Source organism: Arhodomonas sp. AD133 (assembly GCF_051195215.1).
Taxonomy (GTDB): Bacteria; Pseudomonadota; Gammaproteobacteria; order Nitrococcales; family Nitrococcaceae; genus Arhodomonas.
The window spans coordinates 1-48,133 of sequence record NZ_JBNAZM010000037.1 but is presented as its reverse complement, the minus strand read 5'-3'; the positions used below and the strand labels follow the sequence as shown (position 1 = coordinate 48,133).

Below are 48,133 nucleotides of genomic sequence, written 5' to 3'. Positions count from 1 at the left end.
GGAAGAGGGGCTGCGCTTCGCGGTGCGCGAGGGTGGCCGAACCGTCGGCGCCGGCGTCGTCTCCAAGATCATCGAGTAAAGGCCATGGCGACCAGTCAGCGAATTCGCATTCGACTCAAGGCGTTCGATCATCGGCTGATCGATCAGTCGACGCGTGAGATCGTGGAGACCGCTAAGCGGACCGGGGCTCAGGTAAAGGGCCCCATCCCGCTGCCGACGAAAAAGGAGCGGTACACGATCCTGATCTCGCCGCACGTCAACAAGGACGCGCGGGACCAGTACGAGATCCGCACGCACAAGCGACTGATGGACATCGTGGATCCGACGGAGAAAACGGTCGACGCGCTTATGAAGCTCGACCTGGCCGCCGGCGTCGACGTCCAGATCAAGCTCTACTGACGCACCCTGGGAACTACCCCGGCCCCGAGGCATGGCCTCGGTCAGCTGGGGCGGGCCCAACGTAACTCCGGGCGACCGGGCAGCAACCGCAATTCGGTCTAGCGCTACCAGCGCCGATAATGGCGCCCGGTCGTCTATGTCTTTGAAAGAGGGTAACGACGATGGCAATCGGAATCGTCGGTCGTAAATGCGGCATGACGCGCGTCTTCACTGAAGACGGCGCCTCGGTGCCGGTGACGGTCATTGAGGTTGAGCCGAACCGCGTCACCCAGCTCAAGACCGAGGAGAATGACGGCTACCGCGCCGTACAGGTGACGACCGGCAGCCGTCGCCCGTCCCGGGTGACCAAGCCGCTCGCCGGTCACGTGGCGCAGGCGGGTGTCGAAATGGGGCGTGGCCTGTGGGAGTTCCGCCTGGATGCGGATGCCGAGGTCGAGGCCGGCGGCGAGCTGGCCCTGGACCAGTTCGAGGCGGGCCAGGTCGTGGACGTCACCGGTACGAGCAAAGGCAAAGGCTTTGCCGGTACCGTCAAGCGCCACCATTTCCGTACGCAGGACAATTCCCACGGCAACTCCAAGTCCCACCGCAAGCCCGGCTCCATCGGTCAGGCGCAGGATCCGGGGCGGGTGTTCAAGGGCAAGCGCATGTCCGGTCATCTGGGCGACGCGCGCCGCACCACCCAGAACCTGGAGGTCGTGCGCGTGGACAGCGAGCGCGGCCTGCTACTCATCAAGGGTGCGGTGCCGGGCAGTCGTGACGGCGACGTGATCGTGCGCCCGGCAATCAAGGCGCTCGCAAAGGGGGATAACTGATGGAGCTCCAGCTGCGTGAGAGCATCGACAAGAGCGCGGGCAGCGTCGAAGTCGCCGACGTGGCTTTCGGCGCGGAGTTCCGCGAGCCGCTCGTGCATCAGGTGGTCGTGGCATATCTGGCCGGCGCTCGTGCGGGCACCAAGGCGCAGAAGAACCGTGCCGCGGTGAGTGGCGGCGGCTCGAAGCCGTGGCGCCAGAAGGGCACCGGGCGTGCCCGTGCCGGCACCATCCGTAGCCCGATCTGGCGCGGTGGTGGGAAGACCTTCGCGGCGGTCCCTCGGGATCATGGTCAGAAGGTCAACCGGAAAATGTACCGTGGCGCGCTGCGCTCGATCTTCTCCGAGCTCGCTCGCCAGGAGCGGTTGCTCGTGGTCGAGAGTTTCGATGTCGCCGAGCCGAAGACGCGCGCGGCACGCGAGAAACTCGGGCAGTTCGGTAGCGAAGACGTGCTTATCGTGACGCAGGACGTCTCGCAGGCGCTGTACCTCGCGACCCGTAACCTGCCTTCGGTCGACGTGCGTGACGTCGATGGCGTGGACCCGCTTGCGCTGCTGCGCCACGAGTACGTGATCATCACCGTCGACGCGTTGCGCCGTGTAGAGGAGTGGCTGGCATGAATCAGGAGCGTGTCTATCAGGTGCTGCTCGGCCCGCACATCTCCGAGAAGAGCACGATCGTCGCCGAGGACGGCAATCAGGTGGTCTTCCGGGTGGCTCGCAATGCGACCAAGCCCGAGGTGAAGGCGGCCGTGGAGCAGCTTTTCGAGGTCAACGTGCGTGACGTGCGCGTGACCAACGTGAAGGGCAAGCGCAAGGGCTTCGGTCGCATCCGCGGCCGCCGCTCCGACTGGAAGAAGGCGTACGTGGCGCTCGAGGAAGGCCAGGAGCTGGACTTCTTCGAGGGCGCCGAGTAACGCGACACCGACTACGGGACGAACACCATGGCACTCGTCAAGGCGAAACCCACATCCCCGGGCCGGCGCTACGTCGTCCAGGTTCGTGATCGCGATCTGCATCGTGGCGAGCCGTATGCGCCGCTCGTGCGCAAGCTCAGCAAGAGCGGCGGTCGCAACGGTAATGGCCGGATCACCACACGCCATCGCGGTGGTGGCCACAAGCGGCGCTATCGCGAGATCGATTTCCGCCGGAACAAGGATGAGATCACCGCGCGGGTCGAGCGGGTCGAGTATGATCCGAATCGCAGCGCGAATATCGCATTGATCCTTTATCGCGACGGCGAACGGCGGTATATTATTGCGCCCCGCGGCCTGCGGGTCGGCCAGGAGATCGTCTCCGGTACCCAGGCGCCGATCAAGCCGGGCAACGCGCTGCCGTTGCGTAACATCCCCCTCGGTACCCAGGTCCACTGCGTGGAGATGCGGCCGGGCAAGGGCGCCCAGCTGGTGCGCTCTGCGGGCGCGGCGGCGCAGCTCGTCGCTCGCGAGGGCGCCTATGCAACGCTGCGCCTGCGCTCCGGCGAGATGCGCAAGGTGCTCGTCGACTGCAAGGCCACTGTGGGCGAAGTGGGCAATTCCGAGCATACGCTGCGTGCGCTCGGTAAAGCCGGTGCCAAGCGCTGGCGCGGCCGCAGGCCGACCGTGCGCGGCGTGGTCATGAACCCGGTGGACCATCCGCACGGTGGTGGTGAGGGCCGGACCTCCGGCGGCCGTCACCCGGTCACGCCCTGGGGTGTGCCCACCAAGGGTCACAAGACGCGCAGCAACAAGCGCACCGATCAGTACATCGTGCGTCGTCGCAAACGTTAACGCATTAAGAGGTGGGGATCCGTGCCACGCTCGATTCGTAAAGGGCCGTTCGTCGACCTGCACCTCATCAAGAAGGTGCACGAGGCGGCTGAGGCCAACAGCAAGCGGCCGATCAAAACCTGGTCCCGTCGGTCGATGATCGTTCCGGACATGGTGGGGCTGACCATCGCGGTGCATAACGGCCGGCAGCACGTTCCGGTGCTGATCAACGAGAACATGGTCGGCCACAAGTTGGGCGAGTTCGCGGCGACCCGCACCTATCGCGGGCATGCGGCGGACAAGAAGTCGAAGAGGTAAGGCATGGAAACGGCTGCCAGGCTCCGTTACGCGATGATCTCGCCGCAGAAGGCACGGCTGGTTGCGGACCAGGTCCGTGGCCTGCCGGTTGCGCGCGCGCTCGAGGTCCTCGAGTTCAGCCCGCAGAAGGCCTCGGCCATCGTCCGCAAGGTCCTGGACTCCGCCATCGCGAATGCGGAGCACAACGACGGGGCGGATATCGACGAGCTTCGCGTGGCGCGCATCTTCGTCGACGAAGGCCCCATGTACAAACGGATCCAGGCCCGCGCGAAAGGTCGCGCGACCCGGATCCTCAAGCGCACCAGCCACATTACCGTGGCTGTGGCAGAGCAGTAGGTTAGGGGATACGCCATGGGTCATAAGGTTCATCCGACGGGCTTCCGTCTCGGGATCACCGAGGACTGGCGTTCCATGTGGTACGCCGACAAGCACAACTTCGGTGATTTCCTGAACACCGATCTGAAGGTGCGGGACTACATCAAGAGTCGCCTGTCCCACGCCTCGATCAGCCGGATCAAGATCGAGCGCCCGGCGAAGAACGCGCTGATCACGATCCATACGGCACGCCCCGGGATCGTTATCGGCAAGAAGGGCGAAGACATCGAGGCGTTGCGCCGGCAGCTCGCTCGGATGATGGGTATCCCGGTGCACGTGAACATCGAGGAGATCCGCAAGCCGGAGCTGGACGCCCAGCTGGTCGCGGAGAACGTCGCCCAGCAGCTCGTTCGTCGCATCATGTTCCGCCGCGCGATGAAGCGTGCCGTGGGCAACGCGATGCGGCTCGGCGCCCAGGGCATCAAGATCCAGGTGAGCGGCCGGCTCAACGGCGCGGAGATTGCGCGCACCGAGTGGTACCGCGAAGGGCGTGTCCCGCTGCACACGCTGCGTGCGGACATCGATTACGGCTTCGCGGAGGCGAAGACCACCTACGGCGTGCTCGGCGTCAAGGTCTGGGTGTTCAAGGGCGAGATCCTGGACACCGATGTCGCACCGCAGTCCGGCAAGACCAAGCGCGCCGCGAGCTGATCGAGGGGGACTGACGTCATGCTTCAGCCGAAGCGAACCAAATTCCGCAAGCAGCAGAAAGGCCGCAACGAGGGGCTAGCCACGCGCGGCACGTCAGTGGCGTTCGGTGAGTACGGCCTCAAGGCCACGACTCGCGGCCCGGTTACTGCTCGCCAGATCGAGGCGGGCCGGCGTGCGATCAATCGCCACGTCAAGCGCGGCGGCAAGATCTGGATCCGCATTTTCCCGGACACGCCGATTTCGGCCAAGCCGCTCGAGGTTCGGCAGGGTAAGGGTAAAGGTAACGTCGATCACTGGGCGGCGAAGGTTCAGCCGGGCCGTGTGATCTACGAGATCGAAGGGGTGGCCGAGGACGTGGCGCGCGAAGCCTTCCGCCGTGCCGCCGCGAAGCTCCCGGTGAAGACCACCTTTGTGCATCGGACGGTGTTGTGATGAAAGCGAACGAACTGCGCGAGAAGGACGTGGCCGGGCTGGAGCAGGAACTGCTGGAGCGCCGCAAAGAGCAGTTCAACCTGCGCATGCAGCAGGCGAGCGGACAGCTCAGCCGGCCGGATCAGCTCTCGAAGGTTCGGCGCGACATCGCACGGATCAAGACCGTGCTCAACGAGAAGCAGAGGGCGAGCAAGGCGCAATGAGCGAGCAGGTAACGCGTAAGCGGACGGTCAACGGCCGCGTCGTGAGCACACGCATGGACAAGACCGTCACGGTCGCGGTGGAGCGTATGGAGAAGCATCCGCTCTACGGCAAGTTCGTGCGCCGCACGACCAAGCTCCACGCCCACGATGAGCATAACGAGTGTCGTGAGGGCGACTGGGTGGCGGTCGAAGAATGCCGTCCGATCTCGAAGTCGAAGAGCTGGCGGCTGGTCAAGGTCCTTGACAAGGCCGCCCAGTAACAATCGCGTCGGCCCCGATGGGGCCGCGTGGGTTTCCGCATTGAAGAGCGAGTAGGTCGCCATGATTCAGATGCAGACACTCCTGAATGCGGCGGATAACAGCGGTGCCCGCCAGGTCCAGTGCATCAAGGTGCTGGGCGGGTCCCGCCGCCGCTACGCCGGCATCGGCGACGTCATCAAGGTGAGCGTCAAGGACGCCATCCCGCGCGGCCGGGTGAAGAAGGGCGAGGTGTACAACGCGGTTGTCGTGCGCACCCGTCGTGGCGTGCGCCGCCCGGACGGATCGGTCATCCGGTTCGACGGTAATGCCGCGGTGTTGCTGAACACCAGTCTTCAGCCCATCGGGACGCGCGTGTTCGGTCCCGTGACCCGCGAGCTGCGCACCGAGCAGTTCATGCGCATCATCTCGCTCGCGCCCGAGGTTCTGTAGGCAGAGGTTGTCATGCGCAAGATCAGGAAAGGCGACGAGGTCATCGTGATCGCCGGCAAGGATAAGGGTCGGCGAGGCCGCGTGCTGCGGGTCCTCCCCGAGAAGGACCGCGTCGTGGTCGAGAACGTGAACATGGCGAAGAAGCACCAGCGCGGCAATCCGCAGACCGGTGTCCAGGGCGGGATCGTCGAGAAGGAGATGCCGCTGCATCGTTCGAACGTGGCGATCTACAACCCGGCTTCCGGTAAGGCCGACCGCGTTGGGGCCAAGGTGCTTGAGGACGGGCGCAAGGTGCGCGTGTTCAAGTCCAATAACGAACAGATTGACTAGGGTGCCGCGATGGCGAGGCTGCGTGAGCTCTACAACGACGAGATCGCCAAGCACCTGACCGAGCGGTTCGGTTACTCCAACCCGATGGAAGTGCCGCGGCTGGTCAAGGTGGTGATCAACATGGGTCTCGGCGAGGCCGTCCGTGACAAGAAGGTCCTGGACGTGGCCACCGAGGAACTCGCGGCGCTGACCGGTCAGCGACCGGTGATCACGAAGGCGCGCAAGTCCGTGGCGGGCTTCAAGATCCGCGAGGGATGGCCGATCGGTTGCAAGGTGACTCTGCGCCGCGAGCGCATGTACGAGTTCCTTGACCGGTTCATCAACATTGCCTCCCCGCGCGTGCGGGACTTCCGCGGCTTCTCGCCGCGGGCGTTCGACGGTCACGGCAATTACAACGTGGGCGTGCGCGAGCAGATCATCTTCCCGGAGATCGAGTACGACAAGGTCGACACGATCCGGGGCATGGATATCTCGATCAGCACGACGGCGAAGACCGACGAGGAAGGCCATGCCCTGCTCGAGGGCTTCAGCTTCCCGTTCCGGAAATAGAAGAGGTCGGTATGGCTAAGGTTTCCATGGTCGAGCGCGAGCGCAAGCGCGAGCGGCTGGTTCGCAAGTACGCCGCGCGCCGCGCCGAGCTCAAGGCGATTATCAAGAGCGCGAACAGTAGCGAAGACGAGCGCGCCGAGGCCCAGGAGCAGCTCCAGCGCATCCCGCGCAACGCGAGTCCGGTACGCCAGCGTAACCGGTGCCGGGTGACCGGCCGGCCGCGGGGCGTCTACCGCAAGTTCGGCCTCTCCCGGAACCAGCTGCGCAAGGCGGCCATGCGCGGCGAGATTCCGGGCCTGAAGCTGTCGAGCTGGTAAGCGCGGCGGCGTGGAAACCACGACTGGGAATCAGGTGACGCGAACATGAGCATGACGGATCCCATTGCGGACATGCTGACCCGCATCCGCAACGGCCAGATCGCCGAAAAGGCGGATGTCAGCATGCCGTCGTCCAAGCTGAAGGCCGCGATCGCTCGCGTGCTGAAGGATGAGGGCTACATCGCCGACTACCGAATCGAGGGTGACGAGAAGAAGCCCCTGCTGGTGGTCGACCTTAAGTATTTCGAGGGCCGGCCGGTGATCGAGGAGATCCAGCGCGTGAGCCGGCCAGGGCTGCGTCGCTTCGAGGGCAAGCGTTCGCTACCGCGGGTCCGTGGGGGCCTCGGGACCGCGATCGTGTCGACCTCGAGGGGAGTGATGACGGATCGCGCCGCCCGGGCCGCGGGCCATGGCGGTGAGGTCCTGTGCGTGGTCTTTTAACGACGGGATCCTTGAGTCATGTCCAGAGTTGCGAAAAGTCCGGTAAAGATTCCGTCGGGTGTCGAAGTCAAACTCGACGGCCGCCGCGTCACGGTAAAGGGCGCGAAGGGCCAGCTTGAGCACGAGGTCCACCACCTGGTGAACCTGGAGCAGCAGGAAGACGAGCTGCAGTGCTCGCCGACGGTGAAGAAGAAGGAAGCGGTGGCGCTTGCGGGAACGACCCGCGCGGTGGTCAATAACATGGTCACGGGCGTCAGCGACGGCTTCGAGAAGCGTCTGCAACTGGTCGGCGTGGGGTACCGCGCTCAGGCGCAGGGCCAGACGCTCAATCTCACCCTTGGGTTCTCGCACCCGGTGGCGTTCCCGGTGCCCGACGGCATCACGGTGGAGACGCCGAGTCAGACCGAGGTGGTGGTCAAGGGCGTCGACAAGCAGCTTGTCGGCGAGGTCGCGGCGAAGATTCGTGGCTTCCGGCCGCCGGAGCCCTACAAGGGCAAGGGCGTTCGCTACGCGGATGAGCGCGTGGTGATGAAGGAAGCCAAGAAGAAGTAAGGTAGGTAACGGGTTATGGACAAGAAAGCTGCACGTCTGCGTCGCGCGCGGCGCGCCCGGGCGAAGATCCGCGATCTCGGCGGCTATCGGCTGACCGTGCACCGCACGCCGCGCCACACCTACGCCCAGATCATCGCGCCCGAGGCGGATCGCACCCTCGCGGCTGCGTCCACGCTTGAGAGCGGCGTGGTGGATGGGCTTGGCAACGGCGGTAACGTCGAGGCCGCGAAGGCGGTCGGGCGCGCCATCGCCGAGCGCGCCAAGGCGGCCGGCATCGAGCAGGTTGCGTTCGATCGGGCCGGGTTCAAGTACCACGGTCGCGTTCAGGCGCTCGCTGACGCCGCGCGCGAAGCCGGTCTCAAGTTCTGAACAGGGGCGTTTAAGCAATGGCGACGAGCGACGTTAGCAACGAGGGGCTCCGCGAGAAGCTCATCGAGATCAACCGTGTGGCCAAGGTGGTCAAGGGTGGTCGCCAGTTCGGCTTCACCGCCCTGACAGTGGTCGGCGACGGTGAGGGCTCGGTCGGTTTCGGCTACGGCAAGGCGCGCGAGGTGCCTCTGGCCATCCAAAAGGCCATGGAGAAGGCGCGCAAGAACATGCGCCGGGTACACCTCAATGACAACACCCTGCAGTACGCGATTACCGGCTGGCACGGGTCGAGCAAGGTGTACATGCAGCCGGCGTCCGCCGGTACGGGAATCATCGCCGGTGGCGCGATGCGTGCCGTCTTCGAGGTGGTGGGCGTTCAGGACGTCCTCGCGAAGACCATTGGCTCGCGCAACCCCGTCAACGTGGTGCGCGCGACCATCAACGCGCTCACCCAGTACCAGTCGCCCGAGGCAGTCGCTGATCGGCGCGGCAAGTCCGTTGAAGAGATCCTGGGTTAGTCATGGCGAACAACAAGCAGCTCAAGGTGACGCTGGTGCGCAGCACCTCCGGGCGTTTGCGCGCGCACAAGGCGTGTGTCGCGGGTCTCGGCCTGAGGCGCATGCACCAGACCGTCAGCGTTGCGGACACTCCGGAGAACCGGGGCATGATTCGCAAAGTCTCCTACATGCTCCAGGTAGAGGAGGCCTGAGCGATGCGGCTGAACAGCATTTCCCCGGCTGACGGCAGCCGTCCGGACGCGAATCGCGTCGGACGTGGCTCGTCGTCGGGTAACGGCAAGACCGCAGGCCGCGGTCACAAGGGGCAGAAGTCCCGTAGCGGCGGCTTTCACAAAGTGGGCTTCGAGGGCGGTCAGATGCCCTTGCAGCGACGCGTGCCGAAGGTCGGTTTCAATTCCCGTCGTGGGCGCTACGTTGCCGAGGTGCGACTGTCCGAGCTCAAGTACGTGGACGGTGACGTCGTCGATCTGCCGGCGCTGAAGCAGGCCGGGGTGATCGGCCGCGATGCGCGCAGCGCGAAGGTTATCGCGTCCGGCGAGGTCAGCGGCGTGTACACTGTCCGGGGCGTCGGCGTGACCAAGGGCGCGAAGGCGGCGATCGAGAAGGCTGGCGGCAAGATCGAGGCATAAATTGGCCAGGTCACCTGCGAACGTCAACGCGCTTTCGGGCCTCGGTCGGCTGACCGAGGTCCGCCAGCGTCTGGTATTCGTGCTGCTCGCGCTGGTGGTCTACCGCCTGGGCGCTCACCTGACGATCCCCGGGATCGATCAGGCCGCGCTAGCGCAGATGTTCGAGCAGCAGTCGGGCACGATTCTGGACATGTTCAACATGTTCTCGGGCGGGGCGCTCCGGCGGCTGTCCATTTTCGCGCTCGGCGTCATGCCCTACATTTCCGCGTCGATCATCATGCAGCTGATGACCATGGTGATTCCGTCGCTGGAGCAACTGCGCAAGGAAGGCGAACAGGGGCGCCGGCAGATCACGAAGTACACGCGTTATGCAACGCTGGCGTTAGCGACGTTCCAGGGTGTCGGCATCACGTACGCGCTGCAGAATCAGGGCGTCGTGCTCAATCCGGGCCCGGCCTTCCTGTTCATCGGCACGGTCACGCTGGTCACGGGTACCGTGTTCCTGATGTGGCTTGGCGAGCAGATCACCGAGCGTGGTATCGGCAACGGTATTTCGCTGCTGATTTTCGCCGGTATCGTTTCCGGCTTGCCGCAGGCGCTCGGTGGCACGCTGGAGCTGGCGCGCACTGGTGAGCTGTCGGTGCTTACGGTGCTGTTCTTCCTGTTGCTCGCGATCGCGGTGGTCGCGTTCATCGTATTCGTCGAGCGCGGTCAGCGACGTATCACCGTCCAGTACGCGCGCCGCCAGCAGGGGCGGCGTATGTATGCGGCGCAGTCCAGCCATCTGCCGTTGAAGCTCAATATGGCCGGCGTTATACCGCCGATCTTCGCCTCGAGCATCATTCTGTTTCCGGCGACGCTCGGGCAGTGGTTCGGCCAGGGCAATCTGGGTTTCCTGCAGTATGTGGGGAACATGCTGAGTCCTGGACAGCCCCTGTATATCGCCTTCTATGCGGTCGCGATCATCTTCTTCTGTTTCTTCTATACCGCTCTCGTGTTCAACGCTCGCGAGACGGCGGACAACCTGAAGAAGTCGGGGGCGTTCATTCCGGGGATTCGGCCTGGTGAGCAGACGGCGCGGTACATCGACAAGGTGATGACGCGGCTGACGCTCGTCGGCGCGTTGTACATCACCGGCGTGTGCCTGATGCCGGAGTTCCTGATCCTGTACTGGAACGTGCCGTTCTACTTCGGCGGCACTTCGCTGCTCATCATCGTGGTGGTGGTGATGGACTTTATGTCACAGGTGCAGGCGCACCTGCTGTCCCACCAGTACGAGCCGTTGATGAAGAAGGCGAATCTCAAGGCCCACGGGCGCGCGGGCGGCGGTCTGCTGCGCTGAGTCCACCGGCGTGGGTCGTAGCCGTCGGCGGTGACTGCGCCGGCGGCTTGTTTTTGGTAAGCTTCGCCGCTTTCGCGTGCGGCGTGTAACGAATCTGCGGAGAGGACGACCATGAAGGTACGCGCGTCGGTGAAGAAGATCTGCCGCAACTGCAAGATCATCAAGCGGCGGGGTACGGTTCGGGTGATCTGCACCGAGGCCCGCCACAAGCAGCGGCAGGGTTGAGCAGGCAACTGGTTGATTCAACGGCGGAATGCCCGGTATACTAACCGGCTTTCCGCGGGCACGGATATTGGGAGTAACGGCTCATGGCCCGTATCGCTGGCGTAAACATTCCCGCCAACAAGCACACGGTGGTCGCGCTCACCTCGATCTACGGGGTCGGGCGGACGCGCGCCGCGGCGATCTGTGAGGCGACGGGCGTCGCGCAGGAGCGTCGTATCAAGGAGCTTTCGGAAGAAGAGCTCGAGCGCCTGCGCCAGGAGGTCGGCAAGTACGTAGTCGAGGGCGACCTTCGGCGCAGTGTGGCGATGGATATCAAGCGGCTGATGGATCTCGGGTGCTACCGCGGAATCCGGCACCGCCGCGGGCTGCCGGTGCGCGGACAGCAAACGCGCACCAACGCGCGTACCCGCAAGGGTCCGCGGCGCCCGGTCACCCGCTAAGGTCGCGGTCAGCAATCAAGGCTCAACGAGGTCAGGACGGTCATTATGGCGAAAGCGAGTAGCCGCGGGCGCAAGCGCGTCAAGCGCACCGTTGTCGACGGAATCGCGCACGTGAACGCAACCTTCAACAACACGGTCATCACGATCACGGACCGCCAGGGCAACGCGTTGGCCTGGGCGAGTTCCGGTGGTAGCGGCTTCCGTGGGTCGCGCAAGAGCACGCCGTTCGCGGCGCAGGTTGCCTCGGAGCGCGCCGGTGAGGCGGCCAAGGACTACGGGCTGAAGAACCTCGAAGTCCGGGTCAAGGGCCCCGGGCCGGGGCGTGAGTCCGCAGTGCGTGCGCTCAACAATTCCGGCTACCGCATCACCAATATCTCGGACGTCACGCCGATCCCGCACAACGGGTGCCGTCCGCCCAAGAAGCGGCGCGTGTGAGGCAGAGGGTTTAGTCATGGCGAGATATATCGGACCGACCTGCAAGCTCGCCCGGCGCGAGGGTACGGATCTGTTTCTGAAGAGCGGCGTTCGCCCGCTCGACAGCAAATGCAAGCTGGATACCCCGCCGGGGCAGCATGGCCAGCGCCGCGGACGCATCTCCGATTACGGCCTGCAGCTGCGCGAGAAGCAGAAAGTACGCCGCATGTACGGCGTGCTGGAGAAGCAGTTCCGCAAGTATTACCGCGAAGCGGATCGTCGCAAGGGCAATACCGGTGAGAACCTGCTCCAGCTTCTCGAGTGCCGGCTCGACAACGTGGTCTATCGCATGGGCTTCGGCTCGACGCGTGCCGAGGCACGTCAGCTGGTGGCGCACCGGGCGGTGCAGGTCAACGGTCGTGTGACCAACGTTGCGTCCATGCAGGTCAAGCCGAGCGATGTGATCTCCATCAAGGAGAAGGCGCGCAAGCAGGTGCGTGTACAGGCGGCGCTCGAGATGGCCCAGCAGGCGGGCCTGCCGCAGTGGGTCGAGGTGGACGCCAATCAGTTCCAGGGTACCCTCAAGCAGGTACCGGATCGTGCCGACCTGTCGGCGGACATCAACGAGCACCTCATCATCGAGCTGTACTCGAAGTAACGCCGGTCCGCCAAAGCAAGCGAGAGGTCGAACCTCATGCAGGGTCAATTTGCAGACTTTCTCAAGCCGCGCGTCGTCGACGTGCAGGCGCTCAGCGACCGGCGCGCGAAGGTCACGCTGGAGCCGCTCGAGCGCGGTTTCGGGCATACGCTCGGTAACGCGCTGCGGCGGGTGCTCCTTTCCTCCATGCCCGGCTTCGCGGTGACGGAGGTCGTCATCGAGGGCGTGCTTCACGAGTACACGGCCATTGAGGGTGTGCACGAGGACGTCGTGGACATCCTGCTCAACCTCAAGAATCTGGCGGTGCGTCTGAACGCCCGTGAGGAGACGACCCTGCGGCTGTCCAAGCAGGGCCCGGGTCCGGTCACGGCAGCGGACATCGAGCTGGATCACGACGTCGAGATCAAGAATCCTGATCTCGTGATCGCCACGCTGACCAAGGAAGGCGGCCTCGACATGACGCTCAAGGTCGCCCGAGGACGTGGTTACGAGCCGGCGACGGCGCGTGAGGCCGAAGAGGAGCGCTCCATCGGGCATCTGCAGCTGGATGCGACCTACAGCCCGGTGCGGCGGGTCGCGTACAGCGTCGAGAGCGCCCGCGTTGAGCAGCGTACCGACCTGGACAAGCTCGTCATGGATATCGAGACCAATGGCGTGCTCGAGCCGGAGGAGGCGATTCGCTTCGCGGCCGGGTTGCTGCGGGACCAGCTGGCAGTGTTCGTGGATCTCGAGGGCGGTGAGGAGACGTTCGAGCCAGAGCGCAAGGAACCGGAGGTGGATCCGGTACTGTTGCGTCCCATCGACGATCTCGAACTCACGGTGCGCTCGGCGAACTGCCTGAAGGCGGAGAGCATTCACTACGTCGGCGACCTGGTGCAGAAGACCGAGGTGGAGTTGCTCAAGACCCCGAACCTCGGGAAGAAATCGCTCAACGAGATCAAAGAGGTCCTCGCTCAGCACGGGCTTCAGCTGGGCATGCGGCTCGAGAACTGGCCGCCGGCCGGTCTCGACGACAAGGACCGCGCCCTCGGTTGAAGCGGGGAACGGATTGAAGGAAGGCAGACATGCGTCATCGTAAAGCTGGACGTAAGCTCAATCGCGACAGCAGCCATCGGCGGGCGATGTTCCGCAACATGGCGGCGTCGTTATTCCATCACGAGGCGATCCGGACCACGCTGCCGAAGGCGAAAGAGCTTCGGGGCGTGGCGGAGCCGCTGATCACGTTGGCCAAGGAAGATACCGTGGCCAATCGCCGCACTGCGTTCTCGCGCCTGCGCGACAAGGATACGGTTAAGAAGCTGTTCGACGAGCTCGGACCGCGCTACCAGCAGCGCCCGGGCGGCTATCTCCGGATTCTCAAGGCGGGGTTCCGTTCCGGCGACAATGCGCCGATGGCATTCGTGGAGCTCGTCGACCGTCCGGTCGAGCTGGTCGAGGAAGAAGAGCCGGAGGCCGAAGAGGCCTGATTCGCGTTTGGCGCGAGCCGGCTGGAAAGGCCGTGTCCCTTCGGGGGCACGGCCTTTTTCGCGTTGGGGGGCTCGACATGCAGTGCGGTGGCGGCGCACGATGACGGTCCACTAGCGGGGGAGGCCCTATGATCCTGCTATTCACCGATTTTGGCTACGAAGGGCCGTACGTGGGTCTGCTGCACACGATGCTGACGGCGCGTGCACCCGGCGTGCCGGTCATCGATCTGATGCATGACGCGCCGACGTTTCGGCCGCGTGAGGCGGGCGTTCTGCTGGAAGCGTTGGTGTCCTGGATGCCGCCTCGCTCGATCGTGGTGGGGGTTGTGGACCCGGGGGTCGGTAGCGAGCGCGCCGCATTGCTCGCGCGCGCAGGGGACCGCTGGTTCATCGGACCGGATAACGGGCTGTTCGCGCCGTTACTCGAGTCGGAGGAGGTTCGCGTGTGGCAGCTTCCCATCGCTGAGTCGGCGGCACCGAGCTTTCACGGACGTGATGTCTTCGCGCCGGCGGCGGCCGTACTTTCCTGTGGCGTGATGCCACGGGGCATTCGTCGTGCGCGGACATGGGTCGGGCGCGGGGAACGGTGTAGGCGCAGCCGGGTCGTCTATGTGGATGGCTTTGGAAATGTCATGCTGGGTGTGCGTGCCGACGCGCTCGCTGAGGGCGAGGGCCCGCGGTTCGATGGAAGCCCGCTGCCACGGGCACGGACATTCGCCGACCGGCCGTCCGGCGACGCGTTCTGGTACGAGAACTCACTGGGCCTGGTAGAGGTCGCAGTCAATCGAGGCAGTGCGGCCCGGCGATTCGGCCTGGAGGTGGGCAAGACCGTCCCTCTCGGGTGAGACGGACGGAGACGCCGCCAATCGTGGCCGCTAGTGGAGGACGACGGTGATGAAGATCAGCATGGACGTGGAGGCGACGCCCGAAGAGCTACGGCGATTCTTCGGCCTGCCGGACGTGCAGCCACTGCACGCGGACATGGTAGAAAGCGTTCGCAAGGGTATGCGCGAGGGCTGGGAAGGCTACGATCCAGCCGCGCTCATGGCGAGCCTCATGCAGCCTGGCGCGCCGGCGATGGAGGCGTTGCAGAAGACCTTCTGGGAAGCCTTCCGCCAGGGCAGCGCCGGCGGAAAGGGTGACGAGGATTCGCCCCGCAAGTAGTTCTGAACTCCGCCGCAGCGGCCGACATTTGTCTAACCCACTGACTGGCCGGGGCGAGGTGTATCGGTCTCTGCTACAATGCGCGCCGGTCGGGGCGGGTGTGTCACCCGTCTTCTCCCTTCCCAGGCAATCAGGAGACCGTTCATGAAAGCACCCGTACGCGTCGCGGTGACTGGTGCCGCGGGTCAGATCGGTTACAGTCTGCTGTTCCGCATCGCCGCCGGAGACATGCTGGGCAAGGACCAGCCCGTCATTCTTCAATTGCTCGAAATCACCCCCGCGCTCGATGCGCTCGAGGGCGTGGCCATGGAGCTCGAGGACGGCGCTTTCCCGTTGCTCGCCGGTATCACCAAGAGCGATAAGGCCGAGGAGGCGTTCAAGGACGCCGATTATGTGCTGCTCGTCGGTGCCAAGCCCCGTGGTCCGGGGATGGAGCGCAAGGATCTGCTCGAGGCGAATGCCGCGATTTTCTCCGCACAGGGCAAGGCGCTCAACGATGTGGCGAGTCGCGACGTGCGCGTGCTGGTGGTCGGTAACCCGGCGAACACCAACGCGCTCATTGCACAGCGCAATGCCCCGGATCTCGATCCCCGTTGCTTCACGGCGATGACCCGCCTGGATCACAACCGTGCCCTTGCGCAGCTCGCCAATCGTACCGGGAGTCATACGACGAAGATCCAGAAGCTAACGGTCTGGGGGAACCATTCGTCAACTCAGTACCCGGACGTGAGCCACGCGCTGATCGACGGCAAGGCGGCCCGGGATCTCGTCGAGCAGGCGTGGCTGGTCGACGAGTTCATTCCCACCGTGCAGCAGCGTGGTGCGGCGATCATCAAGGCGCGTGGCCAGTCGAGCGCTGCATCGGCGGCGAGCTCGGCGATTGATCACGTGCGTGACTGGGCGCTTGGTACCGATGGTGACGATTGGGTCAGCATGGCCGTTACTTCCGATGGCAGTTATGGCATCGAGGAGGGGCTGATCTACTCATTCCCCTGCCGTTGCCGCAATGGTCGTTATGAAATCGTCCAGGGCCTGGAGATCGACGAGTTCTCCCGCGAGCGGATGACCGCAACCGAGCAGGAACTGCGCGAGGAACGTGACGCGGTGGCGCATTTGCTGCCGTGACCCGCGTTTCGACCCGCGAGTACCGAAGGGGCGCTGCGGCGCCCCTTTTTCGGTCATGCGGCGGTCGTGTCGTGGCCCGGCGAGCTAAGCGGCCTTGATCACCCGATTGCGCCCCTGCCGTTTGGCGGCATAGAGTGCCGCATCGGCCCGCTGCTGAATATCCGCGAGGGTCTCTCCCGCTCGCCACTCGGCGCGGCCAAAGCTCGCCGTCCATCGAATCACGCCGCCACGGCTGGTGACCCGGGTCGCAGATACCGCTGCCCGCAGACGCTCGGCAACGCGCGCGGCGTCCGCTTCGCCGGTGTCGGGCAGCAGCACCGCGAACTCTTCGCCGCCGAGCCGTCCGAGCAGGTCGGTGGTCCGCAGCAGGGGCGCGACGGTATCGGCGGTTGCCTTCAGTACGGCGTCACCAATGGCATGGCCGTGTTCGTCGTTGACGCGCTTGAAGTGGTCGAGATCGAACAGCACCAGCGTCAGTGTCCCGCCATTATCGGCGACCCGGCGTAGCTCGGCCTCGCCGCGTTCGGTAAAGAAATGCCGATTAGCGGCGCCCGTCAGGTAGTCGAAGTGGGCGAGCTGTTCCAGCCGTTCGATGAGGCGTTTGCGCTCCCGCGCAATCAGTCGACGCTGCCGAATTTCCCGGGCGAGACGGTCGTTCGCCTGTTCCAGTGCCCGTGTGCGTTCGGTAACGCGGTGTTCCAGGTTGAGGTTGAGCTCTTCGAGCTGATGCTCGTGGGTGAGCAGATCTCCGACGAGACCGCTCAACGAAGATGACAGTGACTGGACCTCGGCGTAGCGGTCGGAATGCGGGAGGTCGATGTCGTGCTCGCCGTTGCGAATCCGTCGTGCCGCGGCCGTGATTGCCTGCAGTGGTCGGGCGATACGATCTGCATGAAACCAACCGAGCACGAAGGTGAGCGCGCCCACCAGGGCGCCCCAGCCAAGAATGGCCAGGCGCAGTTCCTCGGCGCTCGCATGCGCGATGTGTGCGGGCTGGCGCGCGACGACCGTCCAGTCGAGCCGGGGGTAGCGGCGTGTTCTACCCGTGCGCCGGAAGGCGGTGGCGAAGGTCGTGTCGTCGCGCCACTGAAAGGTCTCGACCGCACCGGTGTGTTCGCGGATCGCCTTCATGAGCGAGGCGGGCGCGTTCAGCTCCGCTGGTGCGCCGATCAAGGCTTCGCCGTCGTTGCCGATGACGAACAGATCCACTGTTTCCCGGGCCGCGATGGGCTTGGCAGCATCCCGCGCCAACCGGCGCACCCAGTCAAGGCGCACGGCGGCGGCGACGACACCGGTGGGTTGTTCTTGGGCACCTCGCACCGGCGCCGCCAGCACAATCGCGCCGTCGTCGACGCCGATCCAGTCGCCGGTTTCGCCGCCCGTCCCGTAGGTGATCCACGGGGCGTAGCGACCGGCACGAAACCACAATGTCGAAGCCACGTCGCGCCCCTCGAGCGAGGTGCGGTCCGCCTGGCGGATGATGCCGTCGCGATCGATGTATGCCATCCACGCGTACTGGTCACTGCCGGCGACCATGTGGCGCAGAAAAGGACGCTGTGACGCGGGGCGCCCGTCGGCGGCGCGAAAGAGTCCGCTCTCCGCGGTGTTGACGATATCCCGGTAGCGTTCGTAGAGCACGATGTCGATGCCGCTGGCTAGCCGGCGGGCACTGGCGGCGAGGAGCTGATTGCTCAGCGCCTCCACCTGGGAGCCGGCGAGCCGGCCGATGGCGATGCTAAGCCCGATGGCGGCGACGATGGTGACGAGCGCGGTCATCGCCGACAGCCGCCGGCGCAGGCTCGGGGCGTGACCTCGCCTGCGGAACCTCAGCATAGGCGCGCTCGAAGTGGCATCGGTCGGTGGCTTTGATACGCTTGCGCGTTAACGACGCGACGCCACTGTCTGGAAAACACCATCATCATGCAGCCATCCGTTACTGTAATCGACCATCCTCTGGTGCAGCACAAGCTTACACTGCTGCGCGACCGCCAGACCTCCACCGCGAAGTTCCGGGACTTGTTGCGCGAGGTTTCGGTACTGTTGGCCTACGAGGTCACCCGTGATCTTCCCCTGACAACGTGCCCTATCGAGACCCCGCTCGCTGCGATGGATGCTCCTATCCTCGACGGCAAGAAACTGTGCTTCATCTCTATTCTGCGTGCCGGCAACGGGTTGCTCGACGGTATGCTCGAGCTCATCCCGGCGGCGCGTGTCGGCCATGTCGGGCTCTACCGCGACCCGCAGACGCTGCAACCGGTGGAGTACTATTACAAGGTGCCAACGGACATGGACCGCCGCCTGGTGGTGGTGGTCGATCCCATGCTCGCCACCGGACATTCGGCGGCGGCCGCTGTAACGCGCCTCAAGCGTGACGGCGTCACCAACATGCGTTTTCTGTGTCTGGTCGCCTCGCCCGAGGGTGTGGAAACTTTTCATGCGGAACATCCGGACGTCCCCTTGTACACCGCTGCTGTCGACGCTGGCCTCAACGAGAAGGCTTATATCGTGCCGGGCCTGGGCGATGCCGGAGACCGGATGTACGGTACCAAGTAGCGCCCGATCCAGCGAGACCGGGTGCGGTGTCTCCCGTGCCCGGCGTTCTGAGGAGTTGCCATGAAGCTCTATGCCTCGCCCACATCGCCTTATGCACGCTTCGTGCGGGTCGTGCTGCTGGAGAAAGAGCTCAACCCGCGCGTGACCCCAGTATGGGTCAATCCGTGGGAGAGTACGGAGGCACTGCTGGCGGTGAATCCGTTTTCCCGGATTCCGGTGCTGGAGGTCGATGACGGGACGCCGCTGGCGGAGAGTGCGGTGATCGTGTTGTACCTGGAGCGCCGTTTTCCTGAGCCGAGGCTCATGCCCCTGGACCGTGTCGAGCATGTCCACCGCAAGCTCGGACTCGCGCAGGGGCTGATGGATGCAGCGGTCGCCGTCGTGGCGCACCGGCGCTTCCACGGTGACAGTGGCGATGACCCGGTGGTCAAACGCCGTCTGGAGGCGCTTGCACGAGCCTTGCCGGTAGCCGACGAGGCCGTGCGTCCCCTGATCGACCGCCCCGACCTGGGCAGTCTCGCGCTGGCCTGTGCTCTGGGGTACCTCGATTTCCGGCTTCCCGAGCTCGACTGGCAGGCGACCACCAGGAAGTTGCCGGGGTGGTATCGCGCCATTGCCGAGCGGGAGTCGCTCGCCAATACGCTGCCAACACTGGAGCAGCCCGCGATCTGATCGCGCGGGCCGTTGTGTGCGTCCGGCGGGGTTGCCGTGAATTGCGCTATGCAATAATTTGCATAGCGGTGCATAGCGAAAGGTACGACGCCATGGGTAACGCCAGAACGATGGCCATGATCGTCGGGCTCATCGCCGGTCTGCTGGCGACGTCATTCGCATTCACGGTCCACGCGGCGGAAATCCGGATCGCGGTGGCGTCCAATTTCGCTAACGCGATGCGCGACATCGTGGCGCGTTATGAAGCCGCATCGGGCAATGACGTGGTGCTGGCGTTCGGTTCCACCGGCAAGCACTATGCGCAGATCGTCAACGGCGCGCCGTTCGATGCGTTCTTCGCGGCCGACGGGGCACGCCCGCGACGCCTGGAGACGGAGGGATACATCGTCGGCGGGAGCCGGTTCACCTATGCGCGGGGTCGCATCGTACTGTGGAGCGCTGACGCCCATGCGTTCACGGACCCGAAGCAGGCGCTGCGAAGGGCCGGATTCTCGCGGCTCGCCGTCGCCAATCCACGTTTGGCACCTTACGGTCTCGCCGCGAAGCAGACACTCACCGAGCTCGGTCTGTGGCGGGATCTGCAGGGCAGGATCGTGATGGGGGAGAATATCGGACAGACGTATCAGTTCGTCGCGAGCGGCAACGCGCCTCTCGGTTTCGTCGCCCTCTCTCAGGTACGTACGCCGGCAGCCGACGTGGTCGGGAGTCACTGGGTCGTGCCGGAGTCCTATCACTCGCCCATTCGCCAGCAGGCCGTTGCGCTCGCGGATCGCCCGGCCGTGGCGGATTTTCTCGAATTCGTGCGCGGCGAGGCGGCGGCCGGGATCATTCGCGGTTTCGGGTATGCTATCCCGGGCGGTGAGTGACGCGATGCCGGGTGCCGGAGCGGTCGCACAATGACCGGCGCTGACTTCATCGCCCTGCGGCTCACCCTGGCCCTTGCGGCCTCGACGGTGGTGATCCTGCTGCTCGTGGGCACACCGCTGGCCTGGTGGCTCGCCCATACCCGCTCACGCTGGCGGACCCTGGTGGAGGCCACGGTGGCTTTGCCGCTGGTGTTGCCGCCCACGGTGCTCGGTTTCTATCTGCTCTTGCTGCTCGGTCCCCACGGCCCCGTGGGCGGCGTACTCGTAGCCCTCGGCGGCGCCCCGCTCGCGTTCACCTTCGAGGGACTGGTATTCGGGTCGGTCATCTACTCCCTGCCGTTCGTGGTGCAGCCGCTGCAGAATGGCTTCGCCGCGGTGGGGCGAGGGCCGCTGGAGGCAGCGGCGACCCTGGGGGCGGGCCGCTGGGATCGCTTCTTCACCGTTGCGGTGCCGCTCGCCGGTCGCGGTTTTCTCACGGCGGTGACACTGGGGTTCGCACATACCGTGGGGGAGTTCGGTGTGGTGCTGATGATTGGCGGCAATATTCCCGGTGAGACGCAGGTCGTCTCCATCGCGATTTACGATCATGTCGAGGCCCTGGACTATGCGCACGCGCATGCGTTGTCGGCGCTGCTGCTGGTGCTGTCCTTCGCTCTGCTGTGCGCGGTCTACTGGGCCAATCGTCGCATCCAGACGTTCGGCCCATGACGCTGGCGCTGTCCTTTCGCCTCGAACGACCGGCTTTCAGCCTGGACGTGGCGCTGACCCTGCCCGCGACGGGGGTCAGCGCGGTATTCGGGCCTTCCGGCAGTGGCAAGACCACGCTGCTTCGTTGCATGGCGGGCCTGGAGCGTGCGGGCGGCCGCATGGCCCTCGGCCCGAGTGTGTTCCAGGATGATGATCATCGCGTGTGGGTGCCGGCGCAGGCGCGTGGCGTGGGGCTGGTGTTTCAGGACGCGCGGCTGTTCGAGCACCTGAGCGTCGCCGGTAACCTGCGCTTCGCGGCACGCCGCAGCGGGGCGGCGGACGGGGAGGTGCACGCCCTTGCCGAGCTGCTTGGCGTGACCCATCTGCTCCGGCGTGGTGTGACAACGCTGTCCGGCGGCGAGCGCCAGCGCGTCGCCATTGCCCGAACCCTGCTGGCGCGCCCCGGCCTGCTGCTGCTCGACGAGCCGCTGGCGGCGGTGGACGAGACCCGGCGGCGTGAAATCCTGCCCTGGCTGGAGCGGGTCGTGCGCGAGCTGCGGTTGCCGACGGTGCTCGTTACCCACAACCTCGATGAAGTCGTGCGGCTAGCCGACCATCTAGTGCTCATGGAGGAGGGCCGGGTGCGTGCCGCCGGCGAGCTCACGGCGTTGCTGGCACGCCCGGATCTTCCGCTCGCCCGGCGAGAAGACGCCGGGGCCGTGCTGACCGCGCACGCGGTAGCTTATGATGCCGAGCATCACATCAGCGAGCTGCGGGTGGGGGGAACGCCGATCTGGCTTGCCGGGGAGCGCATTCCGCCCGCGGAGGCGGTGCGTGTGCGCATTCACGCCAGTGACGTGACCCTCGCCCTGGAGCCGCCCGTGGCGAGCAGCGCGCTCAACCGATTCCGCGGGGAGGTGGAGACGGTGGTGGGCGATCCCGCGCAGGGACGCTGTCTGGTGGCGGTCGCCGTCGACGGCGGGCGTTTGCTCGCCTCGTTGTCCAGCCTCTCCCGCGAGCGCCTCGGTATCGAGCCCGGTCGACGGGTCTGGGCGATCGCCAAGACTGTCGCCCTGGTATGAACCGTGGCGGCTCAGACCCCCAGAATGACGCTGGAGGCCTTGAACAGCGCGGTCGCTGCCACGCCCGGGGCGAGACCCAGGCGCTCGACGCTGTCCTGAGTGATGGTCGCCGCGATGGTCTGGCCACCGGCGAGCTCGAGTACCACCTCCGCATTGACGGTGCCGGGCACCACCCGGGCGATGTGGCCGTGCAGGCGGTTGCGGGCGCTCACGCTCAGCTCGCCGGTGGCGATCATGACCGCCGACGCCTTGATCAAGGCGTGCACGCCACGGCCTTCGCGTATGTCGAGCTCACGCAGGCTCTCGGCGGTCACCACCGCGGCGATTTCCTGAGAGCCGTCGGCGAGGGTGATGCAGACTTCCACTTCCACGGCGCCTGCGTGGATGCGCGTAACCTGGCCGTAGATCTGGTTGCGGGCGCTGGTGCGCAATGCCAGTCGTCGGGTGAGCGCGATCGCATCGCCCGTCGCGCCCGCGGTGGCCGGTTCCGCGGCGAGCCGGTCCTGCTCGGCGGCGAGACGCCGCCACGCCGCCAGCAGCTGGCGTCCGGCGTCGGTGAGCCGGGTTCCGCCACCGTGGCGCCCGCCGGTACGCCGCTCCAGCAGGGGGACTGCCGACAGATTGGCGATTCGCTCGATGCGGTTCCACGCCGACCGATAGCCGATGCCTGCCGCGTGGGCGGCGGACTTGATCGAGCCGTGACGATCCAACGCCTCGAGCAGGCGCAGATCGTCGGTGAGTCGGTCGCTGTCCGTGCGGCTCACGAGTGAGCCTCCGTCACCAGGTCGCGCACGGTGCGCCCGGCCAGTGTCTCCGCCAGGTGTTCTTCCCAGGCATCACCGGCGGCACGTGCCGCCGTCGGCGCAGTCAGAGCGCGCGTGTCGATGCCGGGGCGTTCGCCGTGGGTACGCACGGCGGCGAGGAGTTCCGCCAGCGCCGTGGTCTCCGGCGGGGTGGCCGGTACGTACACCGTGGTGGCGTTGTCGCCGTCAAGCGGTCGCAGGAAGCCCGCGTCCACCAGCGCCTGAAGGCTCTCGCCCACCAGATACGGTGGCAGCCGGACGCTGTCGGCGAGCTCATCGGCGTTCGGCGCCGGCGTGCGTGCATAGTAGGCGCCGGCGATCAGCGCCATGAGCGCGAACGCCAGGCGCTCCTGCAGTCTCGGGCTGAGTGCGGCGGCGTCACCGCGAATGATCAGCTGCCGCGGATGTTGATGATAGTAGGCGATGCTCGCGCCGATGAGCAGGATCAGCCAGCTCAGGTACAGCCAGATCATGAACACCACCAGCGTGGCGAAGGCGGAGTAGATGGCCGTATACCGTGTGGAGCCGGCGATCATGGCGGCGAACACCCAGCCGCTGCTCTGCCACAGCACTCCGGCCACGAAGGCCCCGACCAGCGCCGAACCGAAACGCACACGAGTATTGGGAATGAACAGGTACACGAAGGTGAAGGCGGCGACGATCAGCACGTAGGGCAGCAGTCGTGTCAGCGCCTCGATCAACAGGCCCAGCGGCGCTACCGTCGACAGAGACTGAACCCACTGCGATCCGAATACCGACGCCGTGATGCCCATGGCGGAGAAGACCAGCACGGGCCCAATCAGCAGTACGCTCAGGTAGTCGCTGAAGCGTTGCAGCAGCGGGCGCGGGTGGCGAATGCTCCAGATCGCGTTGAACGCCTGCTCGATCTTCTGCACCAGCGCGACCACGGTATACAGCAGCAGTGCCAGGCCCAGCGCCCCGAGCACGCCCACTTTGACATTCTCCACGAACGCGACGATCTGCTCCGTGATCTCAGCGCCGCGTGGGCCCAGCGGCGCCAGAAAACGTTCCAGGGCCGGTTGCATCTGATTGTGGACACCAAAGGCCTTGAGCACCGAGAAGCTCACGGCGAGCAGCGGCACCATCGACAGCAGCGTGGTATAGACCAGGCTCGTGGCACGCAGGGTGAGCTGGCCGCGGGCTGCATCCTCGCCGACTGAAAATGCCAGGCGCAGCAGAAACAGCCCCCGGCGCTGCCACCAGCGCAGATCATCGGTCTCGGGGCGTCGAAGCAGATTGTCGAGACGTTGGTAGAGTTCTTGGATGTACACGACTTGGGGACCTGATGGCCTGGTCGGCGGTGTCGTCACCCCGCATTCTGGCACAGCGTGCTCCGGGAGGGAGCCGGATCGGCACCCCGGGCGGAGACAGGAGGGGACTTGCTTCCATGGATTCACTGACGCAGCTCGTCTTCGGTGCCGCGGTGGGGGCGGCGGTGATGGGACGGCGGGCGGGTGCGCGCGCCTTCGTCTGGGGCGGCATCGCCGGTACCCTGCCTGATCTGGACGTCGTCATCCCCTTCGATAACGCCGTCGCCTCGTTCACCTATCACCGCGGAGCCAGTCATGCCCTGGCGTTCCTCAGCGTCGCCGCGGTGTTGCTGGCAGCCGCTGCGGACCGCCTGCACCAGGACCGCTGCGGACGTGCGTTCGGGGGCTGGTTCGCCGCCTTCTGGCTGGTACTGATCAGCCACGCGTTGCTGGATGCGTTCACCATCTACGGTACGCAGTTGCTGCTCCCGTTCTCCGACTATCCCGTGGGCCTCGGTAGCATTTTCATCATTGATCTGCTCTATACCCTGCCCGTGGCCGTGGGGTTGGTCGGCGCGTTAATTGGCCGACGCTGTTGGCGCCGGGCGCGTCGGTGGAATCTCGCAGGACTGGCTCTGGGTGCCGCGTATTTGGGTTGGAGCGTGATCGCCCAGCAGCAGGCAGAGGCCGCCGGGCAGCGTGCGCTCGCCCGCGCGGATCTTGACGTCAACGGCCTGCTGGCGACGCCGACGCCGTTCAACACCGTGCTCTGGCGCCTGGTCGCGGTGGGCGACGACGCGTACTACGAGGGGTTCTACCGCATCGATGGCGCGCTGCCCGTGCGATGGCAGCGCTATACCCGCGCTCCGGAGCTGCTCCAGGGCATCGGCGAGGGTTGGGCGGTACAGCGTCTGGCCGCCTTTACCAAGGGATTCTACGCGGTGACCGCCGAGGGGCAGCGGGTGGTGATCACCGACCTGCGCATGGGACAGGCACCGTACTATGCCTTTCGTTTCCAGGTGGGTGAACGTCACGGGGGTATCACCCGGCCGGTGGTCAGCCGGCGTCTGGAGCAGCAGCGTCCGTCACTGGCTGTCGTGGTGCAGGAACTCGTCGCCTGTGGCAGCGGATGGCCCACCCGGTACATCGCCTGCCGCTGACCCGCGCCCCTGACGGATGCAACACGCCGACTGGCAACTGTTACAATTGCAACGATCGTCACCGACGGCCGTCCGGTCGTTACTATCGAGAGCGAACCGTCATGACCCCGAGAAACGCCTTCGTCGCGGGGCTGCGGGCCATGGGCCCCATTACGCCCAGCGCTGTGCCCTTTGGCGTAATGGCCGGCATCGCCGCACGCGACGCCGGTCTGGACGTGCTCGCCACCATGGGCATGTCGCTGTTCATCTTCGCCGGCGCCTCTCAGCTCGCTTCCGCGCAGCTCGTCGCCGACGGTGCGTGGGCGGGTGTGATCATTCTCACGGCGCTGGTGATCAACCTGCGCTTCGCCATGTACAGCGCATCGCTGGCGCCGCATTTCGCCCATCTGCCCGTTCGCTGGAAATGGCCGCTCGCTTATCTGCTGACCGACCAGGCGTATGCCGTGTGCATCGGCCGCTTCATAGCACATCCGGACATGGCGGCGCGGCACTGGTTCTATCTAGGTGCGGCGCTGCCGCTGTGGGTGGTCTGGCTGGCGGCCACCGCTGCCGGCATTCTCATAGGCGCCGCGGTGCCGCCCGCCTGGCAGCTGGGCTTTGCCGTGCCCCTGATCTTCCTGGCTCTGCTGGTGCCCACGGTTCATGACCGGCCCATGGCAGTGGCCGCCCTGTTCGGCGGAGGCGTCGCGCTTGCCGCCCACGGGCTGCCGTTCAATCTCGGCATGATTACCGGCGCCGTGGCCGGCATCGCCAGCGGTGTCGTGGCGGAATCGGTGATATCCCGGGAGGCCGCGTGAGCGAGACGGGGGTGTGGCTGATCATCCTCTGTGCCGGCGTGGGCACATTCGCGCTGCGCCTGTCGTTCATTCAGGCGGTCGGCCATCGCGGCATGCCCGACTGGCTGCGGCGACCGCTGCGCTATGTCCCGGCGGCCGTGCTGTCGGCGCTCGTGGTCCCCGGGATCGTCGTGGGCGGCCCCGAGCCGCTGGATCCGGCACGACTGGCCGGCGGCGCCGTCGCCGCCCTCGTCGCCTGGCGCACACGTAACACGCTCTGGGTCCTCGCCGCGGGCATGGTGGTGCTATGGGCGGTCAGCGCACTGTTGCGGTGACCGCCCCGTCGGTGCTACTGTCAAGTCGACAGCCACAGAGTCATTGAGAATGTCGGTCATCGGTAACACGCGCTTTTGGTTTTTCTGGTTTTATCCTGGGTCTATCGATCCGGGCCAGTGCCGTGTTGCCTGACGCAAGAGCCTAAGCCAGACGCCACACGAAACGCCCCCGGATCGAGAGATCCGGGGGCGTTTTCGTTTGGGGGTCTCCATTACAGAGGGCAAGCCATGGAGAGCAAGGACGAATCATCGCGACTGGAGCAGATGCTGGCCAGTCGCGATCTGACCGAGCCGGCTCACGGGGGACATCGTTTCCAGGCGTTGGTCACGCGCGTCCACGAGTCCGTTGCCGAGGTAATCGGCTGCAGCCGCCAGCTTCTGCGGCTACCGCCCTGGGAGTCGTCCGGCTTCGGTGAGCGCCGGCGGCCGCGACCGCGGGCCGGCCTGGTCGGTGGGGTGTGTGAGCTGCTCGCCAGCCAGGCGCTCGATCCGCCCAACGACCGGCTCGTGGTTTCTCCCGGGCCGGTGCTCGACGATCGCGGGTATCGCCACGAGCTGATGCTGGCGCGGGTGAGTGAAGCGCCGGTGACGGCAATGCAGCTCGCGACGCTGGTGCGCGCGGCGACGGCGGGCGCAGGAGTGACTTCGGCTTATCGGCTTCTGCCCGAGCGCAACAGGCTTGCCCACGGTCTGCGACTGGAAGTGCAGGGCGAGGCGGGATGGCAGGCGATCGGTCGCTGCGGCCTGGCTTCGACTGACGACCTCGTCCGGGCCGGGCTTGATTCCCGGGGGCATGGTGCCGCTGTCATCTGCTTTGGCCTGGAGGCACTGGATGCAGTACTTGGCGGGCGTGACGAGGCGCCGCAGACCGCTTGTGCGGCAGCTGCCGGTTAGTGTCGTCGCCGCTTCGGCACACTCGTGCCCTCCAGTACACTCCGGCGATTGCCGGGGTGTGCGTTCCCGCGGAGAAAATCTCGCGCACTGCGTTCAACAAACAAAAAAAAGCCGGCCACAAGGGCCGGCCAAGAGGAGGAGAGGCGATATCCCGGAAGTCCCGGGGTGGCCGGCGATGCAATCGCCGGCGGAATTCTCGGGGAAACGGCGAACGACTGCCGCGTGCGTGCGATTCGTCCAGCGTTTCCCTACCCCATCGGGGCGCGGGTCAGTAGGCCACCGACCTCCGCATAGCCATGCGAATGATCGCGCAGGGCATTGGCGAACCGGCGAAGCGCGCGTGCCATCATGTCGCTGCGAAGGCGGCGGCTGCGTCGCAGGACCGGCTCCACATCGAGCAGCGTGATCCGGGCTTCATGCTCAATGGGTTCGCGTTGATTCATGGTTGTTTCCCTTTCGCGGCCCGCAATGTGTCCGCGTTTGTTGACAAAAATTTATACAAATGTGTTCAACCGATAAAGATTCTGTCGTCACAACAGGTGTGACTGACGCTCACGAATTGCCTCAACGGGCGAACGGCCGCGTGTGCGCCGCCAGGCGTCGATACATGGCTTCGCTGCGGCCGCGGCTGAATGCGTGGTAGAGATTCGCGGCCGCCCGGCGCAGTGCGGCGGCGCGCAGGCGGCGACCGCGCATCACCGCCTCATTGACCTTATCGCTGCTATATTCGCCAAATGTGTGAAAATCCTTGCGTGTGCGCATGACTCGTGGCCTCCGTCGGCCGTCGCGGAGACGGCGCGCGCTGAATGTTGCGTAGCACAATACAATAGGCGACGGCAGCGATAATCCCGGAGCACGGCAAACCGGCTGTGAATGTCCGGCATAGATAGCGGGAGGACCCATGGACAAGGCGGCCGAAATGATGATCTTCGCGCGAGCCGTGGAGGAGGGCAGCTTCTCCGCCGCGGCGCGCGATCTGGACCTGACGCCCTCGGCGGTGAGCAAGCAGATCCGCCGACTTGAGGATCGCCTCGGGGTGAGGCTGTTCAACCGGACGACGCGGCGGATCAGCCTCACGGAAGCGGGGCAGGCGTATTACGAACGCTGCGCACGCATCATCCAGGAAATCGAGGAGGCCGAGGAGGCGGTCACCTCGCTCAATGAAAATCCCCGGGGCACGCTGCGCGTGGCGGCGACGGTCGCCTTCGGCCGCGTCGAGGTGTTGCCCCGCATCAACGAGTTCCTCGATCGCTATCCGGAGATCAACGTCGAGTTCGAGCTCACTGACCGGCACGTGGACCTGGTGGACGAGGGCATCGACGTCGCCATTCAGTGGCGCGAGCAGATGGACGATCCATCGCTGATCGCGCGCAAGCTGTGCGTCAACCGCCGCATCATCTGCGCCGCGCCTTCGTATCTGGAGCGCCACGGCACGCCGCGAACCCCCGAGGAGCTGCTAGAGCACAATTGCCTGGCGCTCTCCGAGCTCGAGCTGTTCAATGACTGGGAGTTCGAGGACGAAGTGGGCGGCCGCCGCGTGCTGCATGTGAGCGGTAATTTTCGCGCCAACACCGCGGACGCCGTCTACGAGGCGGTTCTCTCCGGCGCGGGGCTGGCGCGTCTGTCCACTTGGCTCGTGGTACCGGATATCCGCGCCGGACGGCTGGTGCCCGTTCTGCCGGAGTATCCCCACGAGAACTCGGCGTTCTATGTTCTCTATCCCCATCGTCGCCACCTCTCGCGCAAGGTGCGAACCTTCGTCGACTTTCTCGTCGAGGTGTTCACCCCCGTGCCCCCCTGGGAGCGTGAGGGCGTCGAGTTCACCGCGGAGGAGTGGCGCGCGCGTATCAGTGCGCCGCGGGACTGAGCGCGAGCGGGACACAACCACAGGGAGGCGTAATGAGCGAGCACGTGCGCGAGCAGACCAGCGCAGGGGTGCGCACTCTGACGCTGGACCGGCCGGAGAAAAAGAATGCGTTGACCCAGGCGATGTATGCCGCGCTGGCCGGGGCGGTCGATCGCGCCGGACGGGACCCGGCGGTGGCGGTGCTGCGTTTCCGCGGCGAGGGGGGCGATTTCACCGCTGGCAATGACCTGCAGGACTTTCGCGCCATTTCCGAGAGCGACGAGGCACCGGCGATCACGGAGCTTGCGGTGTTCGAGTTCCTGCATGCGGTGGTCGACTGTCCGCTGCCAATGGTCGCCGAAGTGACCGGTAGCGCCATTGGCATCGGAACCACGCTCTTGCTGCATTGTGATGCGGTGGTGGCGTCGACCGATACGACATTCGCTTTGCCATTCGTTCCGTTGGGGCTCGTGCCCGAGTTCGCCAGCACGGCGCTGTTGCCGGAGCTCGTCGGGCCACAGCGTGCCGCGCGGCTGCTGCTGCTCGGTGATCGCTTCGATGCCCGGGAAGGCGAGGCGCTGGGGCTCGTCTCGCAGGTGTGTGAGCCGGCTGCGGTGGCGGCAGTGGCGGATGCCTGGTGTCGTCGCATCGCGACATTGCCGCGCGAGGCTGTCGCCGAAACGCGCGCACTGCTTAGGAGCCCGGCACAGCGGGCCCGGCTGCACGACGTTATCGATCGGGAAGCCCGTACGTTTGCGCGCCGTCTTCGTTCGGAGGAGCATCGCCAGGCACTCGCCGCGTTCTTGGGCGAGTCGTCCGGAGGTGGTCGAACGTGAAGTGTCGCGCCGGTTGCGGCGCCTGCTGCATTGAGCCGTCGATTTCGTCGCCCCTGCCGGGGATGCCTGAGGGCAAACCCGCCGGCGTACGCTGCGTCCAGCTCACGGTGGACAATCGCTGCGCCTTGTTCGGGCGACCGGAGCGACCGGCGGTGTGCGAGCGCTTCAGCGCGACGCCGGCGCTATGCGGCAATTGCCGGGACGAGGCACTTGCCCGCCTCGCCCGTCTCGAACGTGAAACCGGCTGACAGGCTCACCCCACCTCCGGTCCAACCACTCGCGGAAAAAGGAGTTTTCATGGCGGAAGACTACCGTCACGATCGAGGAGCGTGGCGATGGCTGCGTGGTGTTGTGGTCGCTGCCGTGCTCCTCGGCGCATGTGCCGGCGCCCAGTCCCAGAGCGAGCCGTCCGCGGAACGCCCGGGACTGTTCCAGCAGGTTACCGAGCGCGCGCGTTCGCTCGCGGAAAAGCCGTATCAGGCGCCGCAGCCTGACATGCCGGCGGCGCTCACCGAGCTGGATTACGATGGCTACCGGCAGATCCGCTTCCGTCCAGACAGTGCCCTGTGGAAGGGCGAATCGCCGTTCGAGGTGCAGCTTTTCCACCCCGGGTTCCTTTACCGGGAGCCGGTGACGATCCACCTCGTCGAGGATGGGCAGGTGCGGACAGTACCCTTCGATCCCGCGCTCTTCCGCTATGATGGCGGCGAGATATTCGACGGCCCGCCGCCGGAAAACCTCGGCTATGCCGGTTTCCGGGTGCATTTCCCGATGAACGATCCGGACTATGCCGACGAGGTTGTCGCCTTTCTCGGTGCGTCCTATTTCCGCTTCGTTGGCCGGGAGCAGGTCTACGGCCTTTCCACGCGTGGACTCGCGATCGACACGGCGCTGCCGAGCGGCGAAGAGTTTCCGAGCTTCCGCGAGTTCTGGCTCGTGCGCCCGGACGAGAAGGTCGCGGAGATGACCGTCTATGCGCTGCTCGACAGTCCTTCGCTCGCCGGTGCCTACCGCTTCGACATTGCCCCGGGGGCGCCTACTGCCATTACCGTGGAGCAGCGACTGTTCGCGCGTGAAAACGTCCAGCGCCTGGGCATTGCGCCGCTGACGAGCATGTTCCTCTATGGCGAGAACAAGGTCGACCACCGTGACGACTTCCGTCCGGAGGTGCACGACAGCGATGGCCTGCTGATGCACACCGCCGGTGACGAGTGGATCTGGCGACCGCTCACCAATCCGAAGAGCCTGCGCGAGAGCGCGCTCATGGACACGGATCCGCGTGGCTTCGGGCTGTTTCAACGCGACCGTCGGTTCCAGCGCTATCTCGATCTCGAAGCCGCCTATCACCGCCGCCCGAGTGTATGGGTGGAACCGCTGGAGCCCGCATGGGGCAAGGGCGCGGTGCATCTGGTCGAGATTCCGACCAAGGAGGAGGTCAACGACAATATCGTCGCGTTCTGGAGTCCGAAGGATCCGCTGCAGGCCGGCGAATCCATGACCACGCGCTACCGCCTGACCAGTCTGTCCGCAACGCCGCAGGCGCACGACCTCGGCCGCACCGTGCGAACGCGCATTGGCTGGGCGGCGATACCCGGGCAGAAGGATCCGCCGCCACGCAGCCTGCGCCAGTTCATCGTGGACTTTCGTGGCGGTGAGCTCGACTCGCTGGTCGAAGGGCAGCCGGTGACAGCGCACCTGGAGACCTCGACCGGGCTCATCCAGAACAAGCAGGTTCACCGCTTGCCCGACGGTGGCTGGCGTGCGAGTTTCCGGCTCGCGCCGGAGAGCGGCAAGCCCGCGGATATGCGCATGTACCTGACCCTGCGCGGCAAGCGCCTGACCGAGACCTGGAACTACCTCTGGGACCCCAATGCGCTGCCATGACCCTTTCATGACCGCCGCCGGCGGCATTGCCTGTCCCGCCGCCCGGCTTCGCCGGGTGGCGTTCGCGCTGCTGGTCATCGCCAGTGCGGCCGGCGGGGTCGTGCTCATGTTCGACATACTGCGCGCGAACGGCACGACCGTCCTGGAGTGGGGCATTCTCTCTGTCTTCGCGATCACGTTCACCTGGATCGCGATGGCCTTCTGGTCGGCGATGGCCGGGTTTCTGCTGTGCCTGTTGCGCCGCCACCCGCTCACGCTGGGGGCAAGCCCGATTCCCGACGACGGCGTAACGCACCGGGTGGCGGTGGTCATGCCCGTGTACAACGAAGACACCACCCGGGTCATTGCGGGCCTGGAGGCGACGTGGCAGTCGTTGATGGCGACCGGCGATGGCGCTGCGTTCGACTTCCACCTCCTCAGCGATACCCGTGACCCGGACATCGCCGCCGCCGAGGAAGCCGGCTGGGCGGCGCTGGTGCGGCGGCTGGACGCCGCCGGCCGGCTGTTCTACCGGCGCCGCAGCGACAACAGTGGCCGCAAGGCCGGCAACATCGCCGACTTCTGCCGGCGGTGGGGCGCGTATTACGACTACCTCATCGTTCTCGACGCCGACAGCGTCATGAGCGGCGAGGCGCTGGTGCAGCTGACGCGGACCATGCAGCGTTACCCGGCGGCGGGGATCATACAGACGGTGCCTATCCCGGTGCGCCAGGTGACGCCTTTCGGTCGTTTCCTGCAGTTCGCCGCGCGGCTCTACAGCCCGATGCTCGCCACCGGGCTGAGCTTCTGGCAGATGGACGCCGCCAACTACTGGGGGCACAACGCGATCATCCGCACGCAGGCATTCACCGAGTGCTGCGGTTTGCCGGAGCTGCCCGGCCGCCCGCCACTCGGCGGCGAGATTCTCAGTCACGATTTCGTGGAGGCGGCGTTCATCCGACGCGGGGGCTACCACGTCTACCTGCTGCCGGAAATCGAGGGCAGCTACGAAGAGGTGCCGAGCAACATCCTCGACTACGCCAAGCGCGACCGTCGCTGGGTGCAGGGCAATCTACAGCATCTCAAGCTCATCGCCGTCCATGGATTGCATCCGCTGAGCCGCCTGCACTTCCTCATGGGGGCGACTGCCTACATTTCGTCGCTGCTCTGGCTGATCATGCTCGCCTTGAGCACGGCCGATGCGCTCACGCGGGCACTGAGTGCGGGGCGCTTTTTCCGCGACGGCTACCAGCTCTTCCCGGACTGGCCGATTGCCAAGACCTCCGAGATCGCATCGTTGCTGGCGGTGACCGTCGCCCTGTTGCTGCTGCCGAAGGCTCTTGGGTTGCTGCTGTATCTGGGTTCGCGCCGCGGCCGCTCGGCTCACGGCGGGGCGTTGCGGCTGTGTGCCAACGTCCTCACGGAAACCGTCTTCTCGGTGGTGATCGCGCCGGTGATGATGGCGTTCCACTCGAGCTTCGTGATTGCCGTGGTCAGCGGGCGTGGCACCAACTGGGGACCGCAGGTCCGTGACGGTCGCGCCGTGCCCTGGCGTGAAGCAGCACGCCATACGACGGTACCGATGGTGGGCGGCGCGGTCTGGACGGCAGTGACCGCCTGGTTCGCAACCGGCTTTTTCTGGTGGTTGACGCCCATCGTCACGGGGCTGGTGCTTGCCGCGCCCATCGTCGTGCTTTCCAGCCGTATCGACTGGGGCGAGGCCATGATGCGTGTCGGGGCGTGGGCGGCGCCGGAGGATCTGGAGCCGCCACCGGTATTACGGGCTCTCAACGTGTTGCTCAAGGGTGCGGCTCAGTGCAGTGACGAGCCCACCGGGGTAGCTGCGAACGAGCCACCGCTGCTGCCCGAACGGCTGAGCGCGATGCCCACTCAGCCGCTTCGTCGAGGCGGCCACTGGCGCGGGGAGCGCCCGCGCTGGGCGGGCTGATCCGGGCAGGTACCCGGGGTCAGCCCGCCCCGGCAATGGCGCGCCCACCGGCGTATCAGGGGGTCTCGCCGGGGGCAACGGTCATGTCATAACGGATGCTGTCGGCAGTGACGTCGAGGGCGATGCCATAGTCCACGTCGATCTGGCCGAGGGTCCCCTGCAGCTCCGCGAGTTCTTCGTCGTCCGTGACAGCGCCACCGGTACCCGGAAGCGATCCCATGGCTCCCAGGAACTCGCTCGCCTGCGCCAGGTTGTAGCGCACGGCGAGCAGTCCGTTGGGTGCCAGCGCCTCGTCATCGCCGGTGGACGCCGTCGGGATTTCAACGCCCTCGCCGGCAAGCACGATGAAGCGGTCCTTGCGCAGGGCCACACGCACCGGCCCACTGCCGGCCATGGGTGCCTGGATCGCCACCGGCGGACCGCCGACTTCCGGCGCCTCGCCGGCACCCAGAAAGCCGCTTGCCATCGACCACAGCGCCTTCGGTTGCGGGGTCGCGATCTCCACCACGCCCTTGGGCGATTGCCCGTTCATTTCCGGGGTCAGCAGAGTAGCGGCCGCGCCACGCACGTCACGAAGCATGGACGTGGCCATACCGAGACTCGAGAGGTCGCTTCTGGCAACCTGGGCCTGAAGCCCCTTCAGCGGGGCGCACTGAAAGTCGGCGGCGGTGAAGCGCCCCGCCAGCTCCCGGGCCACCGGCAGGAGCTCGGAGACGTTCACCCCGATGCCGAAGCTCGCCACTCCGCCATCGGCAGGGGCGGGGATGTGGCCCCGCAGGCGCATCATGGTCTCGGCGAGGGCCGGGTCGGTCACCGGCGTTGCCAGGCGCACGCCGGCACGACCCGTGTCGGCGTCCAGCTCGGTCAGGCCGATGACGCTGCGCGGCCACAGCTCGGCCAGGCGGGTAACGTCGTCGCGGCAGGCGTCGTCCATGCGCGGCGGCTCTTCGCCATAGGCACTCACCACGGCGGTGATCAGCCGACCGAGGCCGCTGTCGCCGTTGCCGGTGAATGCCTGTGCCAGCGCGCCGTGCTCGATGAACCCGGTGGCCCAGGGCAGCGTTTCGTGCGTATCGGCGAGCTGGGCGAGGCGGTCGGTGTCGTTCAGGGTCTCGGCCGGAGTTTCTTTCCCCAGGGCGACGGGCAGGGCGTCAGCCATATCGCTCACTGCCAGCGTGGCGACCACATAGCCGTCGCGAACGGCGATCACCAGTGCCGGTGGCTCGCCCGCTTCGCCTGCCTTGAAGGGGTAGCGGCGCTGACCGGCTTCGCTGCCCCCGGCGGTGACACCGGCACTGGACTCGGCCTCGTCCAGCGCCTTCCAGAAGGCCTCGGTGTCTGCGACCCGGCGGCGGAAAACCGGCAGGCCCCGCACCTCGTAGAATCCGCCGATACCGCTCGCGTCCAGCCCGAAGCGGGCGAGCGGCTCGCCGGCACGGGTCGCCTCGATCTGCATTTGGTACAGTGCCATGAGGATGGCGCCGGCGTCACCTGCCTCCTTGCGAGCCTCAGCCGGGTCGGGCAGATCTTCCCCGGCGTTGGCGGGCATCATGCCTTGCCAGAGCATGGCGTAGTCCGCTGCCGGGTAGGCTTTCGAATAGCCGAAGTAGTAGGTGGTATCCGCCGGCACGTGGGCCAGCAGCGGTTGGGCACCGCCGGCGTCGCCACCGGCGTTACCCTGGTAGACATACCAGCCGCCGGCGGCAGCGGCCACTGCCGCGACGAGTACGATGATTCCTGCAATACGCTTCATACCGACTCCCTGGTGGGGGTTTCCGGGGGTGAGTGGTTCGCCAACCGGCGAGGATACCGGCACAGTGTGTCCGGGAACAGTCACGCCGGGGGTTCGGGCGTCCGTCGAACGGATGAGTGCCGCGATGCCCCGTGTCCGGGGGCCGCGGCGGTGCGTTCAGTGGTGATTAGAGGTGAGTCGCCTCCAGATAGACGCGGGTGGCACCCTGATCGTCGCGCAGCATCAGGTGGCTGCCGTCGATCTCGAAACCGGTCACTGCTTCGAGTGCGCGCATCAGGCGCTGCTCCTGCTCGCCGGTGTCCGGGCACGCCATGAGCGTGCTGGCGAGCTGTGGAAATTGCAGGTTCCCGTTGTCGCCGAGCTCGTAGCGGCCCATCACTTGGTTGCATCCGGCGAAACCGGTAACCCGCGAGTCGCCGGGATGCAGGCGCAGATGCGGTGCCTCGCCACCGTCCGGAACCGTCACCGGCTGGTCATCGAGCCGGGTCACGCGCCAGCGGGTATTCGTGAGCGCAGCGTCCGCGAACGGGCTGCCGCAGCTCTCACCGGGCCAGACACCTTCCAGCGCCTCGACCACGACGACGGCTTCCTTCCCGGTCCCCTCCATCGCTGCCTGACGTTCGATGCGGCCCCGCATGGTGACCTTGACCGGCGAACCGGGCTCGACGCCGGACTCGCTATAGGCGCGTTCCAGTGCGGCGTTGTCCGGCCCGCCGCGCACGGGAAACCGCCTTCCCGTGAGACATTCGCGGAGCAGGGGCGCGTCTGCGACGTAGCGATACATACCCGCGAGGTCGAGTGCCGGGGCGAAGGGCTGAAAGTCTTCGGTACGGGCGAGCCGGTAATCGAGCTCGGAGTCGATGCGGTCGCCTTCCCGGTCGAGCTGCTCCAGGGCTCGACCATCGTCGAGCACCACGTAGCTGCCCGGCGGTGCGTCACCGCCAGTGCGCAGCACGAGCCGTCCTTCGCCGTCACGGGCCCAGCGGCCGATGGCGTCGAAGGTACCGTTGTCACTGTCCTGGTAATGCCGGCGCAGGAAGAAACTGTGATCGGCGAACAGATTCAGGCGGTAGTCGATGCCCGGGCAGTCGGCGCAGGGCAGGGTGCCTGTGAAGCTCGCCGGCAGTGGTTTCAGCGTGGCCTGCGGCGTTACCTGCGGCCCGGTGGCGCAGGCCGCGAGCGTCAATGGCAGGGCCACTGTGGCGAGTGCTCGCAGGACGCGCCCGATGGGGGCGGATACAGCCATTGTGACAGCCTCCTTGTGTCGGCCCGCAGTGCGGCGGGCGTGCGGGAGTCGGGCGGCCGCGGCCGCCCCGGTTCCGGGGTCAGGCGCGGCGGGCGCGCTCGCGCTCGGTCGCCGCCAGCAGCGTTGCCACCGCAATCCCTTCCGCCGCCTGACGGACTTCGTCGATGCCAGGGAAGGTCGGGGCCACGCGTACGTTGCGATCCTCCGGGTCCTGGCCGTAGGGGAACGTTGCGCCCGCCGGGGTCATGACCACACCCGCTTCCTTGGCGAGCTCGACGGTACGCTGCGCGCATCCCTCGGGCGTATCCAGGCTGATGAAGTAACCGCCCTTGGGTCGGGTCCAGGTGGCGACACCGTGCTCGCCGAGCACACGATCGAACGCTTCGTAGACGGCCTCGAACTTGGGGGCGATGAGCGTGCGGTGTCCATCCATGAGACGCACGAGCGCGTTCTCGTCCGGGAGCAGGGCCAGGTGCCTGAGCTGGTTGACCTTGTCCGGGCCGATAGAGCGCTTGCCGGCCAGGCCCAGATACCAGCGCACGTTCTCCTCGCTGCTGCCGAGGATACCGAGGCCCGCGCCAGCGAACGTGATCTTCGACGTCGAGGCGAACACCAGCGCACGGTTGGGATTGCCGGCCGCTGCGCAGGCGTCGATCAGGTTGGCGATCTCGATGCGCTCGTCGGTGAGGTGATGCACCGTGTAGGCATTGTCCCAGAAGATGCGGAAGTCCGGCGCAGCCGCGGTCATGGCGGCGAGGCGCTGGATCACCGCATCCGAGTAGATCGCGCCGGTGGGGTTGCTGTACTTGGGCACGCACCAGATGCCCTTGATGGCCGGGTCGTCGGCCACCAGTGTTTCTACACGGTCCATGTCCGGCCCGTCGTCGGTCATCGGGACGTTGATCATCTCGATGCCGTATTCCTCGCAGATCGCGAAGTGCCGGTCATAACCGGGAACCGGGCAGAGGAACTTGATCGTGCCCGAGCGGCCCCAGGGCTCGGTGCTATCCGGGGTGCCCTTGAGCAGGCTGAACACGATGTGGTCGTGCATCAGCGCGAGGCTCGCGTTGTCCGCGACCACTGTGTGCTCCGGCGCCGCGCCGACCAGGCGCGAGAACAGCGCGCGCGCTTCGGGCAGCCCCTGGCCGCCGCCATAGTTGCGGCAGTCGGTGCCGTCGGCCGCCGTGAAGCGCTCGGCGCCCGGCAGGCCGAGCAGAGCGTTGACCTGGTCGAGCTGCTCGGGGGCGGGCTTGCCGCGCGCCATGTTGAGCGCGAGGCCGCGGGCCTTGAAGTCTTCGTAGCGGTCAGTGGTGCGCTGGTGCAGCTCTTGTAGTGCCTGGTCGTCGAGATTGCTGAGTGCGCTCATGGGGCTCCCGTCGGTCGGTAATGTCGATGGCGGCCTGTCGGGTCATGGCAGGCATACGCTCGACCATTCACTATAACAGGAGACTTCCCGCCGCGCGGCCGGTGTCCGACGGTGTGTGCAGCCGTTCCAGGCGGTTGCGCAGCAGCGCCGGAAAGTGTCGGTACCAGGTGGCGTTGAGCGGCGAGGGGTGCGGCAAGGGATGTAGCCGGAAGCGCTCCGTGGTGCCGTCGGCGAGGGCCACCGTGACTTCGGTGCTCGCCTCGAAGCGGTCGGCTCGCTGCCAGAATGCCTCGAGTGCCTGGCGTTCGTCGCGCGGCCGGCCGATGCCGAACCACAGGAAAGCCTCGCGCCCCAGCGTGATCAACTCCCGGCCCTGCCAGTTGCGGACCAGGACTTCGGCCATCAGCGGTTGGAAACGCTTCTTTGCCGCCATGGACCAGGCGTTGTTGCCCACCGGCTTGTAGGGAACCGTGTTGGCCCAGAAGTAAGCGCGCCCGATGGCCAGCGATGCGTCGAAGTCGGGCATCGCGCTGCCGTGATGGAATTCGTGCAGCGTGGCCCTGAGCTTCTGCCCGCCGCTGCCGATGAACGGTGTTCCGTGGCGAACCTCCTCGCGTCCCGGGTCACGACCGAAGAAACCGATCGGCAGGTGCGGTTCGCCCATGCCGATGATCGGCTCGAGAGGGTCCTTGTCGAAGGTCTCGTAGACGGCGGTATCGATGCGCTCGAGGTCGCGGGCAGCCGTTCGAAATGCGGCGCGTTGCTCTGCGGTGAAGTTCAAGTCGGAAATCTCCTGGGCGCTGTCAGGCATTCGCGGTGGAGCTGGTGAGGGCGACGTCGGCGGGCGTCGTGGTGGCCTCGGCGAACCGGGCGAACTGGGCCGGAGGCAGACGCCGGAGCATGCTGACGATCGCCTCCGAGGCGATGCTCTGGTGCGAGTAGTAGTCCACGGGGACGCTGTAGCCGAGGATCAGCTGCGCCAGCCGCCGCTCCGGCAGCTCGGCAATCAGGCTCGGGCCGAGAGCGATCAACGGGCGTTCGAGCACACGTGCGTCCAGTACCGCCTCGGCATCGTTCACGGTGATCACGAGCCGGGCGTACTCCACCAGTGGATAACACTGCTGGCTGGTGAGGTAGACGTCGCGACTGGAGCGCAGCCGAGCGACCAGCCCCGCGAGCCGGCGCGGGTCGCGCTGACGGTGATCGAACCGAACGACCAGCGGCAGCCCCTGCTCGCGGGCGATACGCAGTGCCCGGTCGAGCCCTTGTGTCGGTCCGGGTGTCTGCCCGTTACGTAGCGCCGGATCGTCGTCCGGCTGCATGACGTAGAGTGCATAGTCACCCGGCAGCGGGTCATGCAGTTGAGCGAGTACCGCCTGGATGGCTTTGTGGCGCCGTCGTTGTCCACGCACCGTGGGCGGGCGCGCGATGGGCGCCTGCCCGGTCAGCGACATCAGGCGGTCGAGCCATGCCCCCGGGGTGCGTGTGGGCTCCACCACGGAGGCGGGCACCGACGCGCTTTCGCGCCGGCGCGTGCGGTACAGCCCGTGCCAGCGCAGGAAGTCGCGTTCGGCGACGGGGAACCGATCCAGCAAATCGGGATTGCGTGCCACGCTGCTCGTGGTGTCCGTGCCTTCCGGGTCCACCATGAGATGGCCGGGCAGCTGTGGCGGCTGCAAATAGAGCACCGGCACGTTGTCCCGCGTGGCGACCTCACCCGCCGCGGATCCGGCCGGCTGACTGCCGTCCCAGATCAACAGCAGGTTGAGCGGGGCATTGTTCGTGAGCCGCTCGAGCACCCGCTGTGTCCCGGTGCGCAGCCGTTGTGTCCGTCGGTCCGCGCTTGTATCGGTGCCTTCACACGCTACGTCCGGCGAGCCGGCGGGGATGCGCGTTACCGTGAGCCCTGCGCGACGTCCGGCGCGCACCAGGCTCGGGTAGGGCGTGACGACGTGCAGACTCGCACCAAGCTCCGCCAGGCCTGTGCGCATGCGGCGGAAGAAGGCGAGCCGTTCCCGACTGTCGGCCAGTGCGATTACCTGCGGCATGCTGATACGTGTATCCGTGCTGACGGTGGTGCGCCGATGATGGCCGCGCGGCCTCCCGGCGCACTGCCGAGCAGTTTCGCATCTCCGCGCCTGCGAGGCGGCAGCGCCGCGCGGTCCGGTGTGCCCGTGATCCGGCTATATCCTCCCTGTACGCGCTTCGCGTGTCGGTAAGCGCGCGCCAGCCCGGATGGATCGGGCGGCAGGTGCATTCGTTCCGCACCGCTGCGGCGGGGATTGTAAGCCTGCCGGCACGACGGTGCTAGCACTCGCCGAGTGTGAAAGGGTCGGCATCCAGGTGTGCCGGAAACCGCTCGCGATAGCGTCTGAGACCTTCCGGTTGCAGGGTGACGCTGCGTACGGCCTCGGTATCGTCAAGGCTGACCAGCGGGTCGCCCAGCCAGTCGACCACCGCGCTGTCGCCAGCGTATGCCTTCCCGTTGCCGTCTTCGCCCACGCGGTTGACGGCGGCGACGACGCAGAGATTCTCGATCGCGCGCGCGGGCAACAGGCGCTGCCAGCTCGAGCGGCGCACCGCCGGCCAGTTGGCGACGTACAGCAGCAGGTCGTAGTCGTCGTGACTACGGCTCCATACGGGAAAACGCAGGTCATAGCAGATGAGCGGGCACACCCGCCAGCCGCGTATGGTGGTGGTCATGCGCTGCGTGCCCGGGGTGTAGTGGTTGTGCTCACCGGCCATGCGAAAGCAGTGGCGCTTGTCGTAGGTCAGGCAGTCGCCGGCAGGCGAGACCCAGTAGAGCCGGTTGTGGTAGCGCACGCCCTCTCGGACCGCAAGACTCCCGGTCACGGTGGCTTGTAGATGCCGTGCCTGTTCGCGCATCCATGCGAGCGACGGGCCGTCGGCCGATTCGGCGTGTTCCTCGGGGGCCATGGTGAAGCCGGTGGCGAACATCTCGGGCAGCACCACAAGGTCGGTATGGCCCGCCAACGGCGCCATCAGTTCGCCGAGGCGTTGGCGATTGGCTTGTGGTCGCTGCCAGTGCAGATCACTTTGCACGAGTGACAGTGTCAGCGTGTCCATGATGCCTCCCGTGTGGTCTGTGGCGCCGCTTCCTGGCTTCTGTGCTTCGGGGGCGGGCCGATCCGATTCGGAGCAATTAATCCCCGAGCGGCGGTGAGTGCTTGCTATGTTCAATCCTAAGAGGTGCGAATTGATGGCAATGCACCGCGCCCGCCGTGTTCGTCTGAGGATGACATGCGTGCATGCGCGGCGGAACTGCCTGGGTATGTTTCCCCTCGTCATGCTGCCATCGCGTCGATGGAAACAGTGACGTTGTCGAGGGGAGGAGGTAAGGATGCCACTCGCCGACGAGCCTCCAGGTGAATCCCGACGCAGGATTCACGTGTCACCGGTGGTTTTCGAGCCAGAGCTCGGGCGGGCCCTGGTGGTCGACGACGACCGTGATTTCGCCACCGAGCTAGCGCAGCGCATGAATGACTTCGGCCTGGTCGCCTGCGTTGAATCCGACGCCGAAGCCGCGTTGCGGCGGCTCTTCGGTGAAGCGGAATACCGCATGCTCATCTGCGATCATCACAAGGCCGGATTGACCGGTCCGCACTTGATTCGCCGCATCAAGACCACGCTCCGTGAACCTCCGACCTGCGTTCTGGTCACGGGGCAGGCCTCGTTCGGGTTCGCTTGGAATGCGTTGCGCTGCGGTGCCGACGACTTTATCAGCAAGCCGTTGGATCCCGATGAGCTCGAGCACGCGATCGTACGCCATACCCGGGGCTTGAGAGTGTGAGCGGGCATTGGATTACGCTGGGTCGAGATAACACACGGACAAAGCCAGGAGACGGTCATCGGCGTGAGCGGATGGCCGGTGCAGGAGCAGACCGACCCCCCGGACGGGCAAGTCGGCATGAAGACGCCACGCCACGACGAAGGCGCCTTAGGGGCGTATCAGGCCGAGCGGCCGTTAGCACAGCACAGGAGCGTGGGCATGGCATCTGCAGTGGAGCACGTGTTTCGGTTTGGAGCGCAAGGAGATGGGCAGCAGCGGCCCCGGGCACTGCTGGTGGATGGTGACGAGGGCTCAGGCGACGACATGGCGGGGCTGCTGGCGGCGTCCGGGCTGGACGTCGACGTTTTGCATACCCCCGTGAATGCATTGACGTATCTGCGCAGCGGGGAATACAGCATCCTCGTGGTGGATGCGCGGATACCACGGATGGATCGCCTGACGCTGGCGCAGATGGTGAATGCTGAGCTGGGGCCCAGGGCGCCCGGCATTATCTATCTGACCGGTGAGGCCTCCCGCGGGCAGGTCGCCGGTGCCGTCAGGCACGAAGCGGTGGATTTCGTCTCCCGTCCCCGGGACCCGGAGCGGATGATGAATGCCATCGGTCGGGCCCTGTTGCGACAGGCCGAGGGCGATGCGGGTATGACCGGGCCGGTGGTGGCGGCGCCGACAGGAGAGAACGCCCTACCGACGGCGTATGAGTCCGGCACCGATGATGACGGCAGCTTCTTTGCCACGGTGGCGAGGCTGAGTGTCGAGCGCCGGCTGCGCGCCCGCCATTTCGGCGAGGACGTCGCTGACGGGCCGGCCTGGTCCATTCTTCTGGAGCTGGCGCACGCGGCGGGCGAGCATGCGCGCTGCTACGTCTCCGGAGTCGCCGTCGGTGCCGGCGTGCCGCTGACCACCGCTTTACGGCACCTGGATTATCTCGAGCGCGAAGGCTGGGTGTTGCGCGAGCCCGACCCGGACGACCGCCGGCGTGTGACTCTCCGGCTGTCCCCCCAGGCGCTGGCCGCCTTGCGGGAGTACGTGGCGGATCTCGCCGCCCACGAGTGTTGAGTTGCTGCAGGGCCGCGTCGGCTTCGCTGAGCAAGGCGCGCACGCTGCACCCGGGGGCGGGGTGACGGTCCCCGCGTCCGGGACAATCGGGTTATGTCGTTACCTGGCAAAGCGTCTACGGGGGCGGCAGTCCCCGTAGACGCGGTTGCTCAGCACCAGCCCTTCTTGGCGTGTCCGGGCGGACAGAAACCGCGCTTGTCTTCCCGTCGTTGACGGGCTTCTTCGCGGTGGATGACAACGCGATCGTGCTCGTCGGGTTCGGTGCTGATCGCGGTTCCGGCCGCCGCTCCCATCGCGCCGCCGAGAATCGCGCCGTCCCGGCCGCCGAGCTCCTTGCCGATCGCCGCACCGGCAGCGCCACCGATGCCGCCACCGATGGCGGCGTCCAGGGTGTCGTCTGCGCAGGCGAACGAGGCGTAACAGGCGGTGGCGAGGGTGGCGGTCAGGCACAGAGTCTTCATGACACGGCTCCTTGTTGGCGTGAACGTCCCGAGCCTAAGGTGCTGCGTGCACGTGTGCAGAGGTGCCGCGGTCAGCGTGGACCCAAGCGGATGGGTGTCACCCCGAGGCGTCGTCGGCCGTCCCTGCAACCGGGCGGCAGGGCGCCGCGGTACCCCCGGGTGGGCGGGCGGTTTCCACGGTGCTGTCGTTAGCGGGCGACAGGGTGGTTTCCGGGGGCGCGGCTAGCGCAATGCCTGCTCGAGCCAGGCAGGGCCGCCCAGGGCACGCATCTGTTCGAGGATCCACTGCCGACGCTCGCGCAGATAGTCATCGGGCGCATCGACGTGGTAGCGCCGGGGGTTGGGCAGGGCGGCAGCCAGAAGCGCGGCCTGTTCGGCACTCAGCGTCGCCGCGGAGACGCCGAAGAACCGTCGTGCCGCGGCCCCGGCGCCGTAGGTGTTGGGGCCGAACTGGGCGATATTGAGATAGACCTCGAGAATGCGGCGCTTGGGCCAGGTGAGCTCCACGAGTACCGTGAACCACGCCTCCAGCCCTTTGCGCCACAGCGTCTGTGCCGGCCACAGGTAAAGGTTCTTCGCCACCTGTTGCGATAGCGTGCTCGCCCCGCGTAGCCGTTCACCTCCCTGAAGATGCCCTTGCAGGGCATTGGCGATCGCCTCCAGGTCGAAGCCCGGGTGACCGGGGAACTTCTGGTCCTCGGCAGCCACTACCGCCAGACGCATGACCGGGGCGATGCGCTCGAGCGCGACCCACTCCTGCTCGGGGGCGCGATAGTCTTCCCCGGTGGCGGCTAGAACGCGGTGTCGCAGCATGAAGGCGCTGGTGACCGGGTCGATCCAGCGCAACGGCACCACCATGGCCAGGCTCAGGGCCAACGCCGCGACCGCGGCGCCCAGCAGCCATCGGCGCAGCCGGCGATACCAGCTACGACGTTCCGTCGCCATCGCGGTCGGCCGGCAGCAGCTCGGCGACGAAGCGCACGAGGTCTGCCAGCAGGCGCCTGGCCGCACCGCTGGCCGCGTTGGCGGCGGCGGACGGTCCGGGAACCTCGGCTCTCTGTGTGGCGGCGAGGAGGCGCGTGCCGGCGACGTGGTTGTCGGCGGTTCGGATCAGGTGCGCACGCACCGCGATTCGGGCCACCCCGCCGTCACCGCGGCGGTAATCCTGCTCCAGGTAGAGCAGCTCGAGGTGGAGACGGTAATCCGCCGGGACCGCCGAAGCCGGGGTTAAAACCGCATCGAACAGGCCGGCGCCGGCGAAGGCGTCGGTGGCCGCGTCGGTGAGCAACTGCGCCGGCGGCGCCGCCCACTGCGCGGTAGCGAAGTAGTCGAGCGTCAGTGGCTCACGGCGGTAGGCGATGGCGGCGCTGCGATAACCGGCGCGGGCTTCGGGCGCCTCGATCAGCAGAACGCCGTGATCCCCGTGGGCGGCCAGCTCCACGTCGCCGCTGGGTATCAGTTGCAGTGTACGCGGTGGCGGTGCCGTGGCGTTGTCCAGGACACTGCAGCCGGCGAGTATTGTCACGAGGAGTGTGGCAACGGCCAGTCGGCAGGCTCCGGAGACATCCATGTCAGCCCTCCTCCCCGGGTCCGGGTGCCCGGCGAGGGCGACCGTAGATTAGCTGGCTCGGACGTTCGGCGATGGAGTCGATGAGGCGACCGAGGCGCTGGGAGAGGGTCCGCAGCTCCCCGGCCAGGGCATCGATGCGCGGTAGCGTGTTGTCGCTGAACTGCCGCATGCCCTCGTCGCCGGATTTCCCCAGCGCCGCGAGCTCCGCGCCAGCTTCCTCGTAGGTGGCTGCCATGCGCTCGATCCGACGTGCGGCCGCGCGCACGTCGGCGAAGGTTTCCGGCAGCCCCGAGACGGCGCCGTCGGTGCGTTCGAGCAGCTGCTCGGTGCGTGCGAGTACGCGTTCGATGCGGTCGCTGTTGTCGGCGAGCGTGCCGGAGGCCTTTGCCATGTTCTCGAGGGTTTCCGACAGCGCGCGCTGATTGCTCTTGCCCAGGAGGTCGCTGACCTGGCGGCCTAGGCGGTCGAGGGTATCCATCCCCTCGGTGACCGCGGTGTCCAGTCGTCGCAGCAGCGATTCCTCATACGGGATTACCGGGTAGTTCTCGCTGTCCTGTGCGCGCAGCAGCGGCGCATTTGCCTTGCCGCCGGTTAGCTCCACGTAGGCGATACCGGTGACGCCGCGCATTTTGAGCGTCGCCGTGGTGCCCTGGCGCAGGGGCAGCTCGCTGTCGACGCTGATGACCGCATGCACGCGCTGGGGACGCTGGGGATCGATCTCCAGCTCGTTGACTCGGCCGACGTCCACGCCGCGGTAGGTGACCGCGGAGTCGCGCGAGAGCCCGGAAACGGAGTCGGTGAGATAGATCGAGTAGTTGCTGGTATCGCCGTTACGCAGGCCGCTGGCGAGCCACAGACCGCCACCTACCAGGGCGGTGGTGAGGATGACGACGAACAGCCCTACCAGGGTGTAGTTCACGCGGTTGTCCATGAGCGCTCCCTGCCACGTTGCATTCGGGCGCCGGCGAAATAGTCACGCACCGCCGGGACATCGGAGGTGGCGAGCTCGGACGCGCTGCCGCGGGCAAGCACGTGCCCGTCACCCAGAAAGGCGATGCCCTCGGCGATCTCCCACAGTGAGTCTACATCGTGGGTGATGATCACCACGGTGAGGCCCAGCAGGTCGCGGAGCTCGCGGATGAGCGCATCGAAAGCGCCCGCGCTCACCGGGTCGAGTCCGGCGGTGGGCTCGTCGAGGAAGAGCAGCTCCGGGTCCAGGGCGAGGGCGCGGGCGAGGGCGGCACGCTTGGTCATGCCGCCGGAGAGCTCGCTGGGGTAGAGGTGCTCGGCCGAGGGGGCGAGCCCGGCGAGCCGGATCTTCAGCCCGGCGATCTCGCGCTGCAACGCGCGCGGCAGCCGGGTGTGCTCGGCGAGGGGAAACATCACGTTCTCCAGCACCGTCATGCCCGTGAACAACGCCCCGCGCTGGAACATCAGCGCCATGCGCCGCCGCAATCCACGGCTGTTGCCGGCGTTGAGGCCGGTGATCGGCTCACCGAAGAGGCGGACCTCACCGCCGGCGATGGGCAGGAGCATCGTGATCGCACGCACGAGCACGGTCTTGCCGGCGCCGCTGCTGCCCACGATGGCGAGTAATTCACCGCGTTCGACGGTGAGGTCGAGTCCTTCGTGGATCGTTCGCCCGCCAATGCGGGTCGTGAGCCTGCGCACTTCGATGACCGCCTCGCTCATCAGATTCCCAGTTGTTGGAAGGCGATTGAGAACAGGGCGTCGGCGATGATCACCATGAAAATCGCCTGAACCACCGCCAGCGTCGTGGCGCGACCGACCTCGGCGGCGCTGCCGCGCACGCGAAAGCCGTGAAAACACCCCACCATGGCGATGAGCAGGGCGAATGCCGGCGCTTTGCCGATACCCGACCAGAACATGGACACCGGCACCGCCTGTGGCAGGCGGTCGATGAAGTTGGCGAAGCTCACGCCATAGAGACTGTTGGCGACCACCATGCCGCCGAACACCCCGAGGATGTCCGCCCACAGGCTCAGCAGCGGCATCACGACGGCCAGTGCCACGACCTTGGGCAGCACCAGCATTTCGAATGGTGTCACGCCGAAGGTGCGTAGGGCGTCGACCTCCTCGGTGATGCGCATGGTGCCGATTTCCGCGGCGTAGGATGAGCCCGTGCGCCCGGCGACGATGATCGCCGCGAGCAGCGGCGCCATCTCCCGTAGCATGGTAATGCCCACCAATTCGACCAGAAAGACGTTGGCACCATAGGCACGCAGGACCGTGCCGCCCTGATAGGCCATGACCACACCCATGAGGAAGGCGAGCAGGCCGACGATGGGCAGGGCGTTGATTCCGGCTTTTTCCGTTTCGGCGACGATCTGCCGCCAGCGAATCCGCTGCGGGGTGGCGAGTCGCGGCACCGTGTCCGCAGCCAGCTCGCCGGTGAAGGTCAGGAACGCGATGCCGCGTTCGACGCGTTCGCTCGCGAGACGTCCGAGTCGCGCGAGGGGGCCGTGACTGCGCGGCGGTGGCGGCCGTTCGGCCGTCTCGTCGGTGACCAGCGCCAGCAACGCTCGGTGGTCATCGCGTGCCCCGGTGACCTGCGCATCGTCGCCGAGGCGACGCAATACGTGCTGCAAGCAGACCGCGCCAGCGGTATCGAGTGTACCCAGCCCGGAGAGATCCAGGCGCCACCCGGACTGCCCGGCGGGTAGTCCGGCGATGGCCCGCATCACTTTCGGAACCGTGTCCAGCTGCCAGTCGCCGCTGGCGCGCGCACGCCGGTTGGTGGCGTCGTGCTCCAGAGTGGGCGGTCGGGCCGTGGCGCTGATGGCGCGTTCCTCCTGGCCGGGGGGCGAGTGGTAGCCCGGTGGCCCGGGCACTATGTCGATGTTAACCGTTCGTCGGGGCGGAATCATCACTGGCTGGGCATCGCCTTTACTGACCATGGGAACGATGCGGCGAAGCGCTATGAAGGAGGGGCGGCCATGAGCGGTCTGGTGTCGGCGGCGGTCGGTGTCCTGCTCGTGATGACATCGATGGGCGCGGCGGCCGAACCGCTGCCGGAGCGCGCTTACTAATCTTCTCAGAAGTATTGTCATACGTCAGAGCACCACAGCGGCCCGGGGGCAAGACGCGTTCGCGC

64 protein-coding genes and 1 pseudogene are annotated in these 48,133 nt (G+C 66.5%); 48 read left to right on the top strand and 17 right to left on the bottom strand.

What is annotated here, in order from left to right; all coding sequences use genetic code 11:
- The 32 genes and pseudogenes from ACPEES_RS17430 to ACPEES_RS17275 form a co-directional block, all read left to right on the top strand.
- Positions 1–79: pseudogene (locus ACPEES_RS17430) on the top strand (EF-Tu/IF-2/RF-3 family GTPase); the annotation flags it as partial.
- Positions 80–84: 5 nt separating this feature from the next.
- Positions 85–399 (top strand): 30S ribosomal protein S10, encoded by a 315-nt coding sequence (gene rpsJ, locus ACPEES_RS17425; protein ID WP_435104854.1) that lies wholly within the window; start codon positions 85–87, stop codon positions 397–399.
- A 161-nt stretch (positions 400–560) separates the two neighbouring features.
- Complete coding sequence (rplC, locus tag ACPEES_RS17420; RefSeq protein ID WP_435104853.1) at positions 561–1,211, top strand: 50S ribosomal protein L3; 651 nt, start codon at positions 561–563, stop codon at positions 1,209–1,211.
- Entirely contained in the window at positions 1,211–1,828 is a 618-nt protein-coding gene (gene rplD, locus ACPEES_RS17415) for a 50S ribosomal protein L4 (RefSeq protein WP_435104852.1), read from the top strand. The genes rplC and rplD overlap by 1 nt, the downstream gene beginning before the upstream one ends.
- Entirely contained in the window at positions 1,825–2,124 is a 300-nt protein-coding gene (gene rplW, locus ACPEES_RS17410) for a 50S ribosomal protein L23 (protein ID WP_435104851.1), read from the top strand. Before rplD ends, rplW begins: the two co-directional genes overlap by 4 nt.
- 27 nt (positions 2,125–2,151) lie before the next feature.
- A complete protein-coding gene (gene rplB, locus ACPEES_RS17405; protein WP_435104850.1) occupies positions 2,152–2,976 on the top strand; it encodes a 50S ribosomal protein L2 in 825 nt (274 codons plus the stop codon).
- Positions 2,977–2,997: 21 nt separating this feature from the next.
- The gene (gene rpsS, locus ACPEES_RS17400; protein WP_435104849.1) at positions 2,998–3,273 is read left to right on the top strand and encodes a 30S ribosomal protein S19; all 276 of its coding nucleotides are present in this window, start codon (positions 2,998–3,000) and stop codon (positions 3,271–3,273) included.
- A gap of 3 nt (positions 3,274–3,276) precedes the next feature.
- Positions 3,277–3,609: a 50S ribosomal protein L22 gene (gene rplV / locus ACPEES_RS17395; RefSeq protein WP_435104848.1), complete on the top strand. Its 333-nt coding sequence runs from the start codon at positions 3,277–3,279 to the stop codon at positions 3,607–3,609.
- A gap of 15 nt (positions 3,610–3,624) precedes the next feature.
- On the top strand, positions 3,625–4,299 hold the full coding sequence (gene rpsC / locus ACPEES_RS17390) for a 30S ribosomal protein S3 (RefSeq protein WP_435104847.1): 675 nt from the start codon (positions 3,625–3,627) through the stop codon (positions 4,297–4,299).
- A gap of 18 nt (positions 4,300–4,317) precedes the next feature.
- Positions 4,318–4,731, top strand: coding sequence for a 50S ribosomal protein L16 (rplP, locus tag ACPEES_RS17385; protein ID WP_435104846.1), 414 nt, complete (start codon positions 4,318–4,320; stop codon positions 4,729–4,731).
- Positions 4,731–4,934: a 50S ribosomal protein L29 gene (gene rpmC, locus ACPEES_RS17380; protein WP_435104845.1), complete on the top strand. Its 204-nt coding sequence runs from the start codon at positions 4,731–4,733 to the stop codon at positions 4,932–4,934. Before rplP ends, rpmC begins: the two co-directional genes overlap by 1 nt.
- Positions 4,931–5,194 (top strand): 30S ribosomal protein S17, encoded by a 264-nt coding sequence (gene rpsQ, locus ACPEES_RS17375; protein WP_435104844.1) that lies wholly within the window; start codon positions 4,931–4,933, stop codon positions 5,192–5,194. The genes rpmC and rpsQ overlap by 4 nt, the downstream gene beginning before the upstream one ends.
- Positions 5,195–5,255: 61 nt before the next feature.
- Positions 5,256–5,624: a 50S ribosomal protein L14 gene (rplN, locus tag ACPEES_RS17370; protein WP_435104843.1), complete on the top strand. Its 369-nt coding sequence runs from the start codon at positions 5,256–5,258 to the stop codon at positions 5,622–5,624.
- Between the two features lie 12 nt (positions 5,625–5,636).
- Positions 5,637–5,954: a 50S ribosomal protein L24 gene (gene rplX, locus ACPEES_RS17365; RefSeq protein WP_435104842.1), complete on the top strand. Its 318-nt coding sequence runs from the start codon at positions 5,637–5,639 to the stop codon at positions 5,952–5,954.
- A 9-nt stretch (positions 5,955–5,963) separates the two neighbouring features.
- Positions 5,964–6,503, top strand: a complete 540-nt coding sequence (gene rplE, locus ACPEES_RS17360) for a 50S ribosomal protein L5 (RefSeq protein ID WP_435104841.1) — start codon at positions 5,964–5,966, stop codon at positions 6,501–6,503.
- 11 nt (positions 6,504–6,514) lie between these two features.
- Positions 6,515–6,820 (top strand): 30S ribosomal protein S14, encoded by a 306-nt coding sequence (gene rpsN, locus ACPEES_RS17355; protein ID WP_435104840.1) that lies wholly within the window; start codon positions 6,515–6,517, stop codon positions 6,818–6,820.
- Positions 6,821–6,865: 45 nt separating this feature from the next.
- Positions 6,866–7,261, top strand: coding sequence for a 30S ribosomal protein S8 (rpsH, locus tag ACPEES_RS17350; protein ID WP_435104839.1), 396 nt, complete (start codon positions 6,866–6,868; stop codon positions 7,259–7,261).
- Between the two features lie 18 nt (positions 7,262–7,279).
- Positions 7,280–7,813, top strand: coding sequence for a 50S ribosomal protein L6 (gene rplF, locus ACPEES_RS17345; protein ID WP_435104838.1), 534 nt, complete (start codon positions 7,280–7,282; stop codon positions 7,811–7,813).
- Between the two features lie 15 nt (positions 7,814–7,828).
- Positions 7,829–8,182 carry a 50S ribosomal protein L18 gene (rplR, locus tag ACPEES_RS17340; RefSeq protein ID WP_435104837.1) on the top strand — a complete coding sequence of 118 codons (354 nt, stop codon included), beginning with the start codon at positions 7,829–7,831 and terminating at the stop codon, positions 8,180–8,182.
- 17 nt (positions 8,183–8,199) lie between these two features.
- Positions 8,200–8,700, top strand: a complete 501-nt coding sequence (rpsE, locus tag ACPEES_RS17335) for a 30S ribosomal protein S5 (protein ID WP_435104836.1) — start codon at positions 8,200–8,202, stop codon at positions 8,698–8,700.
- 2 nt (positions 8,701–8,702) lie between these two features.
- Entirely contained in the window at positions 8,703–8,891 is a 189-nt protein-coding gene (rpmD, locus tag ACPEES_RS17330) for a 50S ribosomal protein L30 (RefSeq protein WP_435104835.1), read from the top strand.
- A gap of 3 nt (positions 8,892–8,894) precedes the next feature.
- Positions 8,895–9,329 carry a 50S ribosomal protein L15 gene (gene rplO, locus ACPEES_RS17325; protein WP_435104834.1) on the top strand — a complete coding sequence of 145 codons (435 nt, stop codon included), beginning with the start codon at positions 8,895–8,897 and terminating at the stop codon, positions 9,327–9,329.
- A 1-nt stretch (position 9,330) separates the two neighbouring features.
- A complete protein-coding gene (gene secY / locus ACPEES_RS17320; protein WP_435104833.1) occupies positions 9,331–10,671 on the top strand; it encodes a preprotein translocase subunit SecY in 1,341 nt (446 codons plus the stop codon).
- A 111-nt stretch (positions 10,672–10,782) separates the two neighbouring features.
- Positions 10,783–10,896 carry a 50S ribosomal protein L36 gene (gene rpmJ / locus ACPEES_RS17315; RefSeq protein ID WP_435104832.1) on the top strand — a complete coding sequence of 38 codons (114 nt, stop codon included), beginning with the start codon at positions 10,783–10,785 and terminating at the stop codon, positions 10,894–10,896.
- Positions 10,897–10,979: 83 nt separating this feature from the next.
- Positions 10,980–11,336: a 30S ribosomal protein S13 gene (rpsM, locus tag ACPEES_RS17310; protein WP_435104831.1), complete on the top strand. Its 357-nt coding sequence runs from the start codon at positions 10,980–10,982 to the stop codon at positions 11,334–11,336.
- A 45-nt stretch (positions 11,337–11,381) separates the two neighbouring features.
- Positions 11,382–11,771 (top strand): 30S ribosomal protein S11, encoded by a 390-nt coding sequence (gene rpsK / locus ACPEES_RS17305; RefSeq protein ID WP_435104830.1) that lies wholly within the window; start codon positions 11,382–11,384, stop codon positions 11,769–11,771.
- 16 nt (positions 11,772–11,787) lie between these two features.
- Entirely contained in the window at positions 11,788–12,408 is a 621-nt protein-coding gene (rpsD, locus tag ACPEES_RS17300; protein ID WP_435104829.1) for a 30S ribosomal protein S4, read from the top strand.
- Positions 12,409–12,444: 36 nt separating this feature from the next.
- Positions 12,445–13,443 carry a DNA-directed RNA polymerase subunit alpha gene (locus ACPEES_RS17295; protein ID WP_435104828.1) on the top strand — a complete coding sequence of 333 codons (999 nt, stop codon included), beginning with the start codon at positions 12,445–12,447 and terminating at the stop codon, positions 13,441–13,443.
- A 29-nt stretch (positions 13,444–13,472) separates the two neighbouring features.
- Positions 13,473–13,874 (top strand): 50S ribosomal protein L17, encoded by a 402-nt coding sequence (gene rplQ, locus ACPEES_RS17290; protein WP_435104827.1) that lies wholly within the window; start codon positions 13,473–13,475, stop codon positions 13,872–13,874.
- Between the two features lie 128 nt (positions 13,875–14,002).
- The gene (locus ACPEES_RS17285) at positions 14,003–14,719 is read left to right on the top strand and encodes an SAM hydrolase/SAM-dependent halogenase family protein (protein ID WP_435104826.1); all 717 of its coding nucleotides are present in this window, start codon (positions 14,003–14,005) and stop codon (positions 14,717–14,719) included.
- 49 nt (positions 14,720–14,768) lie between these two features.
- A complete protein-coding gene (locus ACPEES_RS17280; RefSeq protein ID WP_435104825.1) occupies positions 14,769–15,038 on the top strand; it encodes a DUF6489 family protein in 270 nt (89 codons plus the stop codon).
- Between the two features lie 144 nt (positions 15,039–15,182).
- Positions 15,183–16,163, top strand: coding sequence for a malate dehydrogenase (locus ACPEES_RS17275; RefSeq protein ID WP_435104824.1), 981 nt, complete (start codon positions 15,183–15,185; stop codon positions 16,161–16,163).
- A gap of 84 nt (positions 16,164–16,247) precedes the next feature.
- Here the strand turns inward: ACPEES_RS17275 and ACPEES_RS17270 are convergent, their stop codons facing one another.
- Positions 16,248–17,996 carry a sensor domain-containing diguanylate cyclase gene (locus ACPEES_RS17270; RefSeq protein WP_435104823.1) on the bottom strand — a complete coding sequence of 583 codons (1,749 nt, stop codon included), beginning with the start codon at positions 17,994–17,996 and terminating at the stop codon, positions 16,248–16,250.
- A gap of 87 nt (positions 17,997–18,083) precedes the next feature.
- On the opposite strand from ACPEES_RS17270, the gene upp reads away from it, so the two are divergent.
- The 5 genes from upp (at position 18,084) to modC (ending at position 22,023) form a co-directional block, all read left to right on the top strand.
- Positions 18,084–18,716 carry a uracil phosphoribosyltransferase gene (gene upp, locus ACPEES_RS17265; RefSeq protein ID WP_435104822.1) on the top strand — a complete coding sequence of 211 codons (633 nt, stop codon included), beginning with the start codon at positions 18,084–18,086 and terminating at the stop codon, positions 18,714–18,716.
- Positions 18,717–18,776: 60 nt separating this feature from the next.
- Positions 18,777–19,388, top strand: a complete 612-nt coding sequence (locus tag ACPEES_RS17260) for a glutathione S-transferase family protein (protein WP_435104821.1) — start codon at positions 18,777–18,779, stop codon at positions 19,386–19,388.
- Between the two features lie 92 nt (positions 19,389–19,480).
- Positions 19,481–20,254: a molybdate ABC transporter substrate-binding protein gene (gene modA, locus ACPEES_RS17255; RefSeq protein WP_435104820.1), complete on the top strand. Its 774-nt coding sequence runs from the start codon at positions 19,481–19,483 to the stop codon at positions 20,252–20,254.
- Positions 20,255–20,284: 30 nt separating this feature from the next.
- Entirely contained in the window at positions 20,285–20,962 is a 678-nt protein-coding gene (gene modB, locus ACPEES_RS17250; protein WP_435104819.1) for a molybdate ABC transporter permease subunit, read from the top strand.
- Positions 20,959–22,023 carry a molybdenum ABC transporter ATP-binding protein gene (modC, locus tag ACPEES_RS17245; protein ID WP_435104818.1) on the top strand — a complete coding sequence of 355 codons (1,065 nt, stop codon included), beginning with the start codon at positions 20,959–20,961 and terminating at the stop codon, positions 22,021–22,023. The genes modB and modC overlap by 4 nt, the downstream gene beginning before the upstream one ends.
- A gap of 11 nt (positions 22,024–22,034) precedes the next feature.
- On the opposite strand, the gene ACPEES_RS17240 is transcribed toward modC, so the two are convergent.
- Both ACPEES_RS17240 and ACPEES_RS17235 read right to left on the bottom strand, forming a co-directional pair.
- Complete coding sequence (locus tag ACPEES_RS17240) at positions 22,035–22,787, bottom strand: TOBE domain-containing protein (RefSeq protein ID WP_435104817.1); 753 nt, start codon at positions 22,785–22,787, stop codon at positions 22,035–22,037.
- On the bottom strand, positions 22,784–24,118 hold the full coding sequence (locus ACPEES_RS17235; protein ID WP_435104816.1) for a YihY/virulence factor BrkB family protein: 1,335 nt from the start codon (positions 24,116–24,118) through the stop codon (positions 22,784–22,786). The genes ACPEES_RS17240 and ACPEES_RS17235 overlap by 4 nt, the downstream gene beginning before the upstream one ends.
- 116 nt (positions 24,119–24,234) lie before the next feature.
- On the opposite strand from ACPEES_RS17235, the gene ACPEES_RS17230 reads away from it, so the two are divergent.
- From ACPEES_RS17230 to ACPEES_RS17215, 4 genes are all read left to right on the top strand, one after another.
- Positions 24,235–25,257, top strand: a complete 1,023-nt coding sequence (locus ACPEES_RS17230) for a metal-dependent hydrolase (RefSeq protein ID WP_435104815.1) — start codon at positions 24,235–24,237, stop codon at positions 25,255–25,257.
- A gap of 101 nt (positions 25,258–25,358) precedes the next feature.
- Positions 25,359–26,054 (top strand): AzlC family ABC transporter permease, encoded by a 696-nt coding sequence (locus tag ACPEES_RS17225; protein WP_435104814.1) that lies wholly within the window; start codon positions 25,359–25,361, stop codon positions 26,052–26,054.
- Positions 26,051–26,368 carry an AzlD domain-containing protein gene (locus ACPEES_RS17220; protein WP_435104813.1) on the top strand — a complete coding sequence of 106 codons (318 nt, stop codon included), beginning with the start codon at positions 26,051–26,053 and terminating at the stop codon, positions 26,366–26,368. The genes ACPEES_RS17225 and ACPEES_RS17220 overlap by 4 nt, the downstream gene beginning before the upstream one ends.
- A 228-nt stretch (positions 26,369–26,596) precedes the next feature.
- Positions 26,597–27,262: a hypothetical protein gene (locus ACPEES_RS17215; RefSeq protein WP_435104812.1), complete on the top strand. Its 666-nt coding sequence runs from the start codon at positions 26,597–26,599 to the stop codon at positions 27,260–27,262.
- 248 nt (positions 27,263–27,510) lie between these two features.
- On the opposite strand, the gene ACPEES_RS17210 is transcribed toward ACPEES_RS17215, so the two are convergent.
- On the bottom strand, positions 27,511–27,705 hold the full coding sequence (locus ACPEES_RS17210; RefSeq protein ID WP_435104811.1) for a hypothetical protein: 195 nt from the start codon (positions 27,703–27,705) through the stop codon (positions 27,511–27,513).
- 121 nt (positions 27,706–27,826) lie between these two features.
- On the bottom strand, positions 27,827–28,024 hold the full coding sequence (locus ACPEES_RS17205; protein ID WP_435104810.1) for a hypothetical protein: 198 nt from the start codon (positions 28,022–28,024) through the stop codon (positions 27,827–27,829).
- A gap of 139 nt (positions 28,025–28,163) precedes the next feature.
- Here ACPEES_RS17205 and ACPEES_RS17200 point away from each other — a divergent pair, with 139 nt between their 5' ends.
- Genes ACPEES_RS17200 through mdoH form a run of 5 tightly spaced genes read left to right on the top strand, consistent with a single transcriptional unit; the run spans position 28,164 to position 33,755 of the window.
- Positions 28,164–29,129: a LysR family transcriptional regulator gene (locus ACPEES_RS17200; RefSeq protein ID WP_435104809.1), complete on the top strand. Its 966-nt coding sequence runs from the start codon at positions 28,164–28,166 to the stop codon at positions 29,127–29,129.
- Positions 29,130–29,161: 32 nt separating this feature from the next.
- On the top strand, positions 29,162–29,944 hold the full coding sequence (locus tag ACPEES_RS17195) for an enoyl-CoA hydratase-related protein (protein ID WP_435104808.1): 783 nt from the start codon (positions 29,162–29,164) through the stop codon (positions 29,942–29,944).
- On the top strand, positions 29,941–30,192 hold the full coding sequence (locus ACPEES_RS17190) for a YkgJ family cysteine cluster protein (protein WP_435104807.1): 252 nt from the start codon (positions 29,941–29,943) through the stop codon (positions 30,190–30,192). Before ACPEES_RS17195 ends, ACPEES_RS17190 begins: the two co-directional genes overlap by 4 nt.
- A 49-nt stretch (positions 30,193–30,241) precedes the next feature.
- A complete protein-coding gene (locus ACPEES_RS17185; protein WP_435104806.1) occupies positions 30,242–31,828 on the top strand; it encodes a glucan biosynthesis protein in 1,587 nt (528 codons plus the stop codon).
- Between the two features lie 7 nt (positions 31,829–31,835).
- Entirely contained in the window at positions 31,836–33,755 is a 1,920-nt protein-coding gene (gene mdoH / locus ACPEES_RS17180) for a glucans biosynthesis glucosyltransferase MdoH (protein WP_435104805.1), read from the top strand.
- A 55-nt stretch (positions 33,756–33,810) separates the two neighbouring features.
- On the opposite strand, the gene ACPEES_RS17175 is transcribed toward mdoH, so the two are convergent.
- The 6 genes from ACPEES_RS17175 to ACPEES_RS17150 form a co-directional block, all read right to left on the bottom strand.
- Positions 33,811–35,508, bottom strand: coding sequence for a hypothetical protein (locus ACPEES_RS17175; RefSeq protein ID WP_435104804.1), 1,698 nt, complete (start codon positions 35,506–35,508; stop codon positions 33,811–33,813).
- A gap of 166 nt (positions 35,509–35,674) precedes the next feature.
- Positions 35,675–36,754, bottom strand: coding sequence for an META domain-containing protein (locus ACPEES_RS17170; protein ID WP_435104803.1), 1,080 nt, complete (start codon positions 36,752–36,754; stop codon positions 35,675–35,677).
- Between the two features lie 79 nt (positions 36,755–36,833).
- Positions 36,834–38,120, bottom strand: a complete 1,287-nt coding sequence (locus ACPEES_RS17165; protein WP_435104802.1) for an aminotransferase class I/II-fold pyridoxal phosphate-dependent enzyme — start codon at positions 38,118–38,120, stop codon at positions 36,834–36,836.
- A gap of 70 nt (positions 38,121–38,190) precedes the next feature.
- Positions 38,191–38,901 carry a uracil-DNA glycosylase family protein gene (locus tag ACPEES_RS17160; protein WP_435104801.1) on the bottom strand — a complete coding sequence of 237 codons (711 nt, stop codon included), beginning with the start codon at positions 38,899–38,901 and terminating at the stop codon, positions 38,191–38,193.
- A 22-nt stretch (positions 38,902–38,923) separates the two neighbouring features.
- Positions 38,924–40,168, bottom strand: coding sequence for a hypothetical protein (locus tag ACPEES_RS17155; RefSeq protein WP_435104800.1), 1,245 nt, complete (start codon positions 40,166–40,168; stop codon positions 38,924–38,926).
- 259 nt (positions 40,169–40,427) lie between these two features.
- The gene (locus ACPEES_RS17150) at positions 40,428–41,207 is read right to left on the bottom strand and encodes an amidohydrolase (protein ID WP_435104799.1); all 780 of its coding nucleotides are present in this window, start codon (positions 41,205–41,207) and stop codon (positions 40,428–40,430) included.
- 274 nt (positions 41,208–41,481) lie between these two features.
- On the opposite strand from ACPEES_RS17150, the gene ACPEES_RS17145 reads away from it, so the two are divergent.
- On the top strand, positions 41,482–41,931 hold the full coding sequence (locus tag ACPEES_RS17145; RefSeq protein WP_435104798.1) for a response regulator: 450 nt from the start codon (positions 41,482–41,484) through the stop codon (positions 41,929–41,931).
- Between the two features lie 198 nt (positions 41,932–42,129).
- The gene (locus ACPEES_RS17140) at positions 42,130–42,987 is read left to right on the top strand and encodes a response regulator (RefSeq protein WP_435104797.1); all 858 of its coding nucleotides are present in this window, start codon (positions 42,130–42,132) and stop codon (positions 42,985–42,987) included.
- A gap of 149 nt (positions 42,988–43,136) precedes the next feature.
- Here the strand turns inward: ACPEES_RS17140 and ACPEES_RS17135 are convergent, their stop codons facing one another.
- The 6 genes from ACPEES_RS17135 to ACPEES_RS17110 all read right to left on the bottom strand — a co-directional run bounded on the left by ACPEES_RS17135 (position 43,137) and on the right by ACPEES_RS17110 (position 47,936).
- Positions 43,137–43,448 (bottom strand): glycine zipper domain-containing protein, encoded by a 312-nt coding sequence (locus ACPEES_RS17135; protein WP_435104796.1) that lies wholly within the window; start codon positions 43,446–43,448, stop codon positions 43,137–43,139.
- Between the two features lie 222 nt (positions 43,449–43,670).
- Complete coding sequence (mtgA, locus tag ACPEES_RS17130; RefSeq protein WP_435104795.1) at positions 43,671–44,393, bottom strand: monofunctional biosynthetic peptidoglycan transglycosylase; 723 nt, start codon at positions 44,391–44,393, stop codon at positions 43,671–43,673.
- Complete coding sequence (locus ACPEES_RS17125; protein WP_435104794.1) at positions 44,374–45,018, bottom strand: ABC-type transport auxiliary lipoprotein family protein; 645 nt, start codon at positions 45,016–45,018, stop codon at positions 44,374–44,376. Before ACPEES_RS17125 ends, mtgA begins: the two co-directional genes overlap by 20 nt.
- 1 nt (position 45,019) lies before the next feature.
- Complete coding sequence (locus ACPEES_RS17120) at positions 45,020–45,949, bottom strand: MlaD family protein (RefSeq protein WP_435104793.1); 930 nt, start codon at positions 45,947–45,949, stop codon at positions 45,020–45,022.
- Entirely contained in the window at positions 45,934–46,710 is a 777-nt protein-coding gene (locus tag ACPEES_RS17115; RefSeq protein ID WP_435104792.1) for an ABC transporter ATP-binding protein, read from the bottom strand. Before ACPEES_RS17115 ends, ACPEES_RS17120 begins: the two co-directional genes overlap by 16 nt.
- Positions 46,710–47,936, bottom strand: a complete 1,227-nt coding sequence (locus tag ACPEES_RS17110; RefSeq protein WP_435104791.1) for an ABC transporter permease — start codon at positions 47,934–47,936, stop codon at positions 46,710–46,712. Before ACPEES_RS17110 ends, ACPEES_RS17115 begins: the two co-directional genes overlap by 1 nt.
- Positions 47,937–48,133: the final 197 nt, after the last annotated feature.

Excerpts from the sequence above, each read along its gene's own strand:
- rpsJ (WP_435104854.1), top strand. The coding sequence starts at position 85 with ATGGCGACCAGTCAGCGAATTCGCATTCGACTCAAGGCGTTCGATCAT.
- rplC (WP_435104853.1), top strand. The coding sequence starts at position 561 with ATGGCAATCGGAATCGTCGGTCGTAAATGCGGCATGACGCGCGTCTTC.
- rplD (WP_435104852.1), top strand. The coding sequence starts at position 1,211 with ATGGAGCTCCAGCTGCGTGAGAGCATCGACAAGAGCGCGGGCAGCGTC.
- rplW (WP_435104851.1), top strand. The coding sequence starts at position 1,825 with ATGAATCAGGAGCGTGTCTATCAGGTGCTGCTCGGCCCGCACATCTCC.
- rplB (WP_435104850.1), top strand. The coding sequence starts at position 2,152 with ATGGCACTCGTCAAGGCGAAACCCACATCCCCGGGCCGGCGCTACGTC.
- rplV (WP_435104848.1), top strand. The coding sequence starts at position 3,277 with ATGGAAACGGCTGCCAGGCTCCGTTACGCGATGATCTCGCCGCAGAAG.
- rpsC (WP_435104847.1), top strand. The coding sequence starts at position 3,625 with ATGGGTCATAAGGTTCATCCGACGGGCTTCCGTCTCGGGATCACCGAG.
- rplP (WP_435104846.1), top strand. The coding sequence starts at position 4,318 with ATGCTTCAGCCGAAGCGAACCAAATTCCGCAAGCAGCAGAAAGGCCGC.
- rpmC (WP_435104845.1), top strand. The coding sequence starts at position 4,731 with ATGAAAGCGAACGAACTGCGCGAGAAGGACGTGGCCGGGCTGGAGCAG.
- rpsQ (WP_435104844.1), top strand. The coding sequence starts at position 4,931 with ATGAGCGAGCAGGTAACGCGTAAGCGGACGGTCAACGGCCGCGTCGTG.
- rplN (WP_435104843.1), top strand. The coding sequence starts at position 5,256 with ATGATTCAGATGCAGACACTCCTGAATGCGGCGGATAACAGCGGTGCC.
- rplX (WP_435104842.1), top strand. The coding sequence starts at position 5,637 with ATGCGCAAGATCAGGAAAGGCGACGAGGTCATCGTGATCGCCGGCAAG.
- rplE (WP_435104841.1), top strand. The coding sequence starts at position 5,964 with ATGGCGAGGCTGCGTGAGCTCTACAACGACGAGATCGCCAAGCACCTG.
- rpsN (WP_435104840.1), top strand. The coding sequence starts at position 6,515 with ATGGCTAAGGTTTCCATGGTCGAGCGCGAGCGCAAGCGCGAGCGGCTG.
- rpsH (WP_435104839.1), top strand. The coding sequence starts at position 6,866 with ATGAGCATGACGGATCCCATTGCGGACATGCTGACCCGCATCCGCAAC.
- rplF (WP_435104838.1), top strand. The coding sequence starts at position 7,280 with ATGTCCAGAGTTGCGAAAAGTCCGGTAAAGATTCCGTCGGGTGTCGAA.
- rplR (WP_435104837.1), top strand. The coding sequence starts at position 7,829 with ATGGACAAGAAAGCTGCACGTCTGCGTCGCGCGCGGCGCGCCCGGGCG.
- rpsE (WP_435104836.1), top strand. The coding sequence starts at position 8,200 with ATGGCGACGAGCGACGTTAGCAACGAGGGGCTCCGCGAGAAGCTCATC.
- rpmD (WP_435104835.1), top strand. The coding sequence starts at position 8,703 with ATGGCGAACAACAAGCAGCTCAAGGTGACGCTGGTGCGCAGCACCTCC.
- rplO (WP_435104834.1), top strand. The coding sequence starts at position 8,895 with ATGCGGCTGAACAGCATTTCCCCGGCTGACGGCAGCCGTCCGGACGCG.
- rpmJ (WP_435104832.1), top strand. The coding sequence starts at position 10,783 with ATGAAGGTACGCGCGTCGGTGAAGAAGATCTGCCGCAACTGCAAGATC.
- rpsM (WP_435104831.1), top strand. The coding sequence starts at position 10,980 with ATGGCCCGTATCGCTGGCGTAAACATTCCCGCCAACAAGCACACGGTG.
- rpsK (WP_435104830.1), top strand. The coding sequence starts at position 11,382 with ATGGCGAAAGCGAGTAGCCGCGGGCGCAAGCGCGTCAAGCGCACCGTT.
- rpsD (WP_435104829.1), top strand. The coding sequence starts at position 11,788 with ATGGCGAGATATATCGGACCGACCTGCAAGCTCGCCCGGCGCGAGGGT.
- ACPEES_RS17295 (WP_435104828.1), top strand. The coding sequence starts at position 12,445 with ATGCAGGGTCAATTTGCAGACTTTCTCAAGCCGCGCGTCGTCGACGTG.
- rplQ (WP_435104827.1), top strand. The coding sequence starts at position 13,473 with ATGCGTCATCGTAAAGCTGGACGTAAGCTCAATCGCGACAGCAGCCAT.
- ACPEES_RS17285 (WP_435104826.1), top strand. The coding sequence starts at position 14,003 with ATGATCCTGCTATTCACCGATTTTGGCTACGAAGGGCCGTACGTGGGT.
- ACPEES_RS17280 (WP_435104825.1), top strand. The coding sequence starts at position 14,769 with ATGAAGATCAGCATGGACGTGGAGGCGACGCCCGAAGAGCTACGGCGA.
- ACPEES_RS17275 (WP_435104824.1), top strand. The coding sequence starts at position 15,183 with ATGAAAGCACCCGTACGCGTCGCGGTGACTGGTGCCGCGGGTCAGATC.
- ACPEES_RS17270 (WP_435104823.1), bottom strand. The coding sequence starts at position 17,996 with ATGCTGAGGTTCCGCAGGCGAGGTCACGCCCCGAGCCTGCGCCGGCGG.
- upp (WP_435104822.1), top strand. The coding sequence starts at position 18,084 with ATGCAGCCATCCGTTACTGTAATCGACCATCCTCTGGTGCAGCACAAG.
- ACPEES_RS17260 (WP_435104821.1), top strand. The coding sequence starts at position 18,777 with ATGAAGCTCTATGCCTCGCCCACATCGCCTTATGCACGCTTCGTGCGG.
- modA (WP_435104820.1), top strand. The coding sequence starts at position 19,481 with ATGGGTAACGCCAGAACGATGGCCATGATCGTCGGGCTCATCGCCGGT.
- modB (WP_435104819.1), top strand. The coding sequence starts at position 20,285 with ATGACCGGCGCTGACTTCATCGCCCTGCGGCTCACCCTGGCCCTTGCG.
- modC (WP_435104818.1), top strand. The coding sequence starts at position 20,959 with ATGACGCTGGCGCTGTCCTTTCGCCTCGAACGACCGGCTTTCAGCCTG.
- ACPEES_RS17230 (WP_435104815.1), top strand. The coding sequence starts at position 24,235 with ATGGATTCACTGACGCAGCTCGTCTTCGGTGCCGCGGTGGGGGCGGCG.
- ACPEES_RS17225 (WP_435104814.1), top strand. The coding sequence starts at position 25,359 with ATGACCCCGAGAAACGCCTTCGTCGCGGGGCTGCGGGCCATGGGCCCC.
- ACPEES_RS17215 (WP_435104812.1), top strand. The coding sequence starts at position 26,597 with ATGGAGAGCAAGGACGAATCATCGCGACTGGAGCAGATGCTGGCCAGT.
- ACPEES_RS17210 (WP_435104811.1), bottom strand. The coding sequence starts at position 27,705 with ATGAATCAACGCGAACCCATTGAGCATGAAGCCCGGATCACGCTGCTC.
- ACPEES_RS17205 (WP_435104810.1), bottom strand. The coding sequence starts at position 28,024 with ATGCGCACACGCAAGGATTTTCACACATTTGGCGAATATAGCAGCGAT.
- ACPEES_RS17200 (WP_435104809.1), top strand. The coding sequence starts at position 28,164 with ATGGACAAGGCGGCCGAAATGATGATCTTCGCGCGAGCCGTGGAGGAG.
- ACPEES_RS17195 (WP_435104808.1), top strand. The coding sequence starts at position 29,162 with ATGAGCGAGCACGTGCGCGAGCAGACCAGCGCAGGGGTGCGCACTCTG.
- ACPEES_RS17185 (WP_435104806.1), top strand. The coding sequence starts at position 30,242 with ATGGCGGAAGACTACCGTCACGATCGAGGAGCGTGGCGATGGCTGCGT.
- mdoH (WP_435104805.1), top strand. The coding sequence starts at position 31,836 with ATGACCGCCGCCGGCGGCATTGCCTGTCCCGCCGCCCGGCTTCGCCGG.
- ACPEES_RS17175 (WP_435104804.1), bottom strand. The coding sequence starts at position 35,508 with ATGAAGCGTATTGCAGGAATCATCGTACTCGTCGCGGCAGTGGCCGCT.
- ACPEES_RS17170 (WP_435104803.1), bottom strand. The coding sequence starts at position 36,754 with ATGGCTGTATCCGCCCCCATCGGGCGCGTCCTGCGAGCACTCGCCACA.
- ACPEES_RS17165 (WP_435104802.1), bottom strand. The coding sequence starts at position 38,120 with ATGAGCGCACTCAGCAATCTCGACGACCAGGCACTACAAGAGCTGCAC.
- ACPEES_RS17155 (WP_435104800.1), bottom strand. The coding sequence starts at position 40,168 with ATGCCGCAGGTAATCGCACTGGCCGACAGTCGGGAACGGCTCGCCTTC.
- ACPEES_RS17150 (WP_435104799.1), bottom strand. The coding sequence starts at position 41,207 with ATGGACACGCTGACACTGTCACTCGTGCAAAGTGATCTGCACTGGCAG.
- ACPEES_RS17145 (WP_435104798.1), top strand. The coding sequence starts at position 41,482 with ATGCCACTCGCCGACGAGCCTCCAGGTGAATCCCGACGCAGGATTCAC.
- ACPEES_RS17140 (WP_435104797.1), top strand. The coding sequence starts at position 42,130 with ATGGCATCTGCAGTGGAGCACGTGTTTCGGTTTGGAGCGCAAGGAGAT.
- ACPEES_RS17135 (WP_435104796.1), bottom strand. The coding sequence starts at position 43,448 with ATGAAGACTCTGTGCCTGACCGCCACCCTCGCCACCGCCTGTTACGCC.
- mtgA (WP_435104795.1), bottom strand. The coding sequence starts at position 44,393 with ATGGCGACGGAACGTCGTAGCTGGTATCGCCGGCTGCGCCGATGGCTG.
- ACPEES_RS17125 (WP_435104794.1), bottom strand. The coding sequence starts at position 45,018 with ATGGATGTCTCCGGAGCCTGCCGACTGGCCGTTGCCACACTCCTCGTG.
- ACPEES_RS17120 (WP_435104793.1), bottom strand. The coding sequence starts at position 45,949 with ATGGACAACCGCGTGAACTACACCCTGGTAGGGCTGTTCGTCGTCATC.
- ACPEES_RS17115 (WP_435104792.1), bottom strand. The coding sequence starts at position 46,710 with ATGAGCGAGGCGGTCATCGAAGTGCGCAGGCTCACGACCCGCATTGGC.
- ACPEES_RS17110 (WP_435104791.1), bottom strand. The coding sequence starts at position 47,936 with ATGGTCAGTAAAGGCGATGCCCAGCCAGTGATGATTCCGCCCCGACGA.